This is a genomic window from Novosphingobium sp. (assembly GCF_019748365.1).
Lineage (GTDB): Bacteria > Pseudomonadota > Alphaproteobacteria > Sphingomonadales > Sphingomonadaceae > Novosphingobium.
On sequence record NZ_JAIEPN010000085.1, the window covers coordinates 1 to 42169 of the forward strand.

At 66.2% G+C, this 42169-nt stretch carries 42 protein-coding genes and 1 rRNA gene; 21 read left to right on the forward strand and 22 right to left on the reverse strand.

Annotated features, from left to right (window positions below; translation table 11 throughout):
* Positions 1-65: ribosomal RNA gene (locus K5Q19_RS10490) — 16S ribosomal RNA — on the reverse strand; the annotation flags it as partial.
* 554 nt (positions 66-619) lie between these two features.
* Between K5Q19_RS10490 and K5Q19_RS10495 the strand changes: the two genes are divergently transcribed.
* The 5 genes from K5Q19_RS10495 (at position 620) to K5Q19_RS10515 (ending at position 6753) form a co-directional block, all read left to right on the forward strand.
* Entirely contained in the window at positions 620-1684 is a 1065-nt protein-coding gene (locus K5Q19_RS10495) for a glycosyltransferase family A protein (protein WP_292944567.1), read from the forward strand.
* Positions 1685-1686: 2 nt separating this feature from the next.
* Positions 1687-3210, forward strand: coding sequence for a lipopolysaccharide biosynthesis protein (locus K5Q19_RS10500; protein WP_292944571.1), 1524 nt, complete (start codon positions 1687-1689; stop codon positions 3208-3210).
* 56 nt (positions 3211-3266) lie between these two features.
* Positions 3267-4181, forward strand: coding sequence for an aspartyl protease family protein (locus K5Q19_RS10505; RefSeq protein ID WP_292944574.1), 915 nt, complete (start codon positions 3267-3269; stop codon positions 4179-4181).
* A gap of 64 nt (positions 4182-4245) precedes the next feature.
* Entirely contained in the window at positions 4246-6081 is a 1836-nt protein-coding gene (locus K5Q19_RS10510) for an ABC transporter ATP-binding protein/permease (RefSeq protein ID WP_292944577.1), read from the forward strand.
* Positions 6082-6093: 12 nt separating this feature from the next.
* A complete protein-coding gene (locus K5Q19_RS10515) occupies positions 6094-6753 on the forward strand; it encodes a hypothetical protein (RefSeq protein ID WP_292944580.1) in 660 nt (219 codons plus the stop codon).
* Positions 6754-7099: 346 nt separating this feature from the next.
* On the opposite strand, the gene K5Q19_RS10520 is transcribed toward K5Q19_RS10515, so the two are convergent.
* A complete protein-coding gene (locus K5Q19_RS10520; protein ID WP_292944583.1) occupies positions 7100-7300 on the reverse strand; it encodes a DUF1737 domain-containing protein in 201 nt (66 codons plus the stop codon).
* Between the two features lie 80 nt (positions 7301-7380).
* Between K5Q19_RS10520 and K5Q19_RS10525 the strand changes: the two genes are divergently transcribed.
* Positions 7381-8766 (forward strand): peptide MFS transporter, encoded by a 1386-nt coding sequence (locus K5Q19_RS10525; RefSeq protein ID WP_292944586.1) that lies wholly within the window; start codon positions 7381-7383, stop codon positions 8764-8766.
* Positions 8767-8833: 67 nt separating this feature from the next.
* On the forward strand, positions 8834-10183 hold the full coding sequence (locus tag K5Q19_RS10530) for a peptide MFS transporter (protein ID WP_292944589.1): 1350 nt from the start codon (positions 8834-8836) through the stop codon (positions 10181-10183).
* Here K5Q19_RS10530 and hslU read toward each other — a convergent pair.
* Genes hslU through K5Q19_RS10545 form a run of 3 tightly spaced genes read right to left on the reverse strand, consistent with a single transcriptional unit; the run spans position 10180 to position 12652 of the window.
* Positions 10180-11481 carry an ATP-dependent protease ATPase subunit HslU gene (gene hslU, locus K5Q19_RS10535; protein WP_292944592.1) on the reverse strand — a complete coding sequence of 434 codons (1302 nt, stop codon included), beginning with the start codon at positions 11479-11481 and terminating at the stop codon, positions 10180-10182. The genes K5Q19_RS10530 and hslU overlap by 4 nt on opposite strands.
* 56 nt (positions 11482-11537) lie before the next feature.
* Complete coding sequence (hslV, locus tag K5Q19_RS10540; RefSeq protein WP_292944595.1) at positions 11538-12095, reverse strand: ATP-dependent protease subunit HslV; 558 nt, start codon at positions 12093-12095, stop codon at positions 11538-11540.
* 50 nt (positions 12096-12145) lie between these two features.
* On the reverse strand, positions 12146-12652 hold the full coding sequence (locus tag K5Q19_RS10545; RefSeq protein WP_292944598.1) for an outer membrane protein assembly factor BamE: 507 nt from the start codon (positions 12650-12652) through the stop codon (positions 12146-12148).
* A 195-nt stretch (positions 12653-12847) separates the two neighbouring features.
* On the opposite strand from K5Q19_RS10545, the gene K5Q19_RS10550 reads away from it, so the two are divergent.
* The 3 genes from K5Q19_RS10550 to K5Q19_RS10560 are packed head-to-tail and all read left to right on the forward strand — an operon-like array spanning position 12848 to position 15376.
* Complete coding sequence (locus K5Q19_RS10550; protein WP_292944601.1) at positions 12848-13363, forward strand: ubiquinol-cytochrome C chaperone family protein; 516 nt, start codon at positions 12848-12850, stop codon at positions 13361-13363.
* Positions 13360-13878: a DUF177 domain-containing protein gene (locus tag K5Q19_RS10555; protein ID WP_292944604.1), complete on the forward strand. Its 519-nt coding sequence runs from the start codon at positions 13360-13362 to the stop codon at positions 13876-13878. Before K5Q19_RS10550 ends, K5Q19_RS10555 begins: the two co-directional genes overlap by 4 nt.
* A gap of 52 nt (positions 13879-13930) precedes the next feature.
* Positions 13931-15376, forward strand: a complete 1446-nt coding sequence (locus K5Q19_RS10560) for an MATE family efflux transporter (RefSeq protein WP_292944685.1) — start codon at positions 13931-13933, stop codon at positions 15374-15376.
* Positions 15377-15380: 4 nt separating this feature from the next.
* On the opposite strand, the gene K5Q19_RS10565 is transcribed toward K5Q19_RS10560, so the two are convergent.
* From K5Q19_RS10565 to K5Q19_RS10590, 6 genes are all read right to left on the reverse strand, one after another.
* A complete protein-coding gene (locus K5Q19_RS10565) occupies positions 15381-15620 on the reverse strand; it encodes a hypothetical protein (protein WP_292944607.1) in 240 nt (79 codons plus the stop codon).
* Positions 15621-15722: 102 nt separating this feature from the next.
* Entirely contained in the window at positions 15723-17456 is a 1734-nt protein-coding gene (locus K5Q19_RS10570; protein WP_292944610.1) for a DUF87 domain-containing protein, read from the reverse strand.
* 117 nt (positions 17457-17573) lie between these two features.
* Positions 17574-18329 carry a TIGR02186 family protein gene (locus K5Q19_RS10575; protein ID WP_292944613.1) on the reverse strand — a complete coding sequence of 252 codons (756 nt, stop codon included), beginning with the start codon at positions 18327-18329 and terminating at the stop codon, positions 17574-17576.
* On the reverse strand, positions 18329-19243 hold the full coding sequence (locus K5Q19_RS10580; protein WP_292944616.1) for a sulfite exporter TauE/SafE family protein: 915 nt from the start codon (positions 19241-19243) through the stop codon (positions 18329-18331). Before K5Q19_RS10580 ends, K5Q19_RS10575 begins: the two co-directional genes overlap by 1 nt.
* A gap of 63 nt (positions 19244-19306) precedes the next feature.
* Positions 19307-20491, reverse strand: a complete 1185-nt coding sequence (locus tag K5Q19_RS10585; protein ID WP_292944619.1) for a hypothetical protein — start codon at positions 20489-20491, stop codon at positions 19307-19309.
* A gap of 13 nt (positions 20492-20504) precedes the next feature.
* Positions 20505-21884 (reverse strand): glycosyl transferase family protein, encoded by a 1380-nt coding sequence (locus K5Q19_RS10590; RefSeq protein ID WP_292944622.1) that lies wholly within the window; start codon positions 21882-21884, stop codon positions 20505-20507.
* 101 nt (positions 21885-21985) lie between these two features.
* On the opposite strand from K5Q19_RS10590, the gene nhaA reads away from it, so the two are divergent.
* From nhaA to K5Q19_RS10605, 3 genes are all read left to right on the forward strand, one after another.
* Entirely contained in the window at positions 21986-23158 is a 1173-nt protein-coding gene (gene nhaA, locus K5Q19_RS10595; protein WP_292944625.1) for a Na+/H+ antiporter NhaA, read from the forward strand.
* 103 nt (positions 23159-23261) lie between these two features.
* Positions 23262-23717 (forward strand): DNA starvation/stationary phase protection protein, encoded by a 456-nt coding sequence (locus tag K5Q19_RS10600; protein WP_292944628.1) that lies wholly within the window; start codon positions 23262-23264, stop codon positions 23715-23717.
* A gap of 108 nt (positions 23718-23825) precedes the next feature.
* Positions 23826-24218: an NUDIX domain-containing protein gene (locus K5Q19_RS10605; RefSeq protein WP_292944631.1), complete on the forward strand. Its 393-nt coding sequence runs from the start codon at positions 23826-23828 to the stop codon at positions 24216-24218.
* On the opposite strand, the gene dinB is transcribed toward K5Q19_RS10605, so the two are convergent.
* A complete protein-coding gene (gene dinB / locus K5Q19_RS10610; protein WP_292944634.1) occupies positions 24207-25343 on the reverse strand; it encodes a DNA polymerase IV in 1137 nt (378 codons plus the stop codon). The two genes, K5Q19_RS10605 and dinB, sit on opposite strands and share 12 nt — an antisense overlap.
* A gap of 126 nt (positions 25344-25469) precedes the next feature.
* Here dinB and K5Q19_RS10615 point away from each other — a divergent pair, with 126 nt between their 5' ends.
* The gene (locus tag K5Q19_RS10615; RefSeq protein ID WP_292944637.1) at positions 25470-26705 is read left to right on the forward strand and encodes a multidrug effflux MFS transporter; all 1236 of its coding nucleotides are present in this window, start codon (positions 25470-25472) and stop codon (positions 26703-26705) included.
* Here the strand turns inward: K5Q19_RS10615 and K5Q19_RS10620 are convergent.
* From K5Q19_RS10620 to apaG, 3 genes are all read right to left on the reverse strand, one after another.
* Positions 26685-28700: an EAL domain-containing protein gene (locus tag K5Q19_RS10620; RefSeq protein ID WP_292944640.1), complete on the reverse strand. Its 2016-nt coding sequence runs from the start codon at positions 28698-28700 to the stop codon at positions 26685-26687. The genes K5Q19_RS10615 and K5Q19_RS10620 overlap by 21 nt on opposite strands.
* Positions 28701-28814: 114 nt before the next feature.
* Positions 28815-29642: a LysR family transcriptional regulator gene (locus K5Q19_RS10625; RefSeq protein WP_292944643.1), complete on the reverse strand. Its 828-nt coding sequence runs from the start codon at positions 29640-29642 to the stop codon at positions 28815-28817.
* 9 nt (positions 29643-29651) lie between these two features.
* Entirely contained in the window at positions 29652-30050 is a 399-nt protein-coding gene (gene apaG, locus K5Q19_RS10630; protein ID WP_292944646.1) for a Co2+/Mg2+ efflux protein ApaG, read from the reverse strand.
* Positions 30051-30149: 99 nt separating this feature from the next.
* On the opposite strand from apaG, the gene K5Q19_RS10635 reads away from it, so the two are divergent.
* Genes K5Q19_RS10635 through K5Q19_RS10645 form a run of 3 tightly spaced genes read left to right on the forward strand, consistent with a single transcriptional unit; the run spans position 30150 to position 32975 of the window.
* Complete coding sequence (locus K5Q19_RS10635) at positions 30150-30764, forward strand: recombination protein O N-terminal domain-containing protein (protein WP_292944649.1); 615 nt, start codon at positions 30150-30152, stop codon at positions 30762-30764.
* A gap of 22 nt (positions 30765-30786) precedes the next feature.
* Positions 30787-31842 carry a 3-isopropylmalate dehydrogenase gene (leuB, locus tag K5Q19_RS10640; RefSeq protein WP_292944652.1) on the forward strand — a complete coding sequence of 352 codons (1056 nt, stop codon included), beginning with the start codon at positions 30787-30789 and terminating at the stop codon, positions 31840-31842.
* A gap of 11 nt (positions 31843-31853) precedes the next feature.
* Positions 31854-32975 (forward strand): glycosyltransferase family 2 protein, encoded by a 1122-nt coding sequence (locus tag K5Q19_RS10645; protein ID WP_292944655.1) that lies wholly within the window; start codon positions 31854-31856, stop codon positions 32973-32975.
* An 8-nt stretch (positions 32976-32983) separates the two neighbouring features.
* Here the strand turns inward: K5Q19_RS10645 and K5Q19_RS10650 are convergent, their stop codons facing one another.
* Positions 32984-34291 (reverse strand): phospholipid carrier-dependent glycosyltransferase, encoded by a 1308-nt coding sequence (locus tag K5Q19_RS10650; RefSeq protein ID WP_292944658.1) that lies wholly within the window; start codon positions 34289-34291, stop codon positions 32984-32986.
* An 86-nt stretch (positions 34292-34377) separates the two neighbouring features.
* On the opposite strand from K5Q19_RS10650, the gene K5Q19_RS10655 reads away from it, so the two are divergent.
* Positions 34378-35586 (forward strand): aminotransferase class I/II-fold pyridoxal phosphate-dependent enzyme, encoded by a 1209-nt coding sequence (locus K5Q19_RS10655; RefSeq protein WP_292944661.1) that lies wholly within the window; start codon positions 34378-34380, stop codon positions 35584-35586.
* Positions 35587-35762: 176 nt separating this feature from the next.
* Here the strand turns inward: K5Q19_RS10655 and K5Q19_RS10660 are convergent, their stop codons facing one another.
* From K5Q19_RS10660 to K5Q19_RS10670, 3 genes are all read right to left on the reverse strand, one after another.
* Positions 35763-36011 carry an accessory factor UbiK family protein gene (locus tag K5Q19_RS10660; protein WP_292944664.1) on the reverse strand — a complete coding sequence of 83 codons (249 nt, stop codon included), beginning with the start codon at positions 36009-36011 and terminating at the stop codon, positions 35763-35765.
* A 96-nt stretch (positions 36012-36107) separates the two neighbouring features.
* Entirely contained in the window at positions 36108-36662 is a 555-nt protein-coding gene (locus tag K5Q19_RS10665) for a TspO/MBR family protein (RefSeq protein ID WP_292944667.1), read from the reverse strand.
* Positions 36663-36798: 136 nt separating this feature from the next.
* A complete protein-coding gene (locus K5Q19_RS10670) occupies positions 36799-37572 on the reverse strand; it encodes a TlyA family RNA methyltransferase (protein WP_292944670.1) in 774 nt (257 codons plus the stop codon).
* Between K5Q19_RS10670 and K5Q19_RS10675 the strand changes: the two genes are divergently transcribed.
* The 3 genes from K5Q19_RS10675 to K5Q19_RS10685 all read left to right on the forward strand — a co-directional run bounded on the left by K5Q19_RS10675 (position 37523) and on the right by K5Q19_RS10685 (position 40727).
* Positions 37523-38188, forward strand: coding sequence for a hypothetical protein (locus tag K5Q19_RS10675; protein WP_292944691.1), 666 nt, complete (start codon positions 37523-37525; stop codon positions 38186-38188). The two genes, K5Q19_RS10670 and K5Q19_RS10675, sit on opposite strands and share 50 nt — an antisense overlap.
* Before the next feature lie 445 nt (positions 38189-38633).
* Positions 38634-39737 (forward strand): branched-chain amino acid aminotransferase, encoded by a 1104-nt coding sequence (locus K5Q19_RS10680; protein WP_292944673.1) that lies wholly within the window; start codon positions 38634-38636, stop codon positions 39735-39737.
* 81 nt (positions 39738-39818) lie between these two features.
* Positions 39819-40727 carry an SDR family NAD(P)-dependent oxidoreductase gene (locus K5Q19_RS10685; protein ID WP_292944676.1) on the forward strand — a complete coding sequence of 303 codons (909 nt, stop codon included), beginning with the start codon at positions 39819-39821 and terminating at the stop codon, positions 40725-40727.
* A 109-nt stretch (positions 40728-40836) separates the two neighbouring features.
* Here K5Q19_RS10685 and K5Q19_RS10690 read toward each other — a convergent pair whose 3' ends face one another.
* From K5Q19_RS10690 to epsC, 3 genes are all read right to left on the reverse strand, one after another.
* Positions 40837-41139: a hypothetical protein gene (locus K5Q19_RS10690; RefSeq protein ID WP_292944679.1), complete on the reverse strand. Its 303-nt coding sequence runs from the start codon at positions 41137-41139 to the stop codon at positions 40837-40839.
* The gene (locus K5Q19_RS10695) at positions 41136-41468 is read right to left on the reverse strand and encodes a DUF2794 domain-containing protein (RefSeq protein ID WP_292944688.1); all 333 of its coding nucleotides are present in this window, start codon (positions 41466-41468) and stop codon (positions 41136-41138) included. The genes K5Q19_RS10690 and K5Q19_RS10695 overlap by 4 nt, the downstream gene beginning before the upstream one ends.
* Positions 41469-41509: 41 nt before the next feature.
* The coding region (gene epsC / locus K5Q19_RS10700; protein ID WP_292944682.1) for a serine O-acetyltransferase EpsC at positions 41510-42169 on the reverse strand (660 nt) is incomplete at its 5' end.

Sequence of the window (42169 nt, forward strand, 5' to 3'; positions counted from 1 at the left end):
TCGACTTGCATGTGTTAGGCATGCCGCCAGCGTTCGTTCTGAGCCAGGATCAAACTCTCAAGTTTTGTCACAACACCTTGCAGCACGAGCCGGAGCCCGCAGACCGCGAGGTATCGAACTTCGGGAGCCGATAACCTGCACTTGTCAAACGTAATGGATACGAAGGACATACAGACATCGGCTTGGTTACCGGCGTTCGAGGCCCAAAGACCCTCGACACCGGGCGCCGTCGCCCACATGTCCCTTCATCTAAACTAACGATGTCAAAGAGCCACCAGACAGAATTTGGCGGACAACCAGTGTTCCCCGATTTTTGCTACCGGGGGACTTGGTGTCCGACTATGTTGGCGACCGGTAGAGGAGGAAGCGAAGCCGCCGTTCCCTGCCGGTGAAGGGGCATATATGGAGGGGGTTCGGGCCCGTCAACGGGATTTTGCATTTTTTTTGAAACAAGTCGCAAACCCCCCGAAAACAGGGGACTTTGCGATTGTTGCGCGCCCCTCCTGAATCGCCTTCCCGCCGAATCACCCCCCTGAGTCGCTCGGAATCGCGAAGAATCGCTTCCGACTCGGCTTCGTAAGCGAAACCTTAAGCTGCTCAGACATAGTCCAGACCGGACATGATCGGCGATTCTCACCATGCGCCTCCGCCAGCAGCTTTGCCGGGCACGGAGAATGCCTCTTCCGCGCGCACGCGCACGGGTGCACGCGTGGCGGTGATCGTGCCAGCCTATGGTGTCGCCCACCTGCTTGGCGAGGCGCTCACCTCCCTCCAGCGCCAGTCCTTCAGCGAGTGGGAATGCATCGTTATTGATGATGGCGCGCCGGATGATGTTGCGGGCGCTGTTGCTCCTTTCCTCTCCGATCCGCGCATCCGCTTCCTCGCCACGGGAAACCACGGTGTCTCCTGCGCGCGCAACACGGCGATCGCTGCCGCCACCGCACCCCTGGTTTCGCTGCTTGATGGCGACGACCTTTTCCGGCCCGGCTATCTCGCCGCGGTCGTCCCGATTCTCGAGGCCGACCCCGGTGTCCGTCTGGTCACCTGCAATGCGCTGATCTTCGGAGCGGTGCCCCGCCTGCACACCTGCGTCGAATCCCCCCAGCCGACGCATGGCGCGCTCGCGCAGGTGCTCGACCGCTCTTTCAACGTCTATATCGGCACCACCTTCCGCCGCGCCGATTTCGATGCGATCGGCGGCTTCGATACCCGCATGGCGCAGTCGGAAGATTTTGATCTCTGGGTGCGCCTGATGATGCTCGGGGGCACAGCCCACTATATCGATGCGATACTCGGCGAATATCGCGTCCGTCCGGGCAGTGCCTCGGCCAATGCGGGGCGCATGCTGCTCGGCAATATCCGCACTTATGAGAAGGCGCGCGCGGCGCTCGCCGCCGATGCACCCGAGATCCCGCTGCTCGACCGTCTCCTTGCCGACAGCCGCGCCGCGCTCGAATTCGAACATGCGATAGATTGCATCGTCGATGGCGACACCCAGCGTGGCCTCTCGGCACTGCATGGTTGCCGCAGCCAGGTTGCCGGTGTGACATGGCGCCTGTCGTTCGCACTTTGGCATCTCTTCCCGGCGCTCGCCCGCCCGATGCTGCGCTGGCGCCGCCGTGCCCACAGCCGGGGTGCAGTCGCCGGAGCTGCTTACCCCAGCTTCCTCGAATCCGAGGGTTGAACTTGGCCCGCATCGATCGCCTCATTGCAGAGCTTGCCGAGCAGCCGCCGGTCATGTCGGTGCGCACGGCCGCCGCTTGGGCGCTGGTCTCGCAATACACGTCCTTTGCGATCCAGTTCGCCACCAGCGTCGTCCTCGCGCGCTGGTTCATCACGCCGGCGCAGCTGGGCCTGTTCTCGATCGCCTTCGCCGCGATCACGCTGGTCGCCTTCCTGCAGGACTTCGGCGTCACCCGCTACATCAACGGCGAGCGGGATCTGACCGCGGACAAGCTCCACACCGCCTTCACCATTTCGGTCGTCTTCGCCTGGGGCATCGCGCTGCTGGCAATTCTGGCCTCCGGGCCGATCGCAGCTTTCTATCACGATCCGGCAATGCGCCCGGTCGCACTCGTCATTGCGTGCTCCTATCTGCTCGTGCCGCTCGCGATCGTCCCGCAGGCCACCTGCCAGCGGCGGATGGACTACAAGTCCAACACGATGATCGAGGTCGGCTCATCCATCGCCAATGCCGGTGTGGCGATCACGCTGGCGCTCTTCGGCTATGGTGCGCTGGCGCTGGCGTGGGGCGCCTTTGCCCAGCAGGCCGCGCGCCTCCTCGTAAGCCAATGGCGCGCAGGCCTCATGCTGCCCTGGCCGCTGCGGCTCGAAGGCGCCGCGCCCGTGTTCCAGCTCGGCGGCACCAACAGCGCGCAGGCCACGTGCTACTCGATCACCGGCCGCGCACCCGAACTCGTCATCGGTCGCCTGATCGACAACGCCGCCGTCGGTCTTTTCGCCCGCGCCTCGGGTCTTGCGCTGCAGCTCCGCCAGCTGGTCGCCGGGGCGGTGACCGGCGTATTCTATCCCGCCTTCCGCCGCGTGCGCGATAGCGGCGAGCCGCTCGGCCCGCCCTATTTGCGCGTGGTTGCGGCCTATACCGGCGTGACCTGGCCGGCGATGGCGGGAATCGCGGTCCTTGCCGAGCCGATCATCCACCTGCTCTACGGCGAGCGCTGGCTGGCGGCCGCCCCGCTGCTGGGCTGGGTCGCGTTCTCGCAGCTGTGTTACATCGCGCTGCCGCTCAATGGCGATCTTCCGGTCCTGCTTGGCCGGATGCGCGGCCTTATCCGCCGCAATGTGATCGAGACGCTGGCCTCGGTGCTGCTGCTTGCGATTGCCGCGCCTTTCGGCCTCATCTGGGTTGCCATCTCGCGCTTTGCTCATGGCCTCGTGTTCATGGTGATCTATGCGCCGTTCATGCAGGAAATGCTCGGCTTCCGCTGGCGCGATCTTGCGGTGATCTACCTGCGCAGCCTCATCGCCACCGGCGCTGCAATCACGCCGGTGCTGGTAGGCTATCAGCTCTGGGCCCCGGCGGCAGAGGCGGGCGCGCTGCAGATGCTGGTCACCGCCGGCACGGGCGCCGTGCTCTGGTTTGTCGTGCTCCGCTTCATCGGCCACCCGCTCTTTGCCGAGATTACCGGCCTTCTTGGCGAACTTGCAGGCGCGCTGCGCCACCGCCGCGTGGAACCCGCAAGGCCCTGAAATCCATAGGCAGCGCCAAAGGAAAGGCGTATGCTTCTTCGCAGGAGAAGGACGCCATGGGTCTGCTCGCAATGCTTTCAACCGGCGCGCTCGCGCTGGCCACGCCCGCACCGCTGCCTCCGGCCGAGACCGGCCCCGGCGGGATCGATATCGTGAAAGCCGATATCGACCGGCACGACCGCATGACCGTCCCGGTCCGGATTGGTCAGGCTGGCCCCTACGATTTCCTTGTCGACACCGGCGCCGAGCGCACCGTCCTCGCTCGCGATATTGCCACGCAGCTGCAGTTGCCGATGTCGGGCAAGGGGCTCCTGATCGGCATCGCCGGCACGCAGAGCGTCGATCTGGTCGAGATTGACGAGATAAACCTCGGTCGCCGCAGCTTCTATGGCCTCACCGCTCCGCTGCTCGATGGCTACAACATCGGCGCCGATGGGATCATCGGACTCGACAGCCTGCAGGACCAGCGCGTCCTCCTTGATTTCGCAAAGAAGCGCATGACGATCGGCGATGCCGTTCAGCTCGGCGGCAGCCGCGGGTTCGAGATCGTGGTGCAGGCTCGCCGCCGCTCGGGCCAGCTCATCATGACCAACGCGATCATCGATGGCGTGCGCACCGATATCGTGATCGACACCGGCTCCGACACGTCGATCGGCAACCGCGCGCTGCAGAAGGCGCTCGCCAAGCGCCACAAGGGCGAGACGACCGAGCTTCAGTCCGTCACCGGGCAGACGATCATGGCCGATATCGCCATGGCAAAAACCGTAAGGCTCGGCACGATGACGATGAGCAATTCGATGCTCGTCTTCGCCGATACTCCCGCCTTCGACAAGCTCGAACTGGTCAAGCGCCCGGCGATGTTCATGGGCATGAACCAGCTCAAGCTGTTCCGCCGCGTCGCGATCGATTTTTCGAGCAAGCGCATTCTTTTCGACCTGCCCGACAGCGCCGAGATTCCGATCCGGTTCTGAAAGGTACGCGCGGCAATTCCCCATAACCACTGGCGAAACCCGCCAAAGCCCCTATCTGGGTACAATGCCGCCAGATACCGCCACTGATCCTGATGCCCGCCACGATGGCTGGGGCACGCTTCGCCGCTTCCTGCCCTATCTCTGGCCGCGCGATAACCCGGTGCTGCGGCGGCGGATCATCGGCGCCACACTGCTGATCCTCGCCGCCAAGGCTACCACGCTTGCGCTCCCTTATGCCTACAAGCGCGCCATCGATGCGATGAGCCTGCCCGGCACCACAGCGGGCACTGCCGGCAGCGCCTATGCCGTCGCGCTCGCTTTCGTGCTCGCCTATGCGCTCGGCCGCTTCTCCGGCGTCGCTTTCGACAACTTGCGCAACATCGTGTTCGAACGCGTCGGGCAGGACGCTACCCGCGCGCTCGCGGAAGACGTGTTCAGCCGCCTCCACAAGCTGTCGCTGCGCTTCCACCTCGCCCGCCGCACCGGCGAGGTCACCAAGGTGATCGAGCGCGGGACCAAGAGCATCGACGTGATGCTCTATTTCCTCCTCTTCAACATCGCGCCCACGGTGATCGAGCTCGTCGCGGTCGCGGTGATCTTCTACATCAGTTTCGGCTGGCCGCTCGTCGCCGCCACCGCGCTGGCGGTCGTGCTCTATGCCTGGGCCACGCGCACCATCACCGAATGGCGCAACGCGCTGCGCGAGAAGATGAATCGGCTCGACGGACAGGCCATGGCCCGCGCCGTCGATTCGCTGCTCAACTACGAAACGGTGAAGTACTTCGCCGCCGAAGCGCGCGAGGAAGCCCGCTACGCGCAGGCCACCCGCGCCTATGCCGATGCCGCGGTGAAGAGCGAGAACTCATTGGGCCTGCTCAACATCACGCAGGCGCTGATCGTCAATCTGCTCATGGCGGGCGCGATGGCCTACACCGTGTGGGGCTGGGCCAAGGGCCAGCTCACCGTTGGCGATGTCGTCTTCGTCAACACCTACCTCACCCAGCTGTTCCGCCCGCTCGACATGCTCGGCATGGTCTACCGCACCATCCGCCAGGGCCTGATCGACATGGCCGCGATGTTCAAGCTGATGGACGAGCCGCAGGAAGTGGCCGACGCCCCCGGCGCGCCTGCCCTCCTCGTCCGCCAGCCCGCAGTCGTGTTCGACAACGTGACCTTCGGCTATGACCCGGACCGCACGATCCTCCACGGCCTGACGCTCGAGATCGCCGCCGGCAGCAAGGTCGCCATCGTCGGCCCCTCGGGCGCGGGCAAGTCGACCATCGCGCGCCTGCTATTCCGCTTCTACGATCCGCAGGCCGGGCGCATCCTGATCGACGGGCAGGATATCCGCCTCGTCACGCAGAAATCGCTGCGCGCGGTGCTCGGCATCGTCCCGCAGGATTCGGTGCTGTTCAACGATACCATCGGCTACAACATCGCCTATGGCCGCGACGGCGCGGACATTTCCGACGTCGAAGCCGCCGCCCGCGCCGCCGCGCTCACGCCGCTGATCGAACGCCTGCCGAAGGGTTTCGAAACCGAAGTCGGCGAACGCGGCCTCAAGCTTTCGGGCGGCGAAAAGCAGCGCGTCGCCATCGCGCGCACACTGGTGAAGAACCCGCCCATCGTCCTCTTCGACGAGGCCACCAGCGCGCTCGATACCCGCACCGAGCAGGATATCCTGTCCACCATGCGCGGCCTTGCCGAACAGCGCACCACGATCTCGATCGCGCACCGCCTCTCGACCATCGCGGATTCGGACCGCATCTTCGTGCTCGATCAGGGCCGCCTCGTCGAAAGCGGCGGCCACCTCGAACTGCTCCGCCGCGACGGCCTCTACGCCGAAATGTGGAACCGGCAGGCCGCCGAACAGGGCGACCTCAGCGAAGCGGCGGAATAGACACGCCGGGCGATGCTCACTCTCGCCCTTCTGCTCGCCGCCCCGCAGGCCGAACCATCCGCGCCGCAGCCGGTTCCTTGCGCCGCAACCGGCGGGCTCCTCCCCGGCTCCGGCCTCTGCCGCGCCGATGCGCTCGCCCGCCTGCCACGCGGCGCTTGGAATCCGCCGCAAGGCTGCGATGTAATCGCGCAGGAAGCCCAGCTCACCGGCGGCCGCTGGCTGCTCTACGCTGCCATGCGCTGCGGCGAGAAGACTACCCGCCTCGCCGTAACGCCCCAGCAAGGCGGCGCGCTCGTGCTGCGCTATGCCGAAACCGCCCGCAATGCGGAGCTGATGGGCCGCAAGGCGCTAACAATCGTCGAAAGCAGTCCGGCACACCTCGCAGTCTACACCCTCGCCTCCGCCGGCCTGCCGCAGCCCCAGACCCAGCGCTGCGCCCTGCGCACGCCGCGCGGCGAGGGCTATCCCTACGATGCCTTGGTTTACGATCTGGCTACCAGCGAATCCCGCGTGACCGCCGCGCTGGACATGCCCTGCGGTCCCTATGGCCGTTCCGCCTGGCCCGACACCTACTGGCGCCTCTTCTCGGGCATCGGCGTCTATTATCAGTCCGCCGGCGACCGGCCCGAGTTCGATCCGGAAAGCCTGACTGTGTTCAAGCAAGGCAGCTAAGTTTTGCGACGCTGCCGCCGACGGGCAGCCAGAGGAGCCGACTCTGTTTGGGCATATTCAGGCGGCAGGGCGTAACGGTCCCGACGCTCATACGAACGCCCCGCGCGCAAACCTCGCGCTCGCAGCATCCGGCTCATCCGCCACAACACGAACATTTCCGCGCAAGCCAGGAGGCTGCAGATGAGAGAGCCCATGACGATGCACCATGCCTCGGCTGACTGAAGAAGGAAAACTGCTGGCGGAGCGATGAACATCGGGAGGAGCGGTGAAGCGGGGCGATGATTGAACTTCAAGTCGTCATCAATCAGCTTCCTGATCCTGAAGTAGAGAGGCGCAGATTTCGGCGTCACTTCACCACATCGGCCTCATGCCACACCACCGCCTGCGCGGCCTTCATGCAGCCGCCTTCCTCGTCCCAGGTGATCGTGGGCGAACCATAAAGCCGCCAGCCCTGCATCAGCGCCTCGGACACGCGGTCGCAAAAGGCGCGGTCGTCCTTGCCGGTAAGCAGGCGGTAGATCGGGCGGTCTTCGGGGGTCGTATACATCTCCTCGTTCTAGCAGACTGCCCCCTTCTGACAATTCCCGCCTTGCGCGGCGGTCAGGCGCACGCCACGGTGCGGCGATCATGCCTGAAACCAACGCAAACGAACGCTTTGGCCAGCCGAAGGGGCTCTGGACCCTCGCCGGCACCGAATTCTGGGACCGGGTCTCGTTCCACGGGATGGTCTCCATGCTGGTCCTCTACATGACCGGAGACTTGCTGGTCGGCGCCCGCAGCGAGCAGATCGTCGGCTTTGCTGCCTATCGCAGTTTCCTGCAGTCCATCGGGGTGACGATGACCCCAACGGGGATCGCCACCCAGACGTTCGGTCTCTACTTCGCCGGAGTCACTTTCCTGCCGCTGGTGGGAGGCTGGCTGGGCGACAAGGTCGTGACCCGGCGCACCGCTGTCGCCACCGGTGCCATGTCGATGACCGCAGGGCACTTCTGCATGGCCTTCGATGCCACCTTCCTGCTGGCGCTGGTTCTGCTGGTGACAGGGGCGGGCTTGCTGCGCGGCAACCTTACGCCGCAGATCCGCGCGCTCTATGCCGAAGGCGACCGGCGGCTGGCCGATGCTTTCCAGGCCTACAGCTTTGCCATCAACATCGGCGCATTCGTGGCCCCGATCGCCAGTGGCGCGGTGGCCAAGGCCTATGGCTGGCATGCCGGCTTCGCGGTGGCGGGCTTTGGCATGCTGGCAGGGCTGGTCTGGTATCTCGCCGGATCGCGCCACTTGCCGGTGCAACCCCCACGCGTCAGGCACGCCGGGCCCGCGCGAGCCTTCACGCCGCGCGAGCGGCGCGGGCTGATCGGGCTTGCGCTGGTCTGGCCGGTAAGCCTCGCCTTCTGGACCAGTCAGGCGCAGATCTGGAACGTCTACAGCCTGTGGGTGCGCGATCACATCCGCATGGAAGTGGGCGGCTTTGCCGTGCCGATTCCGTGGCTGCAATCGCTCGACGGACTTGCCCCGGCCGTGGCCGCGCCGATCCTGATCCTGCTCTGGCGGTCGCAGGCCAGACGCGGGGCCGAACCGACCACGCTGACCAAGGCGGCCACCGGCTGCCTGATCATGGCGGGATCGACCCTGATGCTCGCCGCCGAACCCGCCTTTGCCGGTTCCGATGACCGCGGACCGCTCTGGCTGGTCGTGCTGTTCCATGTCGTCTCGAACTTCGGCGCGATCAGCTTTGCCCCGGTGATCCGCTCCTTCTTTGCCGAACACGCGCCCGAACAATGGAGGGGGACCGTCATCGGCCTCGAATCGCTGTCGGTCACCGGGGCCAGCCTGCTCAGCGGCGTCATGGGCGGCTGGTATCAGTCCGTCTCTCCGCCGCTGTTCTGGGCGGTCAGCGCCTCGATCTCAGGTAGCGCCGGCATCGTGTTGCTGCTCGTGCGGCACCGGCTGGTGCGCTGGATCGAGGGGAACGATGCCAGCCCCATCAGTCCGGACCCAAATACATTGCAATAACCCTAGCTTCGTCCACTCTGGCTCGGAGTGGAGGATATCTTTGGCCGATCAAACAGCCCCCGCGTCCGTGCGCACAACCGATCTGTTCGGCCAGCCCAAGGGCCTCTGGGTCCTCGCCGGCACCGAGTTCTGGGACCGCATCTCGTTCCACGGCATGGTCGCGATGCTGGTGCTCTACATGACCGGCGACCTGCTGCTGCACCCCGATCGCGTCGCCACCATCATCGGTTTTGCGCCCTGGCGCGCCGCGCTCGAAGCCACCTCCGGGGCGCTCAGCCCGCAGGCGCTAGCGCTGCAGACTTTCGGCTACTACTACGCCTGCGTCACCGGCTTCCCGCTGCTCGGCGGCTGGATCGGTGACCGGGTGACGGGCCGCAAGATCGCCGTCGGCGGCGGCGCGGCGATGATGACGATGGGCCATTTCGCGCTCGCCTTCGATCGCACCTTCCTCATCGCGCTGGTTCTCCTGATGTGTGGCGCGGGCCTGCTGCGCGGCAATCTCTCGGCGCAGATCAAGTCGCTCTATGCCAATGGAGATGCCCGCGAGGTCAATGCCTTCCAGTACTACTACCTCGGCATCAACTTTGGCGCCGCCGCCGCGCCGATCCTGAGCGGCAGCGTCGCCGCTATCTGGGGCTGGCATGCCGGTTTCGCGGTGGCGGGCTTCGGCATGCTGATCGGCCTTGCAACCTATCTCGCCGGCCAGCGCTGGCTAACCGCCGCACAGCATGGCGCCCGCCAGCCCACCGGCAAACGGGCGCCCCTCACCCCGGGCGAGCGCCGCCGCGTGCTGGGTCTCCTGATGATCTGGCCGATGGTGGTAGGATACTGGACGGCGCAGGCGCAGATCTGGAATGTCTACAACATCTGGCTGCGCGACAGCGTGAACCTTGATCTGGGCGGCTTCAGTGTCCCGGTCCCGTGGTTCCAGTCGCTGGACGGCCTTGCCCCGGGCCTGTTCATTCCGCTCGTCCTGTGGATCTGGTCGATGCAGGCCAAGCGCGGACGCGAACCCGATGTCCTCACCAAGCTTGCCATCGGCAGCGTGATCTTCGGCCTCAGCGTCGGCCTGCTCGCGGCGGGGCCGCTAATGGCGAACACCGCGGGCCGCGCGCCCATCGCCCTCCCGCTACTCTTCCACGTGACCTCGAACTTCGGCGCGATGTACTATGCCCCCGTCATCCTCGGTCTCTACGGCACACGCGCGCCGGAGAGCCTGCGCGGCACCTTTGTCGGGATCTGCATGCTGGCCGTCGCAGCCGGCAGCATTCTGAGCGGCTGGATGGGCGGGCTCTACGAAAGCCTCGGCCCAGCGCCGTTCTGGCTGATCAACGCCGCTATCTGCACCGGCGCCGGGATCGGCATCCTGATTGCCGCGCCGGTGTTGAACCGCCTGCTGGCGCAGGACGAGGCCTAAAGAATATACTTCGACAGATCCGCGTTGCCCGCCAGCCCTGCCAGCCGTTCTGCCACATAAGCCGCATCCACCGTCACCGTCGTCCCGCGCCGGTCTTCGGCCTCAAAGCTCACTTCCTCGAGCAGCTTTTCCATCACCGTCTGCAACCGCCGCGCGCCGATGTTCTCGACCGTCTCGTTCACTTGCGCCGCCGTCCGCGCGACAGCCCGGATCGCGTCCGGCGTGAAGTCCACCGTCACTTCCTCCGTGCCCAGAAGTGCGCGGTACTGCTCGACAAGGTTTGCCCGCGTCGAGGAGAGGATATGCACGAAATCGTCCTCGGTCAGCGCAGTCAGCTCCACCCGGATCGGCAGACGCCCCTGCAGTTCGGGCAGCATGTCGCTGGGCTTGGCCACATGGAACGCGCCCGAGGCGATGAACAGCACGTGGTCAGTCTTCATCGGCCCGTACTTGGTCGCGACCGTCGTGCCCTCGATCAAGGGCAGCAGATCGCGCTGCACGCCCTCGCGGCTGACGGAGCCGCCGCGCACGTCGCTCACCGCGATCTTGTCGATCTCGTCGATGAACACGATACCGTTGGTCTCGGCATTGATCAGCGCCGCGCGCGCGACGTCGTCCTGATCCATGCGCTTCTCGGCCTCTTCGTCGACCAGCTTGTCCCAGGCATCCGCCACGCGCAGCTTGCGCCGCTTGAGCGGCTTCTGCCCGAAGGCCTTGCCCATCATCTCGGAGAGGTTGATCATGCCGATCCCGCCCTGCATGCCTGGGATTTCCATGGCCTTGGCGGGCGTATCCTCCACCTCGATCTCGACCTCGACGTCGTTCATCGCGCCTTCGGTGATCCGCTGGCGAAAGCTCTCACGCGTCGCCTCGCTCGCGCCGTCGCCGACCAGCGCCTTCAAAAGCCGGTCCATCGCCGCCTTGCTAGCCGCCTCGCGCACCGCCTCGCGCCGGCGCTCCTTTTCGAGCCGCACCGCTTCCTCGACCAGATCGCGCGCGATCTGCTCCACATCGCGGCCGACATAGCCAACTTCAGTGAACTTGGTCGCCTCGACCTTCACGAACGGCGCTTCGGCCAGCTTCGCCAGCCGCCGGCTGATCTCGGTCTTGCCGCAGCCCGTGGGCCCGATCATCAGGATGTTCTTCGGCGTCACTTCATCGCGCAGTTCAGGCGGCAGCTTCTGCCGCCGCCAGCGATTGCGCAAGGCGACCGCCACGGCCTTCTTGGCATCGGCCTGGCCGACAATATGCGCATCAAGCGCGGCAACAATGGCTTTGGGCGTCAGGCTTTCAATCATGGATTCTCTCACTCCCCTCCCGCGTGCGAGAGGGGTCGGGGGTGGGTCAGCGGCGCTCAGATTTCTTCCAGCGTCACGCGGTCATTGGTGAAGACGCAGACTTCCGCCGCCACCTGCATCGCCCGGCGCGCGATCTTCTCCGCATCGTCCTCGTAAGGATCGAGCGCCCGCGCCGCCGCCAGCGCATAGTTCCCGCCGGAGCCGATCGCGGCGATTCCGCCTTCGGGCTCCAGCACATCGCCGTTGCCGGTCAGGATCAGCATCGTCTCGGCATCCGCGACGATCATCAGTGCTTCGAGATTGCGCAAATACTTGTCAGTCCGCCAGTCCTTGGCGAGTTCCACGGCGGCGCGCATCAGCTGCCCCCGATGCTGCTCCAGCTTGCGCTCCAGCCGTTCGAACAAGGTGAATGCATCCGCCGTCGCGCCCGCGAAGCCGGCAATCACCTTGCCTTCCCCGATGCGCCGAACTTTCCGCGCATTGGGTTTCATCACGGTGTTGCCCATGGAAACCTGCCCGTCACCGGCAATGACGGTGCGGCCGTTTTTCTTGACGCCGATGATCGTGGTGCCGTGCCACTGCACGAGCCCGTGTGCGGAATGTCTGTCGTTCATGCACCCGATATGGGGCGCACAAAATCCGGTTCAAGCGCTATGCCGAACCCTCAGCTTCCGTTGGGCCCGGAACCCTGCGGTCCGCCGCCCGCACCGGCTTGCCCGGGAATCGCGCCGACCGAACCGATGTTGCCGAACAGATCCTCGAAGAAGCTGCGGTTGCGGCCCAGGGTCGGGGTCTTGTGGCCATCGGGATTGAGCGAGACGACCTTTTCCATCCCCCGCTGTTCCACGCTGGAAACATTTCCCTTCTCGTCGAAGTTCACCATCAGCACGGTCTGTGTCTTGGCCTGCGGGCGCTTGAATGGGCGCTGCTTGGTATCGATCGAGACGTAGTACCAGATCTGCTTGCCGAACTCGCTCTTGAACGTCGGCTGGCCCAGCGCGCGCTGCACGGAAGTGCGGTTGTCGATCCCCGGCTGCACCGAACCCGTCAGCGCCGGATCGATCAGATAGCCGCGGTGGTCCTTGATGCTGGCACAACCGCTGGCCATGAGCGTCAGCGCGCCCAGCGCCGACACCGCCCGCAGTCCCTTGATCCAGCCGTACCCTCGCATGCGCTACTCCAAAACCGCTGGCGCAAGGCACCGGCAGCTGCCGTGCCCGATCGGGGCGTTTGCCAAACCGCAAGCGCGCCCTATATCGCCATTCATCGACCCGTGCCTTAAGGCGCGCGGCCAATTACTGCAATGGCACTCAGGCGCTTTCCCCGCCCTGAACCGCGCCGCATCGCAAGAAGGACACCCGCTCCCATGTCTCTCCTCGCCCGACTGTTCGGTGCCCGCCAGGATGATCGCGATACCGTGCGCGAGCTGTGGCACCGCGTCGTTGCCATCGCGCGCGAGAAGGAATGGTACCGCGATTGCGGTGTCGCCGATACGCTGGCGGGCCGGTTCGACATGATCACGCTGGTGCTCAGCCTCGTCATGCTGCGCATGGAGCATGAGGACGCCTTGATCGCCCCCAGCGCGCGCCTGACCGAGCTGTTCGTCGAGGATATGGACGGCCAGTTGCGCGAACAGGGTGTAGGCGATGTCGTGGTCGGCAAGCATATCGGCAAACTGATGGGCACGCTCGGCGGCCGTCTCGGCGCCTACCGCACAGGCCTTGCCGGTGGTGAGGTCGCGATGGCTGAAGCCGTGCGCCGCAACGTGACGCTCACCTCCGGCACCGATCCCCTGCTCGTCGCGCAGCGCGCCCGCGCCTTCGCCGCCGGCCTCGCGCTCGTCCCCGGCTTCCGCGTGCTGGCGGGAGAAATCGGCAGATGAGCCTGCCCGCGCCAGAATACAGCTACCCGGTCGATCTGCGGCAGATCACCGATGCGCCGCTCACGCTCGTGCCGGATGATGCCGCGCGTCGCCGCCTAGCCGGGCGCTTCGGAATCACGGCGATTCCCGCGATGCAGGCCACTGTCCAGCTGGTGCGCGAGGGTGAACGGGTCACCGCCACTGGCCGCCTCGTGGCCGACGTGATCCAGGCCTGCCGCGTCTCCGCCGAAGACTTTCCCGTTCATATCGACGAGCCCGTCCAGATGCGCTTCGTGCCCCTCGCAGGCGCCATCACGCCGGACGAGGAAGTGGAGCTCAGCGCCGACGACCTTGACGAGATCGAATACGAAGGCACCGCCTTCGATCTCGGCGAAGCCATCGCGCAGACCCTCGCGCTTGCCATCGATCCCTTCGCCGAAGGCCCGAATGCCGACGCCTTCCGCGCCGAACATGGCCTCAATGACACCGCGCCCACCGGCCCCTTCGCCGCCCTCGCCGCGCTGAAGAAGGACTGAGCCGGTGGACCAGCCCACGTCTCCTGTTCGCACCAAACCAAGCCACGGCCCCATCCGCGGCCCCAAGGACGGCCACCGCGATCTGACGAAAGGCCCGATACTCACCACCCTGCTGATGTTCTCGGCGCCGACGCTCGTCTCGAACATCCTCCAGGCGCTCAACGGCTCGGTCAATTCGGTCTGGGTCGGCCAGATGCTGGGCGATTCCGCCCTCGCCGCCACCGCGAACGCCAATGTCGTGATGTTCCTGCTGTTCGCCGCGGTGTTCGGCTTCGGCATGGCCGCCACGGTCAAGGTCGGGCAGGCCTTCGGCGCGGGCAACACCGATGCCGCGCGCCGCACGTTCGGCACCGCCATCGGCCTTTGCGTCGGTCTCAGCCTCGTCCTCGCGCCGCTCGGCTGGCTGCTGACCCCGGCTCTCCTGCGCGCGATGAGCACCCCGCCCGAGATCTTCGGCTTTGCGCTGATCTACCTGCGGCTGATCTTCGTCGCGATGCCCGCTTCCACCATCACCGTGATCATGGGCATGGGCCTGCGTGGTGCAGGCGATGCGCAGACATCGCTGCGCTTCATGATCGTCTCGGTCGTGCTCGATGTCGGGCTCAACCCGCTGCTGATCGGCGGCTTTGGCCCGGTTCCGCCGCTCGGCATTGCCGGTTCGGCGCTCGCCACGGCGATCGCCGCCTATGTCTCGATGGCCGGCCTCATCCTCTATGTCTACGCCAAGGGCCTGCCGCTGCGTCTGCGCGGACGCGAGCTTGCCTACCTCATCCCCGATCCCGCCGAACTGCGCTACATCCTGACCAAGGGCCTCCCCATGGGCGCGCAGATGCTGATGATCTCGGCCTCGGGGCTCATCATCATCGGCCTCGTCAATCAGGAAGGCGCGATGACCAGCGCCGCCTATGGCGCCTCGCTGCAGGTCTGGACCTACCTCCAAATGCCCGCGATGGCGATTTCCGCGGCGCTCAGTGCCATGGCCGCACAGACCATCGGCGCCGGCCTCGTCGGGCGCCTCGGCAAGATCACCCGCGCGGGGCTGATCCTCAATGTCTCGATCACCGGCACGCTGCTCCTGCTGCTGCTTGCGTTCGATCGCCCGGTGCTCACCCTGTTCCTCGGCCCGACCAGCCCCGCGGTCGATGCCGCGCGCCACATCCAGTTCCTAGGCAGCTGGAGCTACATCCTGTTCGGCATGACCATCGTCCTGTTCGGCACGATGCGCGCGGGCGGCGTGGTCATCACCCCCATCGTTGTCCTCGGCATCGCGATGTATCCTGTCCGCCTCGGCTTCTATGCGCTGGCCTACCCTTCACTCGGCGTCGACGCGCTATGGCTGTCCTTCCCGGTCGGCTCCGCCGCCGCGCTCCTCATGGCCACCTGGGCCTACCGCCGCCCCGGCTGGCGCCAGCACGCCCGCGTGGTCGATTCTGACGAATGCAGCGAGGAAGCGCAGGCCGACGGCGACTGCTCAGGCCGCATGGCGCCGTCGCTGTAGGCGCCTAGTCCTTGCCGTTGCGCCAACGCCAACCACCGGCGGTCCGGGTCGCGCAGATCCATAGCAATGCCGCAGTCAGCACCATGATCACGCAGAAACCGACAAGGGGCGGCAGTACGCGCGGCATGACGATCACGCTTGCGAAATAGCCGATCAAGATGGCCCAGCCTTCCCAAGCGATGGGCAGGCCAGCACCGTAGCCATACCGCTTCGGTGCGAACCAGGGTTTGCGTGCTTGTGCCATAGCCGCCGCGCTCCTCGTCGTCCGACTGGGGACGACGTATCTCTTTGCTAGCACATTCGCCGCGCCGGTACACGCGATCTGCGACAAGCCGAGACGTGCTGCTTAGCGCGACTGCGCCCGCCACCTCTGCACCGTCCGCTCGACGGCCATTTCCTCGCCGCCGGTCTTGCCCCACAGTTCGGAGAACGAGGGGTCCGCCGATGCCGGGCGCAAGTCGCCGTGCAGTTCGTCGAACGACACGCGGATCGGGATCGAGACGCCTTCGCCGCAGATGATGCATTCGCGGTTGCGCAGCGCCGGGATCGAATCGAGGAAGCCGCGCGCGCCTTCGGGCATGGCAGCCTTCACGAAGGCCTGGTCGCGCTCGTTGTTGAGGCGCATGGCGATGATCGTGCCGCATTGGCTGAGCACGCCTTCGGCAAGGTCGGACGGGCGCTGCGTGATGAGGCCCAGCGAAACGCCGTACTTGCGGCCTTCCTTGGCGATGCGCGAAAGGATGCGGCCTACCGACGACCCATTGGAGTTGCGCTCGGCGGGCACGTAACGGTGCGCTTCCTCGCAGACCAGCAGGATCGGCCGGGTCTCCTCGTCGCGCGACCAGATCGCGTAGTCGAACACGAGGCGCGAGAGCACCGCGACCACAGTCGAGGTGATTTCCGAAGGTACGCCCGAAACGTCGATGATCGAGATCGGCTTGCCGTGCGAAGGCAGGCGGAACACGCGGCTGATGAACTCGGCCATCGTATCGCCGACCAGCATGCCGGAGAACATGAACTGGTACCGCGGATCGCCGCGCAACTCCTCGATCTTCGTCTTGATCCGCTGATAGGGCACCGAATTGTGGCCCTTGTCGAGCTTGCCCATCTCGTTGTTGAGAATGTTGATCAGGTCGGACAGCAGATAGGGGATCGGCGAATCGACCGTGATCTTGCCGATCTGCTCGGCCAGGCGATTGCGGTGGCGCGCCTGCAGCAGGCACTTGCCGAGGATGTCCGAATCGATCTGCCGGTCTGTGCCGGTGGACGTCAGGAACACCTCGCAGTGTTCCTCGAAGTTCATCAGCCAATACGGCATGTTGAGATTGGTGACGTCGAGCAGCTGGCCATGGTTGCGGAAGGCCTGCATGTACTCGCCATGCGGGTCGATCATCACGATATGACCCTCGGGCGCCAGCTCGCAGATGCGGTGGAGGATCAGCGCGGCGCCGGTCGATTTGCCGGTTCCGGTCGAACCGAGCAGCGCGAAGTGCTTGCCCAGCAGCGCATCGACATAGAGCCCGGCGCGGATGTCGCGGGTCGGGAACACCGTGCCGATCGTCACGTTGGTGCGCCCGTCGCTCGCGTAGATCTGGCGAAGGTCGGTGCTGGTGGCGGGATAGATCGGCGATCCGGGCACCGGATAGCGCGTCACACCGCGGCGGAAACCGTAGATCTTGCCGGTCAGGCGCTCTTCGTCGCCTTCGCCGAGGAAGTCGCACTGCGCGATGATCACGCCGTCGTGCCCGGCGGTCATGTCCTGCCGCTGCGTGCGCACACTCGCGAGCAGCCAGCCGGTGCCGACCCGAATCTTGAGCTGACTGCCCACCTGCCCGGCGAGCGAGATCGACGGATCGCTATCCGCCATGCATTCTTCCAGCCGCGTGAGGTCCAGCGCGATTGAGCTGCCTGCACCCGAAACATCGAGGACATAGCCGATGGGGCGGCGGGCATTGTCGGCGGCCGGGCGCGGCGCACCCCGTGCGTCGCTGTTGACTGCCGGACGCGCACCGTTAGCCGCGAGGTCGGCGGGGGTTGCCCTGCCGGCACTCTCAAGGCCGTTGATGCTCATATCGCTCATTGCCACCTGATCCCTGCCTGAGAAGGCTTCTTGTAGGCAACGACTAACCATCGACGGTTAAAAACTGGCTAAACATTCAAAGTGGCGAGATTTCTGTCATTTGGCGGCGCGCGATTCCTAGACCAGCGCGAACAGACGGCCCGCAATCCAACCCATCGAGATCGATACGATCACCGCGAAGAGGCCGTAGAAGAAGCCGTTGGCCTGCGCATTGTAAGCAACCAGCCGCTCGAAACCTTCCTTGCGCACGGTCACGCGCGAGATGGCAGAGGCCACCACGCGCCCATCGCGTACGGCAAAGGTTTCGGCAGTATATGTCCCGGTCTGCACGCTCGAGGGCAACGAAATCCGCGCCTGATAGAGCACCTGCCCGCTGATCTTCACCGCGCCTTCGTTCTCCTGATAAAGCCCCTGCCGCCGCATCAGATCGACCAGACCATCGGAAAACCGCTTCTGCTCGGCCGGATCGATCACCCCCACCGGCGAAAGCTGCAGCCACTTGAGGCCCATTTCATAGATCGCCGCCGTCTTGCCATCGACCAGCGCCGCCACCGGGCGCGAGGACGCGAGCGCATAGAAGCTGGGCGCAGAGCGGAATTCGGTGCTGTCGGCATTGACCCAGATGCCCGCGACCTTGCGCTTCTCGCGCACCACGATCGAACGCGTCGGCCCTTCCAGCAGCACGACGATATCGTAGTCACCCGCGGCCCGCGCGCCTTCGGGGGTGAGGATCGCGCCGAACAGCAGCAGATCGGCCCCGGTAAAGCCCTGCCGCACCTGAATTTCGTGCTGCGAGATCTCCGGCACGAGAATCGGCCCCCGCGCGCCGGCACAGAGGAACAGGGCCAGCACCAGCGTGGCGAGCCGCGCCATCACTGCGTCACCACCGTATAGATTTCATCCGGCCGATAGCCGAGTCCCAGCGCCATTCGGATCGCGACACCCAGCACGATCACCGCAAGAATGAGCCGCAGTTGCTCGGGCTTGGCCTTCTGCGCGAACTGGGCGCCGACCTGCGCCCCGGTCACCGATCCGATCAGCAGCATGACCGCAAGCACGATATCGACAGCGCGCGTCGTCAGCGCATGCATCATCGTCGTTGCCATGGTCACGAACAGGATCTGGAACAGCGACGTGCCGACCACCACCGTCACTCCCATGCCGAGGATGTAGAGCATCGCGGGGACGAGGATGAACCCGCCGCCAATGCCCATCAGCATGGTGAGAATGCCGGTAAAAATGCCCAGCAGCAGCGGCGCGAGCGGCGAGATGTAGAGCCCCGAACGATAGAAGCGCCAGCGCAGCGGCAGGCTGGCGACCAGCGGATGGTGCCGGCGCTTGCGCGGCGGTAACGGCCTGCCGCTGCGCTCGGCCCTGAGCGCACCGAGGCTTTCATGGGCCATCAGCCCGCCAATCCCGCCGAGCATGAGCACGTAGAGGATATTGATCACCGTATCGATCTGGCCCAGCGCCTCCAGCAGGCGGAACAGCAGCGCGCCAAGGCCGGTGCCGATCACCCCGCCCGCCACCAGCACGCCGCCCATCTGGTAGTCGATCCCGCCGCGCCGGGCATGAGCAAACGCCCCCGAAACGCTAGCGCCCGTCACCTGACTTGCCGCAGAGGCCGCCGCCACCGTGGGCGGCACGCCGTAGAAGATGAGGAGCGGCGTTGTCAGAAACCCGCCGCCCACGCCGAACATGCCCGATAGCAGCCCCGTCAGTGCACCCAGCATGACGATGACGAGGCCATTGACCGAAAGATTCGCGATGGGGAGGTAAACATCCATCCTGCGGCGGAGGCTAGCCGCTCTGCCGCCAGTTGGAAACGTTGGCGCGGTGGTTTTTCCCGATCAGAATCCCGTCGCCACCGTAAGTGCCGGGCCTGATCCCGGCTCGGCCCGTCCGGCAACCCGAAAGCGCCAGTCCACGCCGACCCGCACGCCGATCCGCCGCGAAGCTGGCCCCACCATGCCTCGCAGTTCAATTCGCGGCCCCACATCAAGCCGCGCCGCCCCGCGCTGGCCGCCGCTCCACACCGCGCCGCCCGCGCTGAGCTGGATACCATGCAGCGGTCGCATCACTCGCCGCTGCAGGCCCGCGGAAAGGTCGTAGAACGGCGTCGCATCCCGCCCCCCGGCCCAGCCGCCCTGAGCATAGACCTCCGCCTCGACATCAAGGGGCAGGCGAAGGGGCGGCAGTTCGGTCACCGCCATCACCACCGGGCGAGTCCGGATCTGGCTGCTCTGCGCCTGCAGCCGCCATTCGCCGAGCACGGCAATCGGCACACGCCGCACCGGTCGCACCATCAGGCCAAGAGCCGCCTCGTTCTGGCGCTCCTGCGTGGCGACCGCCGCCGAGGCGCGCAGGTAGACTTGCGGCCTGAGCGCGCTGGCCGGCGCAATGCCATAGCGCAGCACCGCCCCGGCCTGGCTCCCGCCATAGGCTGCGGCCCGGGCGGACAACGCCGGCGGCTGATTGCCGCTGCGAACGAAGAGCCAGCTGTCCGCGGACCAGCGCCGCAACCGCGGTTGCGGTTCGCCTCGCGGTGGTTCCCCGTCCTTCTGGCGCGGGGCTGGGAGATAGGACAGACGCGGGCCCTCGAACTCGGTACCGCCCCCATAAGGCTCCGCGTCGACAGCAGGCGGCGACCCGCCTGCGGTGAACGCAGGCCGGAGTGCAAAAGCGACCTCCTGCTGCGCACCCTGGTGTCCGAAATCGGCTGCGCTGCCGCCGGCAGGTCGCCGCGCCGCGCCTGCTGCCGCGCGGCGCGACACATAGGGCATCGCCAGCGTGGCAAGCCCGGCATTGTCCTGGTCCGGCGCGAGCGGCATTCCGGGCTGCGGTGCCGGGGCGGCCATGCGTAGCGGCTGAGTATCACCGGCAATCTGCCGCGTCCTCGCAGCGGCATCGCCTTCCACCGCAATCAGGGTCACGCGCACGGCGATCCACATCGTCAGGATCATCGCCAGCGCAATGACCGGCTGGCCGCGCGGAACCCTGCCCCCGCGCTCCAACGTGCTTCGGGGCGGCGTCATCCCGGCGCCTGATTCAGCGGACCGGGGCGAGCGCAGGATGGCTCATGTGAATGGTGTGGTCCCACTTGACCCTGCCGCTGTAGAGCGAGACGACATAGGCCGCCAAGGCGCGCCGTCCGGCCATGATCGCGATCACATTGGCCAGCGGCATGCGCAGCACCGCCATGATCCCCTCACCCAGCGAATATTCGTGCGCCGTGAACACCGCGCGAAACAGACAGCGCCAGGCAAGGCCGACAAAGTTGGCGATCAGCAGCACTTTCAGCAGGGGATCGATCGGATGCGGTCGATAGGCCCCCAGCTGCGAAGCAATGTACAGGACAGGTGATATGATCAGCAACAGGTAGGCTGCTGCCAGCACGATGGCGGTCAGCGGCGCACGGCGATCACGCAGCCGCATCCACAACTCGAGCGGACGCGCATCCCACCCCAGCCTGTCCCAGCCCTGGAAGGCAATGCCGTGCATCCACCGGGTCTTCTGGCGCACCGATGAGCCAAGGCCCGCCGGAAAGAACTCGCGCGTCGCCACCAGATGCCCCTCGGCATCCCGCATCCGCACGAACCTCGCCGCCCCACCGATCTGACCGACAAGCAGGCCGCATTCATAATCCTCGGTCAGGCATTCGGCAGCGAACGGCTCCTCCATCCCGCGCCGGGCCGCGATGGCTTCCACCGCAGCGCGGCTGAACGCGCATCCCACACCGGCAGAGGGCAGGCCCACGCCCAGCCAGTCGCGCACCACCATCGCCTTGCCGTGCGATTCGGCAAATTCGTCGCAATAGTGGCCGGCAATCCAGCGTGATCCCGATTGCGGCTCGGGGCGGACCGGCAATTGCACGAAGTCGGCATCATCTAGCCCGCGATCCAGCAGCGAGAGCGCCGCGGGATGTACCATGTCCTCGGCATCGTGCAGAACCACGCTGCGCGCGCGGAAGCCACCGCGCTTCTCGTCCTCCACCAGCGCGGCATAAAGCCGGTTGAGGCAATCGGCCTTGGTCGTCGGCCCTGCACAATCATGCACCACGATGCGAAGCCGCGGATCGTGCGCCGCCGCCACCATCGCCGTCAGCGTTCCGGGATCATTGCGATAGCAGCCCGCATAGACGCGCAGCTCTTTCTGCGGCCACACTTTCAGCGTATGCGTAAGCATCGCGCCAACCACGGCGGCTTCCTGCCAGGCTGGAACGAGCACCGCAGCCACCCCACGCAAAGGGGCGTCGCAATCCGCCGGCGCCTTGCCTGTATGGACCCTTCCGGTCAGCCGAAGCCAGAGCCAGAGGACGTCGATTCCGAATTCATCAAGGCAACCCACCGCGAACCAGATCGCAGCGAAAAGAAGAAGCTCATGCTCGGCACGTCCGAGCCACTCCAATGCCGTGTAAAACGGCGTCATTGCCTTGCCCTCGAGCCAAAAGAGGCACTATTCCGCGCAGTGCAAATTACGCCTGATTACCTGACGTTGCAACGATACCAGACCTGAGGATTGGTTCGAGAATGGCGAGAAACCTTGGTTCTGGAGGGCTTCGCAGCAAGCTCGCAGCGAGCGAGGCGGCACCGGGTCTGGTGCTCATGGCCTGCGCCGCAGTGGCGCTCGTGCTCGCCAACTCGCCGCTCGCCGATGCGTGGCACGATCTCTTTCTCCACCCGCTGCCGTGGAGCCCGGTGCCGCGGGTCGAGAACCTGCACGCATGGATCAATGATGGCCTGATGGCAGTTTTCTTCTTCGTGGTCGGTCTTGAAATCAAACGGGAATTCGTGATGGGCGCGCTGGCGGACAATGCCCGCCGGCGCCTGCCGGTGATTGCGGCCCTCGCCGGCATGGCCGCCCCGGCACTGGTCTACCTCGGCGTGACGGGCAGCCACCCCGAGCTCCGCAATGGCTGGGCGATCCCTGCCGCCACCGATATCGCCTTCGCGCTGGGCGTGCTGGCCCTGCTGGGCAGCCGCGTCCCGCCCTCGGTGCGGCTCTTCCTGCTTACCGTTGCCGTGGTCGACGATATTGGTGCCATCGCGGTTATCGCGGTCTTCTACACGACCTCACTCGCACTCGGCTGGCTCGCCCTCGCAATCGCGTTCTTCGCGGCGATGGCAGCTTTGAACCGATTTGGTGTGCGGGCGCTGCCGCCCTATCTGATGCTGGCGGCGGCGCTGTGGTTTGCGGTGCTCCATTCGGGCATTCACGCGACGGTGGCGGGCGTGCTGGCCGCCTTCACCATCCCGGTCGCGCTCGATCGCCATGGAGATAGCCCGCTGCTGCGGCTCGAACACGCGCTGGTGGGGGTGAGCGGTTTCCTGATCGTCCCGCTGTTCGGGCTTGCCAATGCCGGTGTCGCGCTGGGTGCGGGCGATCCGCTGGCGCCCCTCCCGCTGGGAATCGCGCTGGGCCTGATCGCGGGCAAACAGGCCGGGGTCATGCTTGCGGTGCTGGGCTGCGAGCGGCTTGGCATTGCCGCCCGCCCCGCCGGTGCGGGTGCGCTCCACTTGTGGGGCATGGCACTGCTCTGCGGCATCGGCTTCACAATGAGCCTGTTCATCGGCGCGCTTGCCTTCACCGATGCACCGCAGCTGGTCGAAGATGCCAAGCTCGGCGTGCTCGGCGGCTCGCTCATTTCGGCGCTGGCGGGGGCGGCAGTGCTGCGCATGGCCCCGCGCGTCGCGGCAGACTGATCGAGCACCGCGATCACCCTGAACCGGATTCTGGGTGAAACTTCAACGCCGAACGGGTGTATCAGGGGCAGCAGCCCAGACTCGCACCGAAAGGACGAACGTTATGCCCGGTGACAATGCTTCCAAGGCCCTGATCGATACGCTCAACGGCCTCCTCGCCGATTACTTCGCGCTCTATCTCAAGACCAAGAACTATCACTGGCACGTCAAGGGCCCGCAGTTCCATGATCTGCATCTCCTGTTCGACGCGCAGGCCACCGAGCTTTTCGCGCTGACTGACGTGATCGCCGAGCGCGTACGCAAGAACGGCGGCAACACGCTGACCTCGATCGGCGCCATCGCCGGCCGCACCGCCATTGCCGATGACGACCGCAGCGGCGTCGATGCCATGGCAATGGTCGCCGCGCTGCGCGACGACAACGCCGCGCTGGTCGAACGGATCCGTGCCGCCAAGGCCGCCGCGACCGCAGCGGGTGACAACGCCACCGAAGGCATGGCCGATGATTGGACCGATCAGGCCCAGCAGCGGGTGTGGTTCCTCAGCTCGATTCTCGGCTGATCGGCCCTGCTGCCGGTGATTTCCCGCCTGCCACCTCCGCTGCACCGGGCTCTACTGCGCATCGGGCAGCCGATTCGCCTGGGTCTCTGGGGTCTCATGCGGCGGGAAATGCGCGGCTGCGGCGTGCTGGCGTTTGATGGCGCCGGGCGGCTGCTGATGGTGCGCCACAGCTATCATCAGCGGGACCGCTGGCTGCTGCCCGGCGGCGGGCTCGCGCGCGGCGAGGACCCGGTGGCGGCGGGCACGCGCGAACTGCTGGAGGAAGCGGGCTGCCGGCTGGCCGACGGCGTGTGGATCGGCACCGATCTGCGCCGGATGCCGGGCGGCTGGATCAACCGGATCGAGCTGGTCTCGGGCCGCAGCGACGGCACGCCGCGCGCCGATGGTCGCGAGATCGCCGAGGCCGGCTGGTTCGCATTGGATGCCCTGCCGCCCAGCACCGGCGCCATTGTCCACACCGCGCTCGACATCTGGCGGAAGTCGCAGGCCTCAGAACGGTAGGCTGCCCTGCCCGGCCTCGTCCGCGCCTGCCGAAGCGGACGCGCTGCTTTCCCCCTCCAGCGCCGACAGCGTCAGGCCCATCAGCCGCACGGGTTGCTCCAGCGGCAGCAGCCCATCCAGCAAGGCGCGCGCAGCCTCGGCAAACTGCCGTTCATCCGTCACTGGCCCCGGCAGCGATTTTGCCCGCGTGATCGTGCGGAAATCGGTGTCCTTGAGCTTGAGGGTCACCGTCCGCCCCTTGGCGCCGCTGCGCTCGATCCGCTCCCAAACGATGGCGATGATCCGCTCCAGCGCCTCGCGCAGCGCGGGCCCGCTGCCTATGTCGCGTTCGAAGGTTCGCTCGCCGCCCACGGACTTGCGCGGCCGGTCCGCGCGCACACGGCGCAGGTCGATCCCACGCGCCGCGCGGTAGAGGTAGTCTGCCTGGCTGCCGAAATGCTGGCGCAGGAACGCAAGGTCATGCCGCGCGAGATCGGCCCCCGTCTCGATCCCCAGCGCGGCCATCTTCTCCGCCCCGCGCGGCCCCACCCCGTGGAAGCGCTTCACCGGCAGCGTCGCCACAAACGCCGCGCCCTCGCCCGGCCGGATCACGCACAGGCCATCGGGCTTGTTCTGATCGCTGGCAATCTTGGCGAGGAACTTGTTGTACGAAACCCCGGCGCTCGCTGTCAGCCCGGTCTCGGCCTTGATGCGCGCGCGGATCAGCTCGGCAATCCTTGTGGCGGAGCCGATCCCGCGCAGATCATCGGTCACATCGAGATAAGCCTCATCGAGCGAAAGCGGCTCCACATGCGGCGTGAAGTGCAGGAAGATGGCGCGGATCTGCCGCGAGACGGCCTTGTAGACTTCGAAACGCGGCGGACAGAAAATGAGGTCCGGGCACAGCCGTGCCGCCCGCACCGAAGGCATTGCCGAGCGCACCCCGAAGACGCGCGCCTCATAGCTCGCCGCCGCCACCACCCCGCGCGCGGACGAGCCGCCGACGGCGACGGGCTTGCCCCTCAGCGCCGGATCATCGCGCTGCTCGACGCTCGCGAAGAAGGCATCCATGTCGATATGAATCACCTTGCGTAGACCGGTGCCGGTCTCCTCATCGTCCAGATCGGTGGGTGGCGCAGCGGACATGCGCGGCACCCTACCCCTTTTCGCAGTGCAGCATAAAGCACTGGGAACAATTGTCAGACCTGCCTATAGGCTGCCGGTATGACGTCTCGTTTTTCCGCCTACTCCGCACGGCCTGGCGCGTCCCGGATGGGCCCGCGCGAATTCGTGGTGATCATGGCCATGTCGATGGCCCTGCAGGCGCTGGCGATCGATGCGATGCTCCCGGCGCTCGCCGGAATCGCCCAGGACCTGGCCGTAACGGACCCCAACCAGCGTCAGCTGATCGTGGGCATCTTCCTCATCGGCGGCGGGGTCGGCGCACTGATTCCCGGCTCGCTGGCTGACCGCTATGGACGGCGCCCGGTGCTGCTTGCGGGCCTCGCGATCTATGTCGTGCTTTCGCTCGGCTGCGCGATTGTCACCGATTTCACCACGCTGCTTGTCCTGCGCGCCGTGCAGGCAATCGGCAGCGCCGGCCTTTCGGTGCTCCCTTCAGCGATCATCCGCGATCGCCACGGCGGCGATGCAATGGCGCGGCAGATGTCGACCATCACGGTGATCTTCATGCTCGTGCCGATGGTTGCTCCCAGCATCGGCCTTCTCGTGCTGCTCGTCGCAAGCTGGCGCTGGATCTTCGCGTTGCTTGCAGTTTTGTCGGTCATTCTCGGCCTGTGGGTGTGGTTGCGGCTCGAGGAAACGCTGGACCCGGCCAATCGCCAGCCGATCCGCCCGATGACAATCGCCACCAACATGGTCACCGCCGCATCGAACCGCAGCTCATTCGGTTATGTCATCGGTGGCGGCCTCATCCTCGGCGCGCTGTTTGGCTATGTGAACTGCGCGCAGCAACTGGTGGGCGAACACTTCGGTGCCGGGGCGTATTTCCCGCTGATCTTCGGCGCAACCGCGCTGTGCATGGCCTTCGCCAGCTTCTTCAACTCGCGCATCGTCGAACGCTTCGGCGCGCGCCGGGTAAGCCACGCAGCGGTGCTGATCTCGATCGGCTTGAGCCTGCTTCAGGTCTGGAATGCGTCCCGTCCGGACGAGACCTTGCTCGAATTCATGCCGGTTATTGCGCTCAATATCTGCATGGTCGGGTTCATCGGCGCGAACTTCAGCTCGATCGCCTTGCAGCCCTTCGCGCACATGGCAGGGGCGGCAAGCTCGGTGCAGGCGTTCCTGCGCATGCTGATCGGTTCGGGCCTCGGCATGGTCATCGGCCTTGCCTATGATGGCACCGCGCTTCCCCTCGCGCTGGCGTTCCTCGCCTGCGGCCTCAGCGCTCTGGTGCTGGTGCTGTGGAGCGAGAATGGCCGCTTGTTCCGCCGGATCAACCCGCGCGGCACACTGCGCGAAGTGCCGCTACCGGATACCCACTGCTGAAGCCGGGCCCAACAGCCCGGCATAGAGCCGCAGCGCCTGCGCTGCAGGTTCCGGCCGGCCGAAGTGATAGCCCTGCATGAGGTGAATGCCGAGAGCGCGGGCCGCATTCGCTTGCGCTTCGCTCTCCACGCCCTCGATCGAGCAGCCGATGCCCAGCTGCCACGCCAGCGCGACAATCATTCCCGTCACCGCCCGCGCGCCCGGATCGGTAGAAAGTGCGCCGACCAGCTGGCGGTCGAGCTTGATCCGGTCAAGCGGCAGGTCGCGCAGCTGCGACAGGCTCGACCAGCCCGCGCCGAAATCGTCGAGCGCGATGCGGAAGCCCTTCTCGCGAAGCGCCACCAGTTGCGCCGCCGCACGCTTCGGATCGATCTGCAATGCACGCTCCGTCACCTCGAGCATGACCGACGACGGATCTGCACCCGCGTCGGCCACGATTTCGGCAATTGTTTCGGCCAGCCCCTCCCGCACCACGTCGCGCGCGGCCAGGTTGATCGAGACCTCGAGGCCGGTATCCCATGGTCGGCATTCGGATAGCGTTCTTGCCAGCACCAGCCGGGTCAGCTCCCCGGTGCGGCCCGTGGCATCGGCAATCGCCAGGAACTCGCCCGGCGCCTGCCACTCGATCCCGTCGGGCGACCAGCGCGCGAGCGCTTCCATCCCCACCACCCGACCATCGCGGCAATCGAAGATCGGCTGATAGAGCAGCCGCAGCCGGTCCTGGAGCGCGCAGTCGTTGAACTGGCGCATCACGGCAATGCGCCGCTGCAACGCCACTTCATCCTCGGGCCCGAACGCGACGATGGCGCCGTCGCCCAGCTCCTTGGCCTTGTAGAGCGCTGCGTCTGCCCGTTCGAGGCAGGTCGAGGCCGTATCACCATCGGCGCGGTAGAGGCCGATCGAGCCATAGAGCCGCAGCGTCGCCCCGTTGAACGGAATCGGCTCGCGGATGGCGATGGAAAGCGCGCGCGCTGCCGCCGTCACCCCATCGGTATCGCAGGCACCGTCGAACAGGATGGCGAATTCATCACCGCCGAGGCGGCCATGCGCGGTCACGCCTTCGATCAGGCCAATGCGCTGGTTCACCGTGCGCAGCACATGATCGCCGGCCGCGTGGCCAAACGTATCGTTGACATGCTTGAAACCGTCGAGATCGAACAGCGCGAGCCACGGGCGAACCGCATCCTCGGGCGCGGCAAGGTATTCCTCGAGGCAGGCAAGGATCGCCCGGCGATTGCGCCCGCCCGTCAGATGATCGACCGTTGCCTGCCGGTAATGCGCGCTGGCCAGTTCGGCGGTCTGCCGCTCGCGCCGCACCAGCAACTGGCGCGAAAGCTCAAGCCGCACGAAATCGCGGTGCTGGATCTGCGTCATCGCCAGCAGGATAACGGTGATGAACACCTGCGCCAGCGCGATCGCCGGAGCATTGGGATGGCCGGTGGCCAGCAGGAACAGGCTCCACGGCAAGGTGAAGGCCATGCCCAGGCGTAGCGCCGTCTGCGGTGAATTGGCCATGCCGAGCACGGCTGAGAACATCGTCACCGCAATCACGAAGTGAAGCAATTCGCGCTGGCCCGGATCGCCATAGGGGTAAAGCCCCAAGGACCACGCCACGAAAAACAGTGCCGCCCAACCACCCAGTCGCTGCATGCCCTGAAGATCAGTGCGCAACTGCTCGACGGATCGGGTCGCAACCTTGCCGGGCAACCAGTGAATCGCGCGCTGGACGGCAAGCACGCTCATGGCTGGTCCCGCCAAAACGAGCACCAGCGGCGCCGTGCCGTGAAAACAACCCGCTACCAGCAGCGTATTGAAGATCACCACCAGGTAGAGCAGCGGTGCGCGGTGCGAGACGCTGATGGCGTAGGCCTCGGTAAAGGAATCGCCCGGCCGATGCTGCCAGTGGCGCCCATAGCAACGCAGGCTGCTAAGAACGCCTCGCAGCCAGCGCCGAGCGCGCACGCGCACTTCGGATGAGAAACCACCACTTGCCATCGCGGCGGTTTACGGCGGTGAGAGTTAACGCCTTCTCAAGCTAAGGTGCAAAACATCGATAGAAATGGAGAACTTTAATCCCCAAAATGGATTAATACTGCTCCGAAGCGGGATTTACCTCAGGCCCTCGGTCAACGCGGCGACAAGCGCCTTGACCTTCTTCTGGCGCCACTGCGGCAGCGGGGCGACCAGCCAGTAGGAGCGGCGGCAGCGGTCGGGCTCGCCCAAGGGAACGACCTTGCCCGCGGCGATTGCGCTTTCTGCCAGCATCAGCGGCACGCGCGCCTTGCCGAGCCCTGCCGCCGCCGCGCTGATCGCGGTGCCGCCATCGCCGACTGAAAACTGCGTCTCGCGGGCCCCTCCATCAGAACCGGGGCCCTCGGGTGTGGGATCGCCCGGCCAGGCGATCCACGGCGCATCCTCTCCGGCACCCGGCGCTGCCACGATCTGCATCAGCGGTTCGCCCAGTGCGATGCCTTCCAGATCCCCGGGCCCTTCGGCCCAGCGCACCGCTAGGTTGAGGTTCGCCTCGGTAAAGTCGAGATCGCCGTCGCTGCCGACCAGCGCGAAACGCAGACCCGGATTGGCGAATCGAAACGCCGCCAGCCGCGGCGAAAGCCAGGCGGCGAAGAAATCGCGCGGGCAGGCCACCGTGTAGACATGGCTCGATTGCCCGGCCTGCATCGCCTGTACGCCTTCCTCGAAGCGCAGGAACCCTTCGCGGATCGCATCGAGCCCCGCCGCAGCCTCGTCTGTCAGCACCAGCCCTTTGGTGGTGCGGCGGAACAGCACGACGCCGAGCAGGTCTTCCAGCGCGCGGATCTGCTGGCCGACCGCCGCGGGCGTCACCGCCAGCTCGTCTGCCGCGCGGGTGAAGGACAAGTGCCGGGCCGCCGCGTCAAGCACGCGCAGGCCATTGAGCGGCAGGTGAGTCCGCTTCATGCTGCCTGATCAGTTGGCCGTCGCGGGCGCGGCGAGCGGGAAATAGGGAATCGCCACTTCCACCAGCGAGCCATCGGCCCGCTCCATCGTGTAGTGGCCTTCCATGCTGCCGTGCGGCGTCCCGAGCGGGCAGCCCGACACGTAATCATGCGCGGCGCCGGGCGCGAGCAGCGGCTGTTCGCCCACCACCCCGTCACCATCGACGAAGTTGATCATCCCCCGCCCATCGGTGATGCGCCAGTGCCGCGTGAGCAGGCGTATCGGTTGGTCGGAGCCGTTTTCGATCCGGATATGATAGACCCAGAACCATTTGCCGGCATCGATGCGCGACTGTTCGGGCAGGAAATTGACAGCGACGCGCACTGTCACTCCCTCCGTCACGGCAGCATGCTGGAAGAGCTGTTTCATGCGCGCCAAGCTAACCCAGAATGCCGAAGGTTCCAACGGTGGATTCATCCATTCACCTGCTTGCCGCAACCTGTGGCAATCTCCACACGGGAAATCGCCATGCTGATCCGGGCTCCGGCCATCCTCTGCGCTTCACGTGCCCACGGCGAGCATGGCGCGGTGGTGCGTCTGTTGACGGCGGATCATGGCCTGATCGCCGGATACGTCGCCGGCGCGCGCGGGCGCACGCTGCGCCCCGTCCTGATTCCCGGCAATCTCGTCGCCGCCGAGCTTTCCGCGCGCACGGCCAGCCAGTTGCCCTCGGCCAAGCTGGAACTCGTCACCAGCCGCGGCCCCTGGCTCGGGGAGCCGCTGGCCAGCGCCGGGATCGGCTGGGTCACCACGCTCACCGCCCGCGCTTTACCTGAAGGCCAGCCCTTCCCCGGCATCCATGGCGCGCTCGAGGCCGTGCTAGATGCGATCTGCCATGCGCCCTCCGCCCGTGGCTGGGCCCGCGCGGTCGCTGCTTACGAGGCGCTGCTGCTGCAGGAGATCGGCTATGGCCATGCCCACCCCCCGCCGGCCGACGAGACCTGGGACAGCCTGCTCGCCCGGCTCGACCGCCTCGGCCTCGCGCTCGCCAAGCACCTGCTTGCCGATCCGCGCCGCGATGGTATGGCGGCGCGCGCCATCCTGATCGAGCGATTCAGGCGGATCGATGGCGGCGCGCTTTGATAGTTCTTCCGAGGATGACCTGATGAAGATTGCAGTTCTGCCGGGCGACGGCATCGGCCCCGAAGTCACGCTTGAGGCGCTGCGGGTTCTTGATGCGCTGGACCTTGGCATCGAACGCGAGGAAGCCCTCGTCGGCGGCGCGGCCTATCATGCGACCGGCCATCCGCTTCCGCCCGAAACGCTCGCGCTTGCCGAAGCGTCTGACGGCGTGCTGTTCGGCGCGGTCGGCGATCCCACATGCGATGCGCTGGAACGCCACCTGCGCCCCGAACAGGCGATCCTCGGCCTGCGCAAGGCCCTGACCCTGTTCGCCAATCTGCGCCCCGCCAAGGTCTTCGCCGGGCTCGAAGGCCACTCCGCGCTGCGCCCTGAAGTTGCCGGCGCGATCGATCTCCTCATCGTGCGCGAACTCAACGGCGACGTCTATTTCGGCGAGAAGGGCTTCCGCACAACGGCTTCGGGCGAGCGCGAAGGCTGGGACATGATGTCCTACAGCGAGAGCGAAGTGCGCCGCATCGCCCATGTCGCCTTCCGCGCGGCGCAGGGCCGTGGCAAGCGCCTCTGCTCGGTCGACAAGGCCAATGTCCTCGAAACTTCGCAGCTCTGGCGCGATGTGGTGATCGAAGTCGCCAAGGAATACCCGGACGTCGCGCTTGAACACATGTATGTCGACAACGCCGCGATGCAGCTGGTCAAGAGCCCCGGCCAGTTCGATGTCGTCGTCACCGGCAATCTCTTCGGCGATATTCTCTCCGATCAGGCCAGCATGTGCGTCGGCTCGATAGGCTTGCTCGCCTCGGCTTCGCTCGGTGCGCGCCAGACCGCTTACGGCACTTTCGGCCTTTATGAGCCGATCCACGGTTCCGCACCCGATATTGCCGGCAAGGGTCTTGCCAATCCCATCGCCACGATCCTCTCGCTCGCCATGTTGCTGCGCCATTCGCTCGGCCTGGCGGACGCGGCAGACCGCATCGAAGCGGCCGTCGCGCGCACTCTGGCAGACGGCATACTCGGCCGCGATCTCGGCGGCACGGCCGGCACAGCGGAAATTGGTGACGCGGTGCTCGCAAGGCTGTAAGCGCGCGCTCCATGCTGCAACTTGCCGTCATCCTTCCCACGTTCAACGAGCGGAAGAACATCGCGCCGATGATCGAGCGCCTTGATGCCGCGCTGGAAGGCATTGCCTGGGAAGCGATCTTCGTCGACGACAACAGCCCCGATGGCACCGCCGAGGAAGCCCGCCGCATCGGCCGCGATGATCCGCGCGTCCGCGTGATCGAGCGCATCGGCCGCCGCGGGCTCGCCTCCGCTGCGATCGAGGGCATGTGCGCCACAGCCGCGCCGATTGTCGCGGTGATGGATGCCGATCACCAGCATGATCCCGCCTTGCTTCCCGGCATGTATGAAGCCGTGAACAGCGGTGAGTACGACGTCGCCTATGCCTCGCGCTTTGCCGAAGGCGCCAGCACCGAAGCCTGGGGACGTCCAGACCGCGTTAAGGCATCCGGCCTTGCCAACCGCATCGCCCGCCGCGTCACCGGCGTGCAGCTTTCCGATCCGATGAGCGGCTTCTTCATGCTCCGCGCCGAAACGCTGCGGGCCGACGCGCACCGCCTGTCCGGCGTCGGCTTCAAGATCCTCCTCGATATTCTCGCCACGGTCGATGCGCCGCTGCGCGTCAAGGAATTCCCGATGAACTTTGCCGCCCGCGCCGAAGGCGAAAGCAAGCTTGACCGCACCGTGGTGTTCGAATTCCTCATCGGGCTTTACGACAAGTGGCTCGGCCGAATCATCCCGACACGGTTCGCCCTGTTCGGCACGATCGGGGCGCTTGGCGTGATCGTCCACATGGCCGTGCTCGCTTCGGTGCTCGGCGCCTTCGGGCAGAAGGTGCTCTACCACAACTGGTCGGATCAGATCGAATTCATCATCGCGCAGACCTCGGCCGCCGTGGTCGCGATGACCTTCAACTTCATGCTCAACAACGAGCTGACCTATGCCGACAAGCGCCTGCGCGGCATGGTGCCGCTGCTGCGCGGCTGGGCCAAGTTCGCGCTTACCTGCTCGGTCGGCCTCCTCGCCAATGTCGGCGCCGCCGCCGCGCTGATGCGCATGGGCTTCCACGCCTATCCAGCTGCGATCGTCGGCATCGTGGTCGGTTCGGTGTGGAACTTCGCGCTGTCGAGCAAGTTCGTCTGGGGCAAGTACTAGAACCCCTCCTACCGCCAGCTATCAAGCCAGGTATAATCCCGATACGAAAGCTTCCCCGGCAGCGCCCCGGCGGAAAGGATCGGGTAGAACCCCACGAACAGCATGCCCGATAGCACCAGGGTCAGCGCCCCCGGCCAGCGTCGCCCCTGCTCCCACCACTGCGCCAGCACCAGCGCCAGCGCGGCCATCAGGAACACGCTCGCCAGCGTATAGTGGTAATAGAACTGCACCGGCTTGCCGTTGATCGCCCAGAAGATCAGGCTGGCAACATATAGCACCACAACCGCCCCGCGCAGCCGGTCCCCGCGCCGCACCCCGGCCCACAGGCACAGCAGCAGCGCCGGCAGCCCCGCCAGCATCGTGAAGGGATTGCCGAGGCACAGCACCCCGCGCTGCGCCCCGTCCCACGGCGAATAGAAGAACCAGATGGGCCGGATGTTGAACACCCATTGCCACCACCGGCTCTGGTAGAGATGCGGTTTCACCACGCTGTCCTGCAGCTTGAGCATGTAGCTCTGCCACGGGATCAGCCCCTGCACCGTCAGCGGCTGCACCTTGTAGAAGAAGGCCGGCGCAAAGGTCGCAAAATACGCGATCAAAGGCACCACGCCGAGCCAAAGCACGGCCTCCAGCAACGAAACGCCCGGCACCGGCCCGGCATCCCGCGCGATCAGGAAAGTGCGCCGCCGCCCTGCCAGCGCCCACCAGCGGTCCCACGCAAACAGCAGCCCCGGCAGCGCGAGGATCGGCGCCCCGTTCCATTTGCCGCCCAGCGACAGCCCGAGAAACACCCCGCACAGCGCCAGATGCAGGCGGCTTCCCTTGCGCCATGCCAGCGCCGCCTGCCAGAACCCCAGCGCCAGCATGCTCGCCATCGCCATGTCGAGCATCGCGATGCGGCTCAGCACGAACCACAGGAAATTGGTCGCAAACAGCAGGCCGAACAGCAGCGTCGCGGTTCGTGAAAGGCTCGCCCACCACATCGCGCGCATGCCTGCGAACAGCCCCAGCGTGCCGAGCAGCGCATTGGGCATCCGCCAGCCGAACGGATTGTCGCCGAACACCAGCATGCCAAGCGCGATGAACTCCTTGCCAAGCAGCGGATGCTCCGGGTTCAGCCGGCTCGAAAGCTCGATCAGCCGCCGCGCGGCTGGGAGGTAGTGCACCTCGTCGAACATGATCTTCGAAGGCGTGCCCAGCCGGTGCAGCACCACCACGAGGAACGCCAGCGTGATCGCCCAGCACCACACCAGCGGATCGCTTGTCGCGCGGCGCGGGGCAGTCAAGGGCGAAATGATGCGGGAAAGCAGCGTCATGGAAGCCGCGCGCATACCCCGTTACGGGCCAAAAGGGCAATGGCGGTGCTTGCACCGCGCCCCCCGCAAAACTAAGGCCCTGTCCCATGAAACGCACCACCGGACAGGACCGCTCGATCACCGCCAACTGGCGCCCAGCAACGCAGGCCGTGCGCGGAGGCACCTGGCGTTCGGAAATGGGCGAGACCTCGGAAGCGCTGTTCCTCACCTCCGGCTATTCCTACGACGATGCCGCCACAGTCGCCGCGCGCTTTGCCGGTGAAGACGACGGCATGACCTATTCGCGCCTGCAGAACCCCACGGTGCAGATGCTCGAGGAGCGCATCGCCCTCCTCGAAGGCGCCGAAGCCTGCCGCGCGCAGGCCAGCGGCATGGCCGCGATGACGACGGCCCTCCTCTGCCAGCTCTCGTCGGGCGATCACATCGTCGCCGCCAAGGCCGCGTTCGGCTCGTGCCGCTGGCTGGTAGACAACCTGCTCCCGCGCTTCGGCATCGAAGGCACCACGATCGACGCGGGCGACAACGCCGCGTGGGAAGCCGCGATCCGGCCGAATACCAAGGTGTTCTTTTTCGAAAGCCCGGCGAACCCGACGATGGACCTTGTCGATCTGGAGTTCGTCTGCTCGCTGGCGCGCAAACACGGCATCACAACCGTGGTCGACAACGCCTTCGCCACCAGCGCGCTCCAGCGCCCGCTCGATTTCGGCGCGGATGTCGTGGCCTATTCGGCCACCAAGATGATGGACGGACAGGGCCGCGTGCTCGCCGGCGCCGTCGCAGGCTCGAAGGAGTTCATCGATGGCAAGCTCCTGCCCTTCCAGCGCAACACCGGCCCGAACATTGCCCCGTTCAACGCGTGGGTGGTGCTCAAGGGCCTGGAGACGCTGGACCTGCGCATTCGCCGCCAGAGCGAAAACGCGCTGAAGGTCGCGCAGTTCATCGAAGGCCGCGTGCCGACAGTGCGCTACCCGTTCCTGCCGAGTCACCCGCAGTTCGCGCTGGCGCAGAAGCAGATGCTGGCCGGCGGCTCGATCATGAGCCTCGAGGTCCCCGGCGGGCGCCTCCAGGCACACGCCCTGCTCGATGCGCTCCAGCTTGTCGACATCTCCAACAACATCGGCGATTCGCGCTCGCTGATGTGCCACCCGGCATCGACCACCCACCACGGCGTAGGCCCCGAAACCCGCGCCGACATGGGCGTGACCGAAGGGATGCTGCGGCTGAACGTGGGGCTGGAAGATCCCGACGATGTGATCGAGGATCTGGACCAGGCGCTGCGGGCGGCGGGGCTATAGCAAAGGGCGTTTCTCGCAGAGACGCAAAGGGAAACAAGAGCGCAGAGATGTAGCTTGGCAATCCGGCGTCAGCCGGAACAGGACAAAACGGCGTGCTGAGTGAAAGCGGCTCCGCCGCCCATCACCACCTCTTCGCGCCCTTCTTTCCCTCTGCGTCTCTGCGAGAAACCCCGTCCTCAGCCGCCGAGCTTGGCTTCCAGAGCCTCGATCCGGGCCTTCAGCGCCTCGGCTTCCTCGCGCGCGGCGGTGGCCATGTCCTTCACCACCTCGAATTCCTCGCGGCTGACGAAGTCCATGCCGCCGAAAGTTTCGCGCAGCTTCTCGCGCGCGGTTTCGCCCGCTTCGCGGCCCATGCCGGCGAGCGTGCCCGCAGCGCTGTTCAGCAGCTTGACGAAATCGGCGATCATCGGGTTCTCGGACTGCATGGCTTGGGCCTTCGATACGAATTCACTGTCCCGCAAATGGCGATTCACACCGCGCGGCGCAAGGCGTGATCCCGGGCAAAACGATATCCGGTGTGATCAGATCTTGACCCGCACCACCGCGCCGCTCCCAGGCGCGCCGTCAGCTCCGGGATTTAGCGCCAGAAACTGGTAGTTGAGCATCGCAGCGAAGCACAGCCAGGCCAGGTATGGCAGCAGCAGCGCGCCAGCCACCGGGCGCACGCGCCAGAACAGCGGAACCATCACCAGCGTCAGCACGATCATCGCAAGGATGATGCCGAATGCGACCGCCATCTGATGGAAGGCGAAGAACACCGGGCTCCACGCCAGATTGAGCACCATCTGGATGATGAAGACCGCCATCGCCGAACCGCGGCTTGGTGCGCCGCGGGCCGAGGCCACCATCGCCAGCGCGAATCCGATCACAACATATAGCACCGACCAGACGATCCCGAAGGTTGCCGGTGGCGGATAGAGCGAAGGCTTCGACAGTTCGGCGAACCAGGGATTCTCGGGCCCCGCATTCGAAACCAGACTGGAAAGAAACCCAAGCCCAAGCACCGTCGGAACCGTGAACAGCGACCAGCGCAGCAGGCTCGCGCGCAGCTGGGCAGGTGAGGCGAGATAACGCATGTGCTCGAAGTGTCCCCCCGGAGCGCTCCGGTAAAAAGCGATTCGTTGCCGTATCAGTTCGCAGATATTGGCTGCGCTGCAGCAACTAGGCAATCTCCGCAAGGGAATGGTGCACCAAGCAGGGACAATCGGTGCTCTAGCCTCCGGGATGCAGCGCCGAAATCAGGAATTCCACGTTGCCTTCCGGGCCGGTGATCGGGCTCGTGGTGATGCCCTGCACCGTCCAGCCCTCGCCTTCCAGCCAGTCCTGCACTTCCTGGCAGACGCGCGTGTGCAATGCGGAATCGCGCACCACGCCGCCCTTGCCGACTTCGCCGCGTCCCACTTCGAACTGCGGCTTGATCAGCGCCACCAGCCGCGTCGGCCGAGCCGCCAGCGCGAGCGGCACTTCCAGCACCTTGCGCAAGGATATGAAGCTCGCATCGCACACCACCCAGCTCGCCGGCTTATCGATCTGGGCTGGGGTGAGGATCCGCGCGCTGGTCTGCTCCAGCACGGTCACGCGCGGGTCCTGCCGCAGTTTCCACGCCAGCTGGTTCGTCCCCGAATCGACCGCGAAGACATGCACCGCCCCGCGGGTGAGCAGCACGTCGGTAAATCCGCCTGTTGAACTGCCGATGTCCATCGCGGTCACCCCCGCCGGATCGAGCGCGAAGTGTTCCAGCGCGTGCGCCAGCTTTATCCCCCCGCGCGAAACCCAGGGATGGTCGCGCCCGCGCACTTCGATCGGCGCATCGGCGGCCAGTGCATGGCCGGCTTTCACCAGCTTGGTCTCGCCCGAATAGACGTGGCCCGCCAGAATCAGCGCCTGTGCGCGGGCACGGCTCTCGGCCAGGCCGCGCTCCACCAGCAACTGGTCGATGCGCACCTTCGATTTGCCCGATGAATTTGCAGAGCTGCTTGAGGTCACCGCTGCTCTCTTCCATACCCGGGGCATGAAGATCAACCGCACCGCTCTGATGATTGCTTCGGTGCTGTCATTGGCAGGCTGCACGCAGGCGCCTCCGCAGCCTTCTCCGGCCCCGCACGGTGGCACGCCCCCGCCTGCATCGAAGCCGGTGCTCCCCGCCCCGCTGCCACGCCCCGCACCGCCGCCCCCTCTGCCTCCGCGCGCAGACGCCACGAACTGGCGCGATCTTCCGCAGACACCCGGTAGCTGGACCTACACCGCGGAAAGCACCGGCAGCGCCGTCCGCTTCGGCCAGCCGGGCGCCGGTCCGCTCATCCTGATGCGCTGCGATCGCAGCCGCCCGGCGATTGTGGTGCAGCGCGCAGGCTTTGCTGCTGGCGCGGTACCGGCCACGATCACCACGAGCAGCACGAGCCGCCACCTCACCGCCTCACCCACCGGAAACGCTGCGCCCAGCGGCATCACCGCGTTCGAAATCGCCTTCAACGTCCGCGATCCGCTGCTCGATGCGATCGCCTTCAGCCGGGGCCGGTTCATGGTCGAAATGGGCGGCGCGCAGACGCTTGTGCTGCCCGCATGGTCCGAACTCGGCCGCGTGATCGAGGACTGCCGCTGAGGGGGATGCACCCCGGCAGACTTATCCACCACGCGAGCGCGAAGACACAATTCTGACCGCAAAAAAAATCAATGCAAGACTTGTTCTTGGCCCCGTGATGAATCACATTCGACTCAAGGCCGGTACAGGGCTGCAATCCTCCGGTCGAGCCGCACACCGATGTCAACGGGATCGGGAAGGCGGCACTTGGCTCAACAGCGCGAAAGGAGGTGATCCGATGTCTCATGGTTCAGCAGAGGGGTCGGCATTGCGCATCGCGGAGCATTATCGCTAGTTTGTTCAAGCGATAAAGGCACCGTGGGCGGCACTTCCGGCCGCTGACCATGCGAAGGGCCGCTTCCGATTGCCGGAAGCGGCCCTTCACATTTGTTGCAAATGACTTGCCATTTGCGCAACAATCGTTCACGGACCGTCGCGCACCTAACTATCCCGAAGGACCGCCCTGATGGCGACGATCGCACCTGCCGCCCCGTTGACCTTCACGCACACGCCGCACCCGGCCCCTGTGGCCGCCGAAGCGCGCGCGGAAATCCTTGCGAACCCCGGCTTCGGCACTGCGTTCTCGGATCACATGGTGTCGCTCAGCTATGACGAGGGCAAGGGCTGGCACAGCGCCGAAGTGGTCCCCTATGGCCCGATCCCGCTCGATCCCGCCGCTGCGGTGCTGCACTACGCGCAGGAAATCTTCGAGGGGCTGAAGGCCTATCGCCTGGCTGATGGCGGCATCGCCCTGTTCCGCCCCGAAGCCAACGCCGCGCGCTTCAATGCCTCGGCCGCGCGGCTTGCCATGCCGACCTTGCCCGAAGGCCTGTTCACACGGGCGGTGGAAGAGCTCGTCAAGGCGGACAAGGACTGGTTCCCCACCGTCGAGGGCGGCTCGCTCTATCTGCGTCCCTTCATGTTCGCGAGCGAGGCGTTCCTCGGCGTGCGTCCCTCGAAGCAGTACCGCTTCCTGGTGATCGCCAGCCCCGCGGGCAACTACTTCAAGTCGGGCGCCCCCGCCGTTTCGCTGTGGGTGAGCGACTACAGCCGCGCCGCGCCCGGCGGCACCGGCGCGGCCAAGTGCGGCGGCAACTACGCGGCCAGCCTCGTCCCCACCGCCGAAGCCTTTGCGCGCGGGCACGATCAGGTGCTGTTCCTCGATGCGGTCGAGCGGCAGTGGATCGAGGAACTGGGCGGCATGAACCTGTTCTTCGTCTTCGCCGATGGCTCGATGGTCACGCCCCCGCTCGGCGGCACGATCCTCCCCGGCATCACCCGCGAAAGCCTGATTCAGCTGGCGCGCGAGGAAGGCCTCACCGTGCGCGAGGAGCGCTATTCGCTGGCCCAGTGGCAGGCGGATGCGACCTCGGGCAAGCTCACCGAAACCTTCGCCTGCGGCACCGCCGCGGTGGTGACGCCCGTCGGCAAGGTCACCAGCAGCACCGACAGCTTCGTGATCGGCAGCGGCGGCCCCGGCCAGCTCACCCAGAAGCTGCGCCAGCGCCTCGTCTCGATCCAGCGCGGCGAGGCTGCCGATCCGCACGGCTGGGTGCACCGCATCGGCTGAGGACCCGGTTGCCAAGGCCCTTGCGCCATGGCATCGCGCTCCCATTAACCGCCCGGTTAGGGTGCTAGGGAGAGTCCTCACATGAGCATTTCCTTCAAGGACAAGGTCGCCATCGTCACCGGCGCCGGCGGCGGCATCGGCCGTGAATACGCGCTCGAACTCGGCCGCCGCGGCGCCAAGGTCGTCGTCAACGATATCGGCGGCGCGCGCGATGGCACCGGTCATTCCGACGCCGCGCTCAAGGTCGTCGAGGAAATCAAGGCCGCGGGCGGCGAGGCCATGTCGAACGGCGGCTCGGTCACCGAATTCGAGCAGATGGCCGAAATGGTCGCCAAGGCCAAGGAAGCCTGGGGCGGCGTCCACATCCTCATCAACAATGCCGGCATCCTGCGCGACAAGAGCTTCACCAAGATGGACCCGGCCGATTTCGAGATGGTCGTCAAGGTCCACCTCATCGGTTCGGCCTTCGCTACCAAGGCGTGCTGGGACCTGATGCGCGAACAGAACTACGGCCGCATCCTGATGACCGCATCCTCGACCGGCCTGTTCGGCAACTTCGGCCAGGCCAACTACGGCGCGGCGAAGCTCGGTCTCGCGGGCCTCACCAAGACGCTTTATCTCGAAGGCGCGAAGAACAACATCAAGGTCAATACCTTGGCCCCGGTCGCCGCGACCCGCATGACCGAGGACATCTTCCCCGAAGCCGCATTCAAGATGTTCGGCCCCGAGAATGTCGTCCCCGCCGCGCTGTTCCTCGTCTCGGACGATGCCCCCACCAACGCCATCGTCGGCGCGGGCGCAGGTGCCTATCACTCGGCATGGGTCACGATGAACAAGGCCGTCGTCCTCCCGCAGAGCGAGCGCACGGTCGAAGGCTTTGCCGAGCATTGGGCCGAGATTTCGGACCGCACCGGCGATTTCGTGCCCCAGTCGGGCGCCGAGCAGAGCCAGGCAATTCTTGTCCAGCTTCAGGCCGCGATGAAGGGGTGAAGCTGCCCCTCCCCCTCGAGGGGGAGGTCGGGTGGGGGTTTGCGGCGCTTGCAGGAGAGGCCGAACCCCCTCCCCCAACCCCTCCCCGCGGGGAGGGAGGCACGACGGATCAAGGGCAGACCCCGCGCGTCGCCCCCGCTAGTTGCATCGTCTTGAGCCGAGCCTGGACCTCGGCCTTGTCCAGCACCCGCGCCTGCCCGGTGCGCGCATCGATCAGCAGCGGCGCGGCGCAATCGCTGTGCGGCGCGGTGCTCGAACCCTTCTCCGGCATCATGAGCACCATCTCGGCGTCGGCATCACGGTAGACCACCCGCAGAACCGGGGCGCCTTCGTCGGGCTTGCGCTTTCCGGCAGGGGCTGCGTCGCAAGCGGTCAGCGCCAGCAAACCAGCCAGCGCGAGATATCGGCTCAATCTTCCACGATCTTCAGCAATTTCCGCTCCAGCGGCGAAAGCACGCCCGCCAGCTCGTGCCCGCGCTTCAGCACCTGCCCCGCCTCGCCATAAAGCGTCCACATGCCTTGCTTGCTCCGCAGCGCAGGCCGCTTCTCGATCCGCGCTGTCGGGCGCTCGGCGGTGCGGCGGAACGCGGCAAAGCTCGCCGCATCCTTGCCGAAGTTCATCGCATAGTCGCGCCATTCCCCGGCCGCGACCATACGGCCATAAAGATCGAGTATCCGCATGAGTTCGGGCCGTTCAAAGCCGACTTGCGGCTCGGCGCGCACTTGCGGGAATGGCAGCACAGAGGGGCCAAGACCGCCCGCATCGGCTCCGCCCTGCACGCTCAGCTGCGGCTCCTGCGCCGGTTGCCGCCGCCGACGGGCGCGGGCGCATCAGCGCTGTCACCCTGCCGCTCGAGCAGCGCGGCGACTTGCGCCTTGAGCAGCGCGACTTCGGCCTCCAGCTCATCCACCCGGCTGCCGCCCGAGGGCTCGCACGGTTCCTTGCAGGGCGTGCCATAGGGGATGAAGTCCTTGAGCCAGGTCTCGACCGGCACCAGCGTGGAGCGCGCCTTGAGGCCGACCATGGTGGCGCCCTCGGGCACATCCTCGGTCACCACGGCATTGGCGCCGACGCGCGCGCGCGGGCCGACCGTGATCGGGCCCAGGATCTGCGCGCCAGAACCGATGATCGCATTGTCGCAGAGCGTCGGGTGCCGCTTGCCGGGCACGCCGTTCGCCGGGTTGGTCCCGCCGAGCGTCACGCACTGGTAGATCGTCACATTGTTGCCGATCTCGGCCGTCTCGCCGATCACGGTAAAGCCATGGTCGATGAACAAGTGCTTCCCGATCTTCGCGCCCGGATGGATGTCGATTCCGGTCAGGAAGCGGGCGAGGTGGTTCACGAAGCGCGCGAGGAAAAACATCTCGCGCACGAACAGCCAATGCGCCACGCGGTGCAGGCCGACGGCGTGAAGCCCCGGATAAAGCAGGATTTCCCAGCG

Coding starts and splice junctions, on each gene's coding strand:
- K5Q19_RS10585 (WP_292944619.1), bottom strand. CDS start 20,491: ATGACGCCGCCCCGAAGCACGTTGGAGCGCGGGGGCAGGGTTCCGCGC.
- K5Q19_RS10620 (WP_292944640.1), bottom strand. CDS start 28,700: ATGGCAAGTGGTGGTTTCTCATCCGAAGTGCGCGTGCGCGCTCGGCGC.
- K5Q19_RS10635 (WP_292944649.1), top strand. CDS start 30,150: ATGCTGATCCGGGCTCCGGCCATCCTCTGCGCTTCACGTGCCCACGGC.
- K5Q19_RS10565 (WP_292944607.1), bottom strand. CDS start 15,620: ATGGCACAAGCACGCAAACCCTGGTTCGCACCGAAGCGGTATGGCTAC.
- K5Q19_RS10525 (WP_292944586.1), top strand. CDS start 7,381: ATGCCTGAAACCAACGCAAACGAACGCTTTGGCCAGCCGAAGGGGCTC.
- K5Q19_RS10660 (WP_292944664.1), bottom strand. CDS start 36,011: ATGCAGTCCGAGAACCCGATGATCGCCGATTTCGTCAAGCTGCTGAAC.
- K5Q19_RS10680 (WP_292944673.1), top strand. CDS start 38,634: ATGGCGACGATCGCACCTGCCGCCCCGTTGACCTTCACGCACACGCCG.
- K5Q19_RS10685 (WP_292944676.1), top strand. CDS start 39,819: ATGAGCATTTCCTTCAAGGACAAGGTCGCCATCGTCACCGGCGCCGGC.
- K5Q19_RS10675 (WP_292944691.1), top strand. CDS start 37,523: ATGCGCACCTTCGATTTGCCCGATGAATTTGCAGAGCTGCTTGAGGTC.
- K5Q19_RS10615 (WP_292944637.1), top strand. CDS start 25,470: ATGGGCCCGCGCGAATTCGTGGTGATCATGGCCATGTCGATGGCCCTG.
- K5Q19_RS10520 (WP_292944583.1), bottom strand. CDS start 7,300: ATGTATACGACCCCCGAAGACCGCCCGATCTACCGCCTGCTTACCGGC.
- apaG (WP_292944646.1), bottom strand. CDS start 30,050: ATGAAACAGCTCTTCCAGCATGCTGCCGTGACGGAGGGAGTGACAGTG.
- K5Q19_RS10650 (WP_292944658.1), bottom strand. CDS start 34,291: ATGACGCTGCTTTCCCGCATCATTTCGCCCTTGACTGCCCCGCGCCGC.
- K5Q19_RS10580 (WP_292944616.1), bottom strand. CDS start 19,243: ATGGATGTTTACCTCCCCATCGCGAATCTTTCGGTCAATGGCCTCGTC.
- hslV (WP_292944595.1), bottom strand. CDS start 12,095: ATGAACGACAGACATTCCGCACACGGGCTCGTGCAGTGGCACGGCACC.
- dinB (WP_292944634.1), bottom strand. CDS start 25,343: ATGTCCGCTGCGCCACCCACCGATCTGGACGATGAGGAGACCGGCACC.
- K5Q19_RS10625 (WP_292944643.1), bottom strand. CDS start 29,642: ATGAAGCGGACTCACCTGCCGCTCAATGGCCTGCGCGTGCTTGACGCG.
- K5Q19_RS10575 (WP_292944613.1), bottom strand. CDS start 18,329: ATGGCGCGGCTCGCCACGCTGGTGCTGGCCCTGTTCCTCTGTGCCGGC.
- K5Q19_RS10495 (WP_292944567.1), top strand. CDS start 620: ATGATCGGCGATTCTCACCATGCGCCTCCGCCAGCAGCTTTGCCGGGC.
- leuB (WP_292944652.1), top strand. CDS start 30,787: ATGAAGATTGCAGTTCTGCCGGGCGACGGCATCGGCCCCGAAGTCACG.
- K5Q19_RS10545 (WP_292944598.1), bottom strand. CDS start 12,652: ATGCGAGGGTACGGCTGGATCAAGGGACTGCGGGCGGTGTCGGCGCTG.
- K5Q19_RS10555 (WP_292944604.1), top strand. CDS start 13,360: ATGAGCCTGCCCGCGCCAGAATACAGCTACCCGGTCGATCTGCGGCAG.
- K5Q19_RS10655 (WP_292944661.1), top strand. CDS start 34,378: ATGAAACGCACCACCGGACAGGACCGCTCGATCACCGCCAACTGGCGC.
- K5Q19_RS10505 (WP_292944574.1), top strand. CDS start 3,267: ATGGGTCTGCTCGCAATGCTTTCAACCGGCGCGCTCGCGCTGGCCACG.
- K5Q19_RS10570 (WP_292944610.1), bottom strand. CDS start 17,456: ATGAGCGATATGAGCATCAACGGCCTTGAGAGTGCCGGCAGGGCAACC.
- nhaA (WP_292944625.1), top strand. CDS start 21,986: ATGGCGAGAAACCTTGGTTCTGGAGGGCTTCGCAGCAAGCTCGCAGCG.
- K5Q19_RS10645 (WP_292944655.1), top strand. CDS start 31,854: ATGCTGCAACTTGCCGTCATCCTTCCCACGTTCAACGAGCGGAAGAAC.
- K5Q19_RS10515 (WP_292944580.1), top strand. CDS start 6,094: ATGCTCACTCTCGCCCTTCTGCTCGCCGCCCCGCAGGCCGAACCATCC.
- hslU (WP_292944592.1), bottom strand. CDS start 11,481: ATGATTGAAAGCCTGACGCCCAAAGCCATTGTTGCCGCGCTTGATGCG.
- K5Q19_RS10600 (WP_292944628.1), top strand. CDS start 23,262: ATGCCCGGTGACAATGCTTCCAAGGCCCTGATCGATACGCTCAACGGC.
- K5Q19_RS10665 (WP_292944667.1), bottom strand. CDS start 36,662: ATGCGTTATCTCGCCTCACCTGCCCAGCTGCGCGCGAGCCTGCTGCGC.
- K5Q19_RS10590 (WP_292944622.1), bottom strand. CDS start 21,884: ATGACGCCGTTTTACACGGCATTGGAGTGGCTCGGACGTGCCGAGCAT.
- K5Q19_RS10605 (WP_292944631.1), top strand. CDS start 23,826: ATGCGCGGCTGCGGCGTGCTGGCGTTTGATGGCGCCGGGCGGCTGCTG.
- K5Q19_RS10510 (WP_292944577.1), top strand. CDS start 4,246: ATGCCGCCAGATACCGCCACTGATCCTGATGCCCGCCACGATGGCTGG.
- K5Q19_RS10550 (WP_292944601.1), top strand. CDS start 12,848: ATGTCTCTCCTCGCCCGACTGTTCGGTGCCCGCCAGGATGATCGCGAT.